The organism is Streptomyces sp. ISL-36 (assembly GCF_018614205.1).
Classification (GTDB): Bacteria; Actinomycetota; Actinomycetes; order Streptomycetales; family Streptomycetaceae; genus Streptomyces.
On sequence record NZ_JAGGOS010000061.1, the window covers coordinates 1 to 55,010 of the forward strand.

Annotated in this window: 56 protein-coding genes and 2 pseudogenes (1 of these 58 running past the window's edge); 31 read left to right on the top strand and 27 right to left on the bottom strand. The window is 72.0% G+C overall.

What is annotated here, in order from left to right; all coding sequences use genetic code 11:
* The 4 genes from J7E93_RS16735 to J7E93_RS16750 form a co-directional block, all read right to left on the bottom strand.
* A partial coding sequence (locus tag J7E93_RS16735; protein ID WP_374105394.1) for an enoyl-CoA hydratase/isomerase family protein occupies positions 1–139 on the bottom strand: 139 nt, incomplete at its 3' end.
* On the bottom strand, positions 90–413 hold the full coding sequence (locus J7E93_RS16740) for an AMP-binding protein (protein ID WP_215070124.1): 324 nt from the start codon (positions 411–413) through the stop codon (positions 90–92). The genes J7E93_RS16740 and J7E93_RS16735, both read right to left, overlap by 50 nt.
* A complete protein-coding gene (locus tag J7E93_RS16745; RefSeq protein ID WP_308368681.1) occupies positions 413–1,153 on the bottom strand; it encodes a glycosyltransferase family A protein in 741 nt (246 codons plus the stop codon). Before J7E93_RS16745 ends, J7E93_RS16740 begins: the two co-directional genes overlap by 1 nt.
* Positions 1,150–2,178, bottom strand: a complete 1,029-nt coding sequence (locus J7E93_RS16750) for a 3-oxoacyl-ACP synthase III family protein (RefSeq protein ID WP_215070126.1) — start codon at positions 2,176–2,178, stop codon at positions 1,150–1,152. The genes J7E93_RS16745 and J7E93_RS16750 overlap by 4 nt, the downstream gene beginning before the upstream one ends.
* Positions 2,179–2,373: 195 nt before the next feature.
* On the opposite strand from J7E93_RS16750, the gene J7E93_RS16755 reads away from it, so the two are divergent.
* The 3 genes from J7E93_RS16755 to yidD all read left to right on the top strand — a co-directional run bounded on the left by J7E93_RS16755 (position 2,374) and on the right by yidD (position 6,529).
* Positions 2,374–3,420, top strand: coding sequence for an enoyl-CoA hydratase/isomerase family protein (locus J7E93_RS16755; RefSeq protein ID WP_215070128.1), 1,047 nt, complete (start codon positions 2,374–2,376; stop codon positions 3,418–3,420).
* Between the two features lie 396 nt (positions 3,421–3,816).
* Positions 3,817–5,982, top strand: coding sequence for an elongation factor G (gene fusA, locus J7E93_RS16760; protein WP_215070136.1), 2,166 nt, complete (start codon positions 3,817–3,819; stop codon positions 5,980–5,982).
* Positions 5,983–6,073: 91 nt separating this feature from the next.
* Positions 6,074–6,529: a membrane protein insertion efficiency factor YidD gene (gene yidD, locus J7E93_RS38055; RefSeq protein WP_308368682.1), complete on the top strand. Its 456-nt coding sequence runs from the start codon at positions 6,074–6,076 to the stop codon at positions 6,527–6,529.
* A gap of 12 nt (positions 6,530–6,541) precedes the next feature.
* On the opposite strand, the gene J7E93_RS16770 is transcribed toward yidD, so the two are convergent.
* On the bottom strand, positions 6,542–7,324 hold the full coding sequence (locus tag J7E93_RS16770) for a 1,4-alpha-glucan branching protein (RefSeq protein ID WP_215070138.1): 783 nt from the start codon (positions 7,322–7,324) through the stop codon (positions 6,542–6,544).
* A 93-nt stretch (positions 7,325–7,417) separates the two neighbouring features.
* Here J7E93_RS16770 and J7E93_RS16775 point away from each other — a divergent pair, with 93 nt between their 5' ends.
* Positions 7,418–8,344: a glutaminase gene (locus tag J7E93_RS16775; RefSeq protein ID WP_215070271.1), complete on the top strand. Its 927-nt coding sequence runs from the start codon at positions 7,418–7,420 to the stop codon at positions 8,342–8,344.
* 78 nt (positions 8,345–8,422) lie between these two features.
* On the opposite strand, the gene J7E93_RS16780 is transcribed toward J7E93_RS16775, so the two are convergent.
* Positions 8,423–8,923, bottom strand: a complete 501-nt coding sequence (locus tag J7E93_RS16780; RefSeq protein ID WP_215070140.1) for an SSI family serine proteinase inhibitor — start codon at positions 8,921–8,923, stop codon at positions 8,423–8,425.
* A gap of 236 nt (positions 8,924–9,159) precedes the next feature.
* Between J7E93_RS16780 and J7E93_RS16785 the strand changes: the two genes are divergently transcribed.
* Positions 9,160–11,265 carry a SpoIIE family protein phosphatase gene (locus tag J7E93_RS16785; RefSeq protein WP_215070273.1) on the top strand — a complete coding sequence of 702 codons (2,106 nt, stop codon included), beginning with the start codon at positions 9,160–9,162 and terminating at the stop codon, positions 11,263–11,265.
* 84 nt (positions 11,266–11,349) lie between these two features.
* Here the strand turns inward: J7E93_RS16785 and J7E93_RS16790 are convergent, their stop codons facing one another.
* The gene (locus J7E93_RS16790; protein WP_308368683.1) at positions 11,350–12,150 is read right to left on the bottom strand and encodes a VOC family protein; all 801 of its coding nucleotides are present in this window, start codon (positions 12,148–12,150) and stop codon (positions 11,350–11,352) included.
* A gap of 430 nt (positions 12,151–12,580) precedes the next feature.
* On the opposite strand from J7E93_RS16790, the gene J7E93_RS16795 reads away from it, so the two are divergent.
* Complete coding sequence (locus J7E93_RS16795) at positions 12,581–14,041, top strand: aldehyde dehydrogenase family protein (protein ID WP_215070142.1); 1,461 nt, start codon at positions 12,581–12,583, stop codon at positions 14,039–14,041.
* A gap of 44 nt (positions 14,042–14,085) precedes the next feature.
* On the opposite strand, the gene J7E93_RS16800 is transcribed toward J7E93_RS16795, so the two are convergent.
* The 4 genes from J7E93_RS16800 to J7E93_RS16815 form a co-directional block, all read right to left on the bottom strand.
* On the bottom strand, positions 14,086–14,808 hold the full coding sequence (locus J7E93_RS16800; protein WP_215070143.1) for a transporter substrate-binding domain-containing protein: 723 nt from the start codon (positions 14,806–14,808) through the stop codon (positions 14,086–14,088).
* Positions 14,809–14,850: 42 nt separating this feature from the next.
* Positions 14,851–15,369: a GNAT family N-acetyltransferase gene (locus tag J7E93_RS16805; protein WP_308368684.1), complete on the bottom strand. Its 519-nt coding sequence runs from the start codon at positions 15,367–15,369 to the stop codon at positions 14,851–14,853.
* 164 nt (positions 15,370–15,533) lie between these two features.
* On the bottom strand, positions 15,534–15,818 hold the full coding sequence (locus tag J7E93_RS16810; protein ID WP_215070145.1) for a hypothetical protein: 285 nt from the start codon (positions 15,816–15,818) through the stop codon (positions 15,534–15,536).
* A gap of 168 nt (positions 15,819–15,986) precedes the next feature.
* Positions 15,987–16,508 carry a MarR family winged helix-turn-helix transcriptional regulator gene (locus J7E93_RS16815; protein WP_215070147.1) on the bottom strand — a complete coding sequence of 174 codons (522 nt, stop codon included), beginning with the start codon at positions 16,506–16,508 and terminating at the stop codon, positions 15,987–15,989.
* A gap of 122 nt (positions 16,509–16,630) precedes the next feature.
* Between J7E93_RS16815 and J7E93_RS16820 the strand changes: the two genes are divergently transcribed.
* From J7E93_RS16820 to J7E93_RS16835, 4 genes are all read left to right on the top strand, one after another.
* Positions 16,631–18,130 carry an MFS transporter gene (locus J7E93_RS16820; RefSeq protein WP_251066648.1) on the top strand — a complete coding sequence of 500 codons (1,500 nt, stop codon included), beginning with the start codon at positions 16,631–16,633 and terminating at the stop codon, positions 18,128–18,130.
* A gap of 215 nt (positions 18,131–18,345) precedes the next feature.
* Entirely contained in the window at positions 18,346–19,113 is a 768-nt protein-coding gene (locus J7E93_RS16825) for an NPP1 family protein (protein WP_215070151.1), read from the top strand.
* Positions 19,114–19,371: 258 nt separating this feature from the next.
* Complete coding sequence (locus J7E93_RS16830; RefSeq protein WP_251066655.1) at positions 19,372–20,793, top strand: APC family permease; 1,422 nt, start codon at positions 19,372–19,374, stop codon at positions 20,791–20,793.
* A gap of 35 nt (positions 20,794–20,828) precedes the next feature.
* Positions 20,829–21,770: a hypothetical protein gene (locus J7E93_RS16835; protein ID WP_215070153.1), complete on the top strand. Its 942-nt coding sequence runs from the start codon at positions 20,829–20,831 to the stop codon at positions 21,768–21,770.
* A 79-nt stretch (positions 21,771–21,849) separates the two neighbouring features.
* Here the strand turns inward: J7E93_RS16835 and J7E93_RS16840 are convergent, their stop codons facing one another.
* The gene (locus J7E93_RS16840; protein WP_215070155.1) at positions 21,850–22,077 is read right to left on the bottom strand and encodes a hypothetical protein; all 228 of its coding nucleotides are present in this window, start codon (positions 22,075–22,077) and stop codon (positions 21,850–21,852) included.
* A gap of 192 nt (positions 22,078–22,269) precedes the next feature.
* Here J7E93_RS16840 and J7E93_RS16845 point away from each other — a divergent pair, with 192 nt between their 5' ends.
* Complete coding sequence (locus J7E93_RS16845; RefSeq protein WP_215070157.1) at positions 22,270–22,965, top strand: HAD-IA family hydrolase; 696 nt, start codon at positions 22,270–22,272, stop codon at positions 22,963–22,965.
* Positions 22,966–22,987: 22 nt separating this feature from the next.
* Here J7E93_RS16845 and J7E93_RS16850 read toward each other — a convergent pair whose 3' ends face one another.
* Positions 22,988–24,025: an AraC family transcriptional regulator gene (locus J7E93_RS16850; RefSeq protein WP_215070158.1), complete on the bottom strand. Its 1,038-nt coding sequence runs from the start codon at positions 24,023–24,025 to the stop codon at positions 22,988–22,990.
* Between the two features lie 128 nt (positions 24,026–24,153).
* Between J7E93_RS16850 and J7E93_RS16855 the strand changes: the two genes are divergently transcribed.
* On the top strand, positions 24,154–25,077 hold the full coding sequence (locus J7E93_RS16855) for an MBL fold metallo-hydrolase (RefSeq protein WP_215070160.1): 924 nt from the start codon (positions 24,154–24,156) through the stop codon (positions 25,075–25,077).
* A 61-nt stretch (positions 25,078–25,138) separates the two neighbouring features.
* Here J7E93_RS16855 and J7E93_RS16860 read toward each other — a convergent pair whose 3' ends face one another.
* Positions 25,139–26,098 (bottom strand): oxidoreductase, encoded by a 960-nt coding sequence (locus tag J7E93_RS16860; RefSeq protein ID WP_215070162.1) that lies wholly within the window; start codon positions 26,096–26,098, stop codon positions 25,139–25,141.
* 108 nt (positions 26,099–26,206) lie between these two features.
* On the opposite strand from J7E93_RS16860, the gene J7E93_RS16865 reads away from it, so the two are divergent.
* The 7 genes from J7E93_RS16865 to J7E93_RS16895 all read left to right on the top strand — a co-directional run bounded on the left by J7E93_RS16865 (position 26,207) and on the right by J7E93_RS16895 (position 32,616).
* The gene (locus J7E93_RS16865; RefSeq protein WP_215070286.1) at positions 26,207–26,788 is read left to right on the top strand and encodes a TetR family transcriptional regulator; all 582 of its coding nucleotides are present in this window, start codon (positions 26,207–26,209) and stop codon (positions 26,786–26,788) included.
* 161 nt (positions 26,789–26,949) lie between these two features.
* A complete protein-coding gene (locus J7E93_RS16870) occupies positions 26,950–27,153 on the top strand; it encodes a cold-shock protein (protein WP_158984121.1) in 204 nt (67 codons plus the stop codon).
* 251 nt (positions 27,154–27,404) lie between these two features.
* The gene (locus J7E93_RS16875; RefSeq protein WP_215070164.1) at positions 27,405–28,904 is read left to right on the top strand and encodes a hypothetical protein; all 1,500 of its coding nucleotides are present in this window, start codon (positions 27,405–27,407) and stop codon (positions 28,902–28,904) included.
* Positions 28,905–29,038: 134 nt separating this feature from the next.
* Complete coding sequence (locus tag J7E93_RS16880; protein ID WP_215070166.1) at positions 29,039–30,301, top strand: MoxR family ATPase; 1,263 nt, start codon at positions 29,039–29,041, stop codon at positions 30,299–30,301.
* Complete coding sequence (locus J7E93_RS16885) at positions 30,298–31,554, top strand: VWA-like domain-containing protein (protein WP_215070168.1); 1,257 nt, start codon at positions 30,298–30,300, stop codon at positions 31,552–31,554. Before J7E93_RS16880 ends, J7E93_RS16885 begins: the two co-directional genes overlap by 4 nt.
* Before the next feature lie 43 nt (positions 31,555–31,597).
* Positions 31,598–32,038: a hypothetical protein gene (locus J7E93_RS16890; protein ID WP_308368686.1), complete on the top strand. Its 441-nt coding sequence runs from the start codon at positions 31,598–31,600 to the stop codon at positions 32,036–32,038.
* Between the two features lie 128 nt (positions 32,039–32,166).
* On the top strand, positions 32,167–32,616 hold the full coding sequence (locus J7E93_RS16895; protein ID WP_215070170.1) for a hypothetical protein: 450 nt from the start codon (positions 32,167–32,169) through the stop codon (positions 32,614–32,616).
* A 28-nt stretch (positions 32,617–32,644) separates the two neighbouring features.
* On the opposite strand, the gene J7E93_RS16900 is transcribed toward J7E93_RS16895, so the two are convergent.
* From J7E93_RS16900 to J7E93_RS16910, 3 genes and pseudogenes are all read right to left on the bottom strand, one after another.
* Positions 32,645–32,902, bottom strand: a complete 258-nt coding sequence (locus J7E93_RS16900) for a helix-turn-helix transcriptional regulator (protein WP_215070172.1) — start codon at positions 32,900–32,902, stop codon at positions 32,645–32,647.
* Positions 32,902–33,398, bottom strand: a pseudogene (locus J7E93_RS16905) (DUF2975 domain-containing protein). The gene J7E93_RS16900 and the pseudogene J7E93_RS16905 overlap by 1 nt, the downstream one beginning before the upstream one ends.
* Before the next feature lie 75 nt (positions 33,399–33,473).
* Positions 33,474–35,093, bottom strand: coding sequence for an alpha/beta fold hydrolase (locus J7E93_RS16910; protein WP_215070174.1), 1,620 nt, complete (start codon positions 35,091–35,093; stop codon positions 33,474–33,476).
* Between the two features lie 112 nt (positions 35,094–35,205).
* On the opposite strand from J7E93_RS16910, the gene J7E93_RS16915 reads away from it, so the two are divergent.
* Positions 35,206–36,108 carry a MerR family transcriptional regulator gene (locus J7E93_RS16915; RefSeq protein ID WP_215070176.1) on the top strand — a complete coding sequence of 301 codons (903 nt, stop codon included), beginning with the start codon at positions 35,206–35,208 and terminating at the stop codon, positions 36,106–36,108.
* A gap of 119 nt (positions 36,109–36,227) precedes the next feature.
* On the opposite strand, the gene J7E93_RS16920 is transcribed toward J7E93_RS16915, so the two are convergent.
* Complete coding sequence (locus J7E93_RS16920) at positions 36,228–36,446, bottom strand: hypothetical protein (RefSeq protein ID WP_215070178.1); 219 nt, start codon at positions 36,444–36,446, stop codon at positions 36,228–36,230.
* A 107-nt stretch (positions 36,447–36,553) separates the two neighbouring features.
* On the opposite strand from J7E93_RS16920, the gene J7E93_RS16925 reads away from it, so the two are divergent.
* Positions 36,554–37,357: a MerR family transcriptional regulator gene (locus J7E93_RS16925; protein WP_215070180.1), complete on the top strand. Its 804-nt coding sequence runs from the start codon at positions 36,554–36,556 to the stop codon at positions 37,355–37,357.
* A 15-nt stretch (positions 37,358–37,372) separates the two neighbouring features.
* Here J7E93_RS16925 and J7E93_RS16930 read toward each other — a convergent pair whose 3' ends face one another.
* Complete coding sequence (locus J7E93_RS16930) at positions 37,373–38,797, bottom strand: FAD-dependent oxidoreductase (RefSeq protein ID WP_308368687.1); 1,425 nt, start codon at positions 38,795–38,797, stop codon at positions 37,373–37,375.
* Positions 38,798–38,886: 89 nt separating this feature from the next.
* Positions 38,887–40,059 (bottom strand): polysaccharide pyruvyl transferase family protein, encoded by a 1,173-nt coding sequence (locus J7E93_RS16935; protein WP_215070182.1) that lies wholly within the window; start codon positions 40,057–40,059, stop codon positions 38,887–38,889.
* Between the two features lie 359 nt (positions 40,060–40,418).
* On the opposite strand from J7E93_RS16935, the gene J7E93_RS16940 reads away from it, so the two are divergent.
* Positions 40,419–41,486: a lactonase family protein gene (locus J7E93_RS16940; RefSeq protein ID WP_215070292.1), complete on the top strand. Its 1,068-nt coding sequence runs from the start codon at positions 40,419–40,421 to the stop codon at positions 41,484–41,486.
* Between the two features lie 24 nt (positions 41,487–41,510).
* On the opposite strand, the gene J7E93_RS16945 is transcribed toward J7E93_RS16940, so the two are convergent.
* On the bottom strand, positions 41,511–42,767 hold the full coding sequence (locus J7E93_RS16945; protein ID WP_215070184.1) for a trans-acting enoyl reductase family protein: 1,257 nt from the start codon (positions 42,765–42,767) through the stop codon (positions 41,511–41,513).
* Positions 42,768–42,839: 72 nt separating this feature from the next.
* Between J7E93_RS16945 and J7E93_RS16950 the strand changes: the two genes are divergently transcribed.
* Positions 42,840–43,805: a GlxA family transcriptional regulator gene (locus J7E93_RS16950; RefSeq protein ID WP_215070186.1), complete on the top strand. Its 966-nt coding sequence runs from the start codon at positions 42,840–42,842 to the stop codon at positions 43,803–43,805.
* Between the two features lie 145 nt (positions 43,806–43,950).
* Positions 43,951–44,454 (top strand): metallophosphoesterase, encoded by a 504-nt coding sequence (locus J7E93_RS16955; protein WP_215070188.1) that lies wholly within the window; start codon positions 43,951–43,953, stop codon positions 44,452–44,454.
* Between the two features lie 28 nt (positions 44,455–44,482).
* On the opposite strand, the gene J7E93_RS16960 is transcribed toward J7E93_RS16955, so the two are convergent.
* From J7E93_RS16960 to J7E93_RS16975, 4 genes are all read right to left on the bottom strand, one after another.
* Positions 44,483–45,100, bottom strand: coding sequence for a dihydrofolate reductase family protein (locus J7E93_RS16960; RefSeq protein ID WP_215070190.1), 618 nt, complete (start codon positions 45,098–45,100; stop codon positions 44,483–44,485).
* Positions 45,101–45,240: 140 nt separating this feature from the next.
* On the bottom strand, positions 45,241–46,266 hold the full coding sequence (locus tag J7E93_RS16965) for an NAD(P)/FAD-dependent oxidoreductase (protein WP_215070192.1): 1,026 nt from the start codon (positions 46,264–46,266) through the stop codon (positions 45,241–45,243).
* Positions 46,263–46,799: an isoprenylcysteine carboxyl methyltransferase family protein gene (locus J7E93_RS16970; protein WP_215070194.1), complete on the bottom strand. Its 537-nt coding sequence runs from the start codon at positions 46,797–46,799 to the stop codon at positions 46,263–46,265. The genes J7E93_RS16965 and J7E93_RS16970 overlap by 4 nt, the downstream gene beginning before the upstream one ends.
* 7 nt (positions 46,800–46,806) lie before the next feature.
* On the bottom strand, positions 46,807–47,886 hold the full coding sequence (locus J7E93_RS16975; RefSeq protein ID WP_215070196.1) for a type III polyketide synthase: 1,080 nt from the start codon (positions 47,884–47,886) through the stop codon (positions 46,807–46,809).
* Between the two features lie 156 nt (positions 47,887–48,042).
* On the opposite strand from J7E93_RS16975, the gene J7E93_RS16980 reads away from it, so the two are divergent.
* Positions 48,043–48,864 carry a UbiA family prenyltransferase gene (locus J7E93_RS16980; protein WP_251066649.1) on the top strand — a complete coding sequence of 274 codons (822 nt, stop codon included), beginning with the start codon at positions 48,043–48,045 and terminating at the stop codon, positions 48,862–48,864.
* A gap of 411 nt (positions 48,865–49,275) precedes the next feature.
* Here the strand turns inward: J7E93_RS16980 and J7E93_RS16985 are convergent, their stop codons facing one another.
* A complete protein-coding gene (locus tag J7E93_RS16985) occupies positions 49,276–50,223 on the bottom strand; it encodes a poly-gamma-glutamate hydrolase family protein (RefSeq protein WP_215070198.1) in 948 nt (315 codons plus the stop codon).
* Between the two features lie 244 nt (positions 50,224–50,467).
* Here J7E93_RS16985 and J7E93_RS38360 point away from each other — a divergent pair.
* The 5 genes and pseudogenes from J7E93_RS38360 to J7E93_RS17005 form a co-directional block, all read left to right on the top strand.
* A pseudogene (locus J7E93_RS38360) lies at positions 50,468–50,569 on the top strand (carboxymuconolactone decarboxylase family protein); the annotation flags it as partial.
* Complete coding sequence (locus tag J7E93_RS38365; RefSeq protein WP_374105393.1) at positions 50,563–50,802, top strand: ester cyclase; 240 nt, start codon at positions 50,563–50,565, stop codon at positions 50,800–50,802. The pseudogene J7E93_RS38360 and the gene J7E93_RS38365, both read left to right, overlap by 7 nt.
* Before the next feature lie 103 nt (positions 50,803–50,905).
* Positions 50,906–51,631 carry a dienelactone hydrolase family protein gene (locus tag J7E93_RS16995; protein ID WP_215070200.1) on the top strand — a complete coding sequence of 242 codons (726 nt, stop codon included), beginning with the start codon at positions 50,906–50,908 and terminating at the stop codon, positions 51,629–51,631.
* 249 nt (positions 51,632–51,880) lie between these two features.
* Positions 51,881–52,267 (top strand): hypothetical protein, encoded by a 387-nt coding sequence (locus J7E93_RS17000; RefSeq protein ID WP_215070202.1) that lies wholly within the window; start codon positions 51,881–51,883, stop codon positions 52,265–52,267.
* A gap of 96 nt (positions 52,268–52,363) precedes the next feature.
* Positions 52,364–52,936 carry a GNAT family N-acetyltransferase gene (locus J7E93_RS17005; RefSeq protein ID WP_215070204.1) on the top strand — a complete coding sequence of 191 codons (573 nt, stop codon included), beginning with the start codon at positions 52,364–52,366 and terminating at the stop codon, positions 52,934–52,936.
* Positions 52,937–52,997: 61 nt separating this feature from the next.
* Here J7E93_RS17005 and J7E93_RS17010 read toward each other — a convergent pair whose 3' ends face one another.
* Positions 52,998–53,627, bottom strand: a complete 630-nt coding sequence (locus tag J7E93_RS17010; protein ID WP_215070206.1) for an alpha-ketoglutarate-dependent dioxygenase AlkB — start codon at positions 53,625–53,627, stop codon at positions 52,998–53,000.
* 175 nt (positions 53,628–53,802) lie between these two features.
* Here J7E93_RS17010 and J7E93_RS17015 point away from each other — a divergent pair, with 175 nt between their 5' ends.
* Positions 53,803–55,010: the 5' portion of a SpoIIE family protein phosphatase gene (locus J7E93_RS17015; protein WP_215070208.1), read on the top strand. It continues 874 nt past the right edge of the window; 1,208 of the gene's 2,082 nt are visible here — the first part of the coding sequence; its start codon is at positions 53,803–53,805; the stop codon falls past the right edge of the window.

Genomic DNA, 55,010 nt, shown 5'->3' on the forward strand with positions numbered 1-55,010 from the left:
TCAGCTCCAGGGCCAGCCGGGGCAGCTCCTCGGAGGGTACGAAGTGGTCGGCGAGGCCGGCCAGCAGGGTGTCGGCGGCGCCCACCCCTTCACCGGTGAGGGCCAGGTGGGTGCCCAGCTCGCCGGGCGCGCAGCACATCGGGGCCCGCCCCGGGGTCGAGGACCGCCACCCGCAGACCGAGCCGGTGGGCGGCCAGCATCACGGCCAGTGCCCGCGGCCCCGGCCGGACCGCGACCCCGACCGTGGCGCCGCGCTCGACACCACGCGCGTGCAGCGCGGCCGCGTACCGGTCGGCGAGATCGGCGAGGTCCCCGCAGGTCGCCCTGGTGCGTACGGCGCCGCTGCGGGTGGTGCCGAGGACGGCGGGGCGGTCGGGGGCCGACCGCAGGGTGTGGGCGAGAGCGTCGAGCATCAGCGCGGGTCCTCCCCATGACGCCCGGGGCCCTTGTCGAGGTACCAGCGGGCGGTTCCGACGATTCCGTAGGCGCGCAGGCGCCGGGTGGAGTTCTCCACGACCATGTCGCGGGCGTGGACGATGGCGGTGGTGCGCCGCCGCACCCGGTTCAGGAAGAGCCGGTCGGTGGGGGACGGCCGACGGGGCATCCCCCCGACCGCCTCGTAGAGCCGGGCCGTGATCGCCATGTTGTTGCCCGCGTGCATACGGTACGGAGCGAGGTAACCGTGCCGGCGTCGGTGCGCCGGGCGGACGCGTCCGAAGAACGCGGCGGTGGCGACGAGCGTACGGAACACGGCGCGGCCGAACGGCCCGTGCTCGTCGCGACGGGCGTCGATGCGACCGCACACCAGGCCGGCGCCGCTCTGCAGCGCGGCCCTGGCCGCGGCCGTCCAGCCGGGACGGGGCAGACAGTCGGCGTCGGTACGGGCGAGCAGCGTGGCCCCGTGCCCGATCGCGTACCGGAAGCCGGTGTCCACGGCGCACCCCACCCCCTTGTCCCGCTCGTCGAGCACATGCACCGGGAACGGAGCCCGCTCCGCGAACGCACGGGCGATCCGGGCGGTGTCGTCCTCGGAGGCGTTGTCCACCACCACGAGGTGGAAGTCGCGGTCCTGCTGCGCGGCGAGTGCCTCCAGGGTGTCGCCGATGCGCGCGGCCTCCTGGTGGGCGGGCACCACCACCCACAGCGCGCTCACGCCTTCTCCCAGACCATCGTCATGATGCTGACGCCGCCGCCCAGGCCGACGAACAGGACCCGGTCGCCGGAGCGCAGTTCGTCGTACACCCGGTCGAGCTGCACGCCCAGGCTCGCGCTGGCGACGTTGCCGAGCTGGGGGACCGTGACCACCAGCCGGTCCTCGGGCACACCGGTGATCTCCACGAACCGCTCCAGGTACGGCACGGTGACCTGATGGACCAGGACGTACCGGAAGTCCGACCACTCCAGCCCCGTACGGTGCCGCACCCGGTCGAGGACCGAGGTGCCGACCTTCTCGAACACCTCGCGCAACTCGCCGCCGTCACCGCGGAAGTACGTGTGCTCGTCTCCGCGCGGGTGTCGTGAACCGCCGCCGAATATCCCGCCGACGCCCCAGTGCTCGGAGTGCGTCTCGCTGTCCACGTCGAGGATCCCACCGCGGTCCGCCGCCGCCAGGACCACCGCCGCGCCCGCGTCACCGAAGGTGTAGCCGGCGAAGCCGTCCCGGAACTGGGCCAGATCGGCGGGCTCATGCCGCACGGCCCGGCTCGGTGTCTCACCGGTGACGACGAGCGCCCGCCGGGCGCGCCCCGCGAGGATCATCGAGCGGGCGAGGTCCATGCCGTTGACGAAGCTGTTGCAGGCGTTGGTCACGTCCAGGGCGTGCGCCCGGGAGCCGAGCTCGGCCTGGACGATGTGCGCCGTGGCCGGTTCGACGATGTCCCGCGACGCGGAGGCGAACACCAGAAGGTCGATGTCGAGCGGGTCGATCCCGGCCCGCGCCAGAGCGCCGCGTGCGGCACCCACCGCCAGCGTGGAGGCGTACTCCTCCGGCCCCGCGACCCGGCGGGAGAGAATCCCGGTGGCTCGCTCGAACACGCCGGCCGGCAGCGCGAACCCGCCGGCCGCGGACACCCGCTGCCGCAGCCGCTCCGAGTCCATGACCCGCTCGGGCAGGCAGACGCCCACCCCGGTGATACCGACGCGCACGGAGCCGTCGACGACGGCGCTCTGACTGTTCATGGGAGGGAGGCTACGAACGGACGGGGCCGAGGGCCTGAGCACCGGTACTCAATCGCCCTGGGGGAAACCCCCTGTCTCGCAGCCCGCGCCCGGGAGTCCACCATCGAGACGCTACGGTGGTCGGAAGATCGTTCCGGAGGGAAGTGACGGCACCATGCGACTGATCGAGGCCCCCGGCTCCACGGAGCCGGCGCCATGACCACGGCCGACATCCCCCATGTCCTGCTGCGCACCGAAGGGCGGGCCGGCTTCCTCACCCTGAACCGGCCGAAGGCCATCAACGCCCTCACCCACGCCATGGTGCACCGCATCGACGAGGCGCTGAACGCATGGGAGGACGATCCCGCCGTCGAGACCGTCGTCATCGAGGGCGCGGGAGAACGCGGGCTGTGCGCCGGCGGCGACATCCGGGCCATTCACGACGACGCCCGCGCCGGGGGCACCGCCTCCGTCGACTTCTGGCGCGACGAGTACCGCCTCAACGCCAGGATCGCCCGCTACCCCAAGCCGTACGTGGCCTTCATGGACGGGATCGTCATGGGCGGCGGAGTCGGCGTCTCCGCCCACGGTTCCGTCCGCGTCGTCACCGAGCGTTCCCGCGTGGCGATGCCCGAGACGGGCATCGGCTTCGTGCCCGACGTCGGCGGTACGTACCTGCTCAGCCGGGCGCCCGGCGAGCTGGGCACCCACCTGGCCCTCACCGGTGAAGGGGTGGGCGCCGCCGACACCCTGCTGGCCGGCCTCGCCGACCACTTCGTACCCTCCGAGGAGCTGCCCCGGCTGGCCCTGGAGCTGACCCGGTCGCCCGCGCACGAGGTGCTGGCCCGGTTCTCGCGGCCGGCCCCGCCCGGCGACCTGTCCGACCGGCGTGCGTGGATCGACGCCTGCTACGCGGCGGACACGGTGGAGGCCCTCGTCGACCGGCTCCTCGACTCCGGCGTGCCCGAGGCGAAGGAGGCCGCCACCACACTCCTCACCCGGTCGCCCACGGCCCTGAAGGTCACCCTGGCCGCGATCCGCCGCGCCCGGCGCCTCGACTCCCTGGAGGCCGTCCTGGACATGGAGTTCCGGCTCTCCTGCGCCGCACTCTCCTCCGCCGACCTCGTGGAGGGCATCCGCGCCCAGGTCGTCGACAAGGACCGCACCCCCCGCTGGTCCCCGCCCACGCTCCCCGAGGTCACGGACGACGCCGTCGCCCGCTACTTCGCACCCCCCGGCGCTCAGGAGCCCTTCGCCTCCTGACGCAGGGGGCGGTCCCCTGCCCCTCGCCCCCGTGGTTTCCCCCTGGTTCCCCTGCGGGCGGAGGCGTGCGGCCCAAGGCGTGCGGGCCGAGGCGTGCGGTAAATCGGTGTCGCGAGCGCGGACCGGCTCCCTACACTCGCCGCACGCGCCGTCGACGTTCCGGCGCGCCGTCCGACCGACGAGGGGACCCCGACCGTGCGTTGCCGCACCGCTGTCGTCGTTCCCCGGTCCCGGTACGACGTGATCCTGATGTCCCGCGCTGCCCGATGCCGGCTGCGCGGCCGCCATCGGATGCCCGTGACGCACTCCTGACATCCGCCTGCTCGATGTGGCGGCGGGGCGCCGCGTCCGGGAATCGCGCCGCCCTTTCCCGTACACGTCGAAAGGCCTCGGGCCGTGCGTACCACCCTTCCGCTTCCACCGACCACCCCGCTCGACCGCGTCCGCAATCTGGGCATCCTCGCCCACGTGGACGCGGGCAAGACCACCGTGACCGAGCGGATGCTGTACCTGACCGGCGCCACCCACAAGCGCGGCGAGGTCCACGACGGGACGACCGTCACGGACTTCGACCCGCAGGAACGCGACCGCGGGATCACCATCTTCGCGGCGGCCGTCAGCTGCGACTGGGACGGGCACCGGATCAACCTGATCGACACACCGGGCCACGTCGACTTCTCCGACGAGGTGGAACGCTCGCTGCGCGTCCTCGACGGCGCCATCGCGGTCTTCGACGCCGTCGCGGGGGTCGAGCCGCAGAGCGAGACGGTCTGGCGGCAGGCCGACCGGCACCGGGTGCCGCGGATCGCCTTCGTGAACAAGATGGACCGGGCCGGTGCCGACCTCGACACCACCGTGGCGTCGATCCGGGACCGGCTGCACACCGTTCCGCTCGTCGTCCACCTGCCGATCGGCCAGGAGGACGGGTTCACCGGAGTGGTGGATCTGGTACGCATGCGCGCCCTGCTCTGGGCCTCCGGTCCCGACACGTTCACCGACGTGCCGGTGCCCGAAGCCCTGCGCGAGGAGGCACAGCGGCGCCGCCGAGTCCTGGAGGAGACGGTCGCGGAACTCCATCCGGCCGCGCTGGAGGAGTTCTGCGCCCGGTCGGACCTCGACGAGACGCTTGCGCTCGACGAGACGCCGGACGTCGACGAGACGCTTGCGCTCGACGAGACTCCGGCGCTCAGCGAGCGCACGCTGACCACGGCGCTGCGCGACCTGACCCGGAGCGGTGACGGCGTCGTGGTGCTGTGCGGATCCGCCTACCGCAACCGGGGCATGGAACCGCTGCTCGACGCCGTCGTCGGCTATCTGCCCTCACCGCTCGACGCGCCCCCGGTGCGCGGCACCGTCGACGGCACGGAGCGGGAACGGGCCGCCGACCCCGAAGCGCCGTTCGCCGCGCTGGCGTTCAAGGTGAACTCCACCGCCACCGGACGGCTGACCTATCTGCGTGTGTACGCCGGAACGATCGAGAAGGGAGACGTCGTGCTCGACGTGGCCGCACGGCGCACCGAGCGGATCGGCCGCATCCTGCGGGTGCAGGCCGACCGGAACACCGAGGTGGACCGGGCACGGGCCGGGGACATCGTCGCGGTCGTCGGACTGAAGGCCGCACGCCCCGGGGCCACGCTCTGCGCGCCCTCGGCGCCCCTGCTGCTCGAACCGCCCACGCCGGCCGCCCCGGTGGTGTCCGTCGCGGTCGAGGCCCGCAGAAGCCTGGACACCGACCGGCTGGCGTCGGCGCTCGCACGGCTCGTGGAGGAGGACCCCTCGCTCGCGGTCCGTACCGACCCCGAAACCGGTCAGACGGTGCTGTCGGGGATGGGTGAACTGCACCTTGAGGTCGCCGTGGAGAAGATCCGCCGGGCCCAGGGCCTGGACGTGGGCGTGGGCAGACCGCAGGTGGCCTACCGCGAGACGGTCGTCCGCGGTGTGTCCGCACTGGTGTACCGGCACGTCAAACAGGACGGCGGCGCGGGCCAGTTCGCCCATGTCGTGCTCGACGTCGAGCCACTCGGCATCGGCGACACCGCCGGCGACGAGGAGGAGTTCGCCTTCTCCTCCACCGTCACCGGAGGCCGGGTGCCGCAGGAGTACGCCCGTGCGGTCGAGGCCGGCTGCCGGGACGCCCTGGCGGAGGGCCCGCTCGGCGGCCACCCGGTGACCGGTGTGCGGGTGACGCTCACCGACGGAGCCACCCACTCCAAGGACTCCTCGGAGATGGCGTTCCGTACGGCGGGCCGCTTCGCGCTGCGCGAGGCGCTGCGCGCCAGTGCGATGACGCTCCTGGAACCGGTGGTCGAGGTGACGGTCACGGTGCCCGACAGCGCCGTGGGCGGGGTGCTCGGTGACCTGGCGGCCCGTCGCGGCCGGGTCCACGGCTCGACCACCCGGGCAGGGACGGCGGTGATCACCGCGACCGTGCCGCTGGCCGAACTCTTCGGCTACGCCTCCCGGCTGCGCGGTCGCACCCAGGGCCGTGGCACCTTCACCACCCGGCCCACCGGCTACGCCCCCGCACCGGCCGAGGCGACCGCAGCGACGCGGTCCCCGTAACGACGACGACGGGCCCGCCCACCCCCTGGGCGGGCCCGTCCCGGGCCGATGATCACGTCCCCGTATCATCCGGCGGGAGGGAAGGGGAGCCGTGGAACCATCGGGATCGAGAAAGGCCGAGCGGCGGGCCCGCCGACGGCGGCGGCGCGACGAGGGCGAGGAAGGCTGCTGCCTCGGCGCCCTCGACACCTTTGTCTACTGCCGGCAGTGCAGCTGCCCCGACCTCTGGCTGACGCTGCTTCCGGCCCTCCTCCCGGCCCTGTTCCTCGGATCGCGCCGCGCCACGCCGCGTCGGGGCCAGGCGGACGACCGGCCCCCGGGCCGCGTGGCCGGCGCGATGTACGCGGCCGTCCAGCACTACCGGGCCGAGATCAGCCCGGCTCGGCCGCCGTGCTGCCCCTACACGCCGAGCTGTTCCACGTACGCCGTCAAGGCACTGCGACGCCACGGTGCGCTGCGCGGCGGGCGCCTGATCCTCGGCCGGCTGCTGCGGTGCACGCCGAGGGCGGCGCGCCGTCGTGGCTTCCAGGATCCGGTCCCCGGCTGACGGACGGCCGCCTCAGCGCGCCGTCTCGCGCAGGACGACGAAGGGACCGCGCCGCTCCCGGCCGTCCGGAGTGCGCCAGCCCGCGCTGACGCCTCCCACCGCCCCGGCGGTCGTCCCGTCGGATTCGGCCCCGTCCGCCCGAAGGACCCGCGCCACGGTCAGGGTGAGAGGGGACCGCGCCGACTCCGTGGCCCCCGTGGCAGGCGTGACCCCGAGGAGGAGGTCGGTCCCGTCCGGCCCCTCCGCGACCGCCGTCGGCACGCCCACGGCCGGAAGCCCGTCCCCGCCGGGCGATGGGCCGCCGCGCCCAGCGCCTCCCACGTCTCCCGGGTCGCCCGGCTCTCCAGGGCGTCCATGGCTTTCGAAGCCGCCGAAGTGACGGATGACGGAGGGGTCCGGGGTGTCGGACTCACTCTGCGCCTGCGGCTCGGCACGGCCCTCGACGAGCGCGATCAGCTGAGCCACGAGCACCGGGTCGTGCACCCCGTCGTACACCCACCGTCGTCCCAGCACACCGTGCTCGGAGGTGCCGACGAGAGCCTGCTCCGCACCGTCCAGCGGCGCGCCGCGATAGGTGAGCGGCAGGTGGTACGAGACGGCGTCCTCTCCAGACCCGTCCGTGACGACCATGAACTCGATGCCCACCTCCCCTTGCGGGTCGTCGAGCCGGAAGCCGCCCGCCTTGGACAGCTCCGGCCCCCGCTCCGTGCGGACGTACCAGGGTCGGGAAGGCAGCCAGGAGGCGATCAGCTCCAGCTTGCCGGGGTTCATGGTGGTGCGGTGGATGACAGCCATACCTCCTCAACTTCCCTCACCGGCATGCGGTTCCCTCCCGCGTCCACCGGACCCGGCCCCCCGGGCGGGAGACGCGCGGTGCCGGACGGCACAATGAGGATCATGCTGCTGTCGTTCCAGCCCGTCCTCGAGCGCATCGCCGAGGAGATGGGAGATCTCGCCGGCCGGGGCCGGCCCGCCGACTACATCCCGGCCCTCGCCGCCGGCGACCCGGACCGCTTCGGCATGGCCGTCGCCGAACTGGACGGCAGCGTCTACGGGGTGGGGGAGTGGCAGCAGCCGTTCTCCACCCAGTCCGTCACCAAGGTGTTCACCCTCGCCCTGGCCCTCGCCCACGAGGGCGACACGCTCTGGGAGCACGTCGGACGGGAGCCGTCGGGCAACCCCTTCAACTCACTGGTGCAACTGGAGTACGAGAACGGCATCCCCCGCAATCCGTTCATCAACGCCGGCGCCCTGGTCGTCACCGACCGGCTGCACGGCCTGACCGGGAACGCCTCGGGCAGTCTGCTCGACCTGCTGCGCGCCGAGAGCGGCAACGCGGACCTCGACTTCGACCGGGACGTGGCCGCGTCGGAGACCGCGCACGGAGACCGCAACGCCGCGCTGGCCCACTTCATGGCCTCGTACCGGAACATCTCCACCCCCGTGCCGACCCTTCTGCGCGAGTACTTCCGGCAGTGCTCGATCGAGGCGTCCTGCGCGGACCTCGCGCTCGCCACCGGCTTCCTCGCCCGCCACGGCATCCGCGCCGACGGCTCACGGCTCCTCACCCGGAGCCAGGCCAAGCAGGTCAACGCCGTCATGCTCACCTGCGGGACGTACGACGCGGCCGGCGACTTCGCCTACCGCGTGGGGTTGCCCGGCAAGAGCGGGGTGGGCGGCGGCATCATCGCCGTCGTCCCGGGCCGCTGCACCCTCTGCGTCTGGAGCCCGGGTCTGGACGCGCGCGGCAACTCGGTCGCGGGCGTCGCGGCCCTGGACCGCTTCACCACGATCACCGGTCTCTCCGTCTTCTGAACCGTCTTCTGAACCGTGCACAGCGGTCCGCTGTGCACGGGTGCCCCGCCCCCCCCCGCGCGGCCCTCGCGCCCGCGCTCAGCCGCCCGCCGCCGGGAGAAGCGGAACGAGCGCGTCCCAGCGCGAGATCTCGCATCCGTCGGTCCGCGTGAAGTCCGCGTTCACCGGCCGCCCGGCCCAGGTCCCCTCGACGTATGCGACGGCGGGGCCGCCGTACTGCAGGGTGCACAGGTCATCCGATGGCACGGGCGGGAAGGGGCCGGGGCTGCCCCAGACGGTCAGCGCGTCGAGCTTGTCGCAGGCCGCCGCCGCGTCGGGGTGGTCGCCACCGGCGGGGTGGCAGTACAGCTCGTACGTACCGTCGCGGCCGAAGGTCCCCGACCCCACGACCGTCACCCTCAGACGGTCGGCCCGGTCCGCCCCGTCGGACCGGTCGGACCGCTCGGCCCTGTCGGGGCGGTCGACGAGGTCGGCCGGCATCGGGCGGGCGGCCGTTGCCGTGCCGCAGAAGACGGCCGTGGTGAGCGCGGTGGCGCAAGCCGCGATCAGACCTGCCGCGCGGGCGGGACGAGACAGCATGGAGACATCCGTTCGAAGAGAGAGTGGGCGCGGCGGGGGAGCCGGCCGTCTGGTCAACGCGTCAGAGCCCACGCCGTCACCCTGTACGCGACGACACCTGACATCACTCTCCGAGGCGCGCCCCGGCCCGCGCGCGGATAATGGGGCTCATGTTCCGCCCGGGCCGCCCTGCCCGGCCCCACGGCTCGGGGCGGAGCGCCGGGGCCGTGACGCGCGGGAGGTGCCTCGTGACCAGCATGGCCGGTCCGGTCAGAGGCGCCGAGGAACTGGACGCCGCGCTCGCGGAGACCGTGCGCCGCACCGGTGCCTCCACCGGCGCCGTCTACCTTCTGGCGCCGGACGAGCCCGTGCTGCTCCTCGAGGCGCTGTACGGGGCGCCGGCGGAGTTCGCCACACCGTGGTCGAGGGTGCCTCTCGCCGCACCCGCCCCGGTGGCCGAAGCCACCCGCGACGAACGCCTGGTCTGGGTGGGCAGCCAGGAGGAGATGGCCCGCTCCTATCCCCGTACGGCGGTGGCGCTTCCGTACCCGCTCGCCCTGGCCGCCGCGCCCGTCATCGGCAACCGGTGCTGGGGCTCGCTGCTGCTGATGTGGCCGGCCACGCGGCCGTCCCGCATGACCCGGCGGGAGCACGGCCATGTCGCCGCCTGCTGTCGGCGCCTGGCCCGGGTCCTGGAGGAGGCCGCCGAATCGGGCCGGCCCCTGGTCACCGCGGACCGGCCCCGCGTCCTGCCTTCCGACACCGGCGACCGGCCGGTCGGCCCGGACCGGGCCGCCGCCGACTTCGCCGAACGTCTGCCCGGCGGCTGCTGCTCCCTGGACCTGGAAGGACGCATCACCTATCTGAGCTCCGGCGGCGCGGAGCTGCTGGGTCGCGACGCCGGACGTCTGCTGGGGACCCTGCCGTGGCAGTCCCTGCCCTGGCTCGACGACCCCACCTACGAGGACCGCTACCGCGCCGCCGTCCTCAGCCGTGAACCCGTCTCCTTCACGGCGTGCCGCCCGCCGGACCAGTGGCTGGAGTTCCATCTCTACCCGGACGCGAGCGGCATCAGCGTCCGGATCGTGCCTACCGGTGCCCTGCCACCGCCCGCCCCGGCGCCCCGGCGGCCCACCGGCACCACCACCCCGGCCCGCGCGGGGCAGCTCTACCAGCTCATGCACCTGGCCGCCGGTCTCACCGAGGTCGTCGGCGTCCAGGACGTCGTCGATCTGGTGGCCGACCAGATCATGCCGGCCTTCGGCGCCCAGGGCCTGGTCCTCTCCATGGCCGACTCCGGCCGGCTCCGCATTACCGGCCACCGCGGCTATGCCGCCGAGGTGATCGAGCGCCTCGACGGACTGCCCGTCGACACCGGCTTCACCCCCGCCGGCCAGGCGCTCACCAGCGGCATCCCCTCGTTCTTCGGGGATCCGGAGGAGATGCGGCGCATCTACCCCGAAGCCCCCTTCGTCAGCGGCAAGCAGGCGTGGGCGTTCCTGCCGCTGATCATCTCCGGCCGGCCCGTCGGCTGCTGCGTCCTGAGCTACGAACGTCCTCACGACTTCTCGGCCGAGGAGCGCGCGGTCATGACCTCGCTCGCCGGACTCATCGCGCAGGCCCTCGACCGCGCGCGTCTGTACGACACCAAGCACCTGCTCGCCCACGGTCTCCAGCAGGCCCTGCTCCCGCACACCCTCCCGGCCGTCGCCGGTCTCGACGTCGCCGCCCGCTACCTGCCCGCCACCCTCGGCATGGACATCGGCGGCGACTTCTACGACCTGATCCGGCTCGGCGACACCGGCGCCGCGGCCGTGATCGGCGACGTCCAGGGCCACAACGTGGCCGCCGCCGCCCTGATGGGCCAGGTTCGCACCGCCGTCCACGCCCACGCCACCCTCGGCACCTCCCCGGCCAAGGTGCTCGCCGCGGCCAACCGGCTCGTCTCGGATCTCGATCCCGGCCTGTTCACCAGTTGCCTCTACGTCCACATCGACATCGCCCACCGGCGGGTGAGCCTGGCCAGCGCGGGGCACCCGCCCCCTCTGAGGCGCCTCGCCGACGGCCGTACCGCGCCCCTCGATGTCACCCCGGGCCCCCTGCTCGGCATCGACCCCGACGCCGAGTACCCCGTCACCGAGACCGCGCTCACCCCCGGACTGATGCTCCTGCTCTACACCGACGGACTCGTCGAGACACCGGGCACGGACATCGACGACTCGGTGGCCCGCCTCGCGGACCATCTCGCCGAGGCCGACGACCGGGACCTGAACCGCCTCCTCGACTCCCTCCTGGGCGAGGCCCGCCCGGCCCGGCTGCGTACGGACGACATCGCCGCGCTCGTACTGAAAGCCACCACGTGAAAGCCACCACCCGCCCGGACCGAGCCGCCGCGGCCGGGTTGGCCGCGGCGGCCGTGGCGCCGGCGGATGTGCCCCGACGCCCTGTCACACGGCGACGGCGTCGGGGGACTCGTCGAGGGTGAACAGCGCACCGTCCGGGTCCCGCAGGGTGACCTGGCGGTGGCGGCCGCGGGCCCACTCGGCGTCCGCCACGGTGTGCCCTCCGTTCTCGAGGGCCAGCGCCGTCGCCGCCTCCAGATCGCGGACCTTGAAGTGGACCAGCCAGCGCGGTCGCAGCTGCGGCTTCCACGCGGCCTCCTCCACCGGCCCGCTGTTCAGCCGCGCCACCGGCTCGCCCGCGCGCCGCAGAACGACCTGATCCTCCTCGTAGGAGACCTCGCAGCAGCTGTCGCCGTCGGTGTCCCACTCCAGGATCTCGCCGTAGAAGACGGCCGCGTCGAACGCGTCGCGGGTGTGCAGCTCCAGCCAGGCCGGCGCCTTCCCCTCGCCGACGCTCCACTCGGAGAGCACTCCGCCCTCCCAGAGGCCGAACGTGGCCCCTTCCCGGTCCGCGACGAGGGCCGCTCGGCCGCGGGGAGGATAGGAGACCGGGCCCACCCCGACGGTTCCGCCGCGCTCACGCACCCTCGCCACCGCCCGGTCGGCGTCGTCGACGGCGAAGTACGCCGTCCAGGCCACCGGCACGGCCAGCTCCCCGGCGACCGCCCCTATGCCCGCGACGGGCACACCGTCGCGCTCGGCGACGGAGAACGCCCGCCCGAAGCCGCCCGGCCGGAACGTCCACCCCAGCACCGAACCGTAGAAACGCTGCGCCGCGTCGAGGTCACGCGCCACCAGGCTCAGCCAGCACGGCGCTCCCAGCACATCCGCTGCCACCAGCACCACGTACTGCCTCCTCGCCACCGTCCGCCCCTCATCGATTTCCGGCCCGTGGACCGTGCTGTGCCTGTTCCCAGCGTTGGGGCACCCATGCGCGAGGTCGCGCGTTCGGGGGCGTCACGAACGGGTGAAACGACGTCGAAGGGCCAAGGGAGCGCGGGCCGGCCGCCCAGCACGGCCCCCGGGGCACGCCGTACCGCCGGAAGCCCGGAAAGCTAGCCCCGGAGGTCCGGACGTCCGAAAGCCCGGGAGTTCTCGGACCTCCCGGGCGGCGAACGGAGCGCGGCGGCGTCAGGATGGACGAAATGGAACGGTCGCCCTGATGGAGGAGCCGCCATGCTCGATCGCGCCGCGCCCCAGCGGCCCGGCGGCGACCCCGTGTTCCAGGGGCACGATCGGCTCCCCTCCCTTCGCCCCGTGACCGAGGTACCGCACCATGGCCATCACCCGTGAGCTGTTGATCGGCGGCCGTGACGTACCCGCGGCCTCCGGGCGCACCGCCGAGGACATCGACCCCTTCACCGGCGACGTGTACGCGCGGGTCGCCGCCGCCGGTCCCGAGGACGTCGCCCGGGCCGTCGAGGCCGCAGACGCGGCCTTCCCCGCGTGGGCGGCGCTCGCCCCCTTCGCCCGTCGGGGGATCTTCCTCCGGGCCGCCGACCTGCTCGACTCCCGCGCCGAGCAGGCCGTGGCGCTCATGGGCCGCGAGACCGGCGCCACCCGGGGCTGGTCCCTGTTCAACGTGGCGCTCGCCGCGAACATCCTGCGGGAGGCCGCCGCGGCGGTCACCGCGCCGCGCGGCGCCGTGCTCAGCGCCCAGGAGGAAGGCGCGCTGGGTCTCGCCGTGCGCGAACCCCTGGGTGTCGTCGCCGCGTTCGCCCCCTGGAACGCGCCGCTCATTCTCGGCGTAAGGGCCGTGGCCGCGCCCCTCGCCGCGGGCAACACGGTCGTGGCCAAGCCGAGCGAGAACGCGCCGATCGCCGCCGGGCTCTTCGTCGCCGACGTGCTGCGTGAGGCCGGACTGCCCGACGGGGTCCTCAACGTGGTGACCAACGCGGCGCAGGACGCGGCCCAGATCGCCGAGGCACTCATCGCCCACCCACGGGTCGGCGCCGTCAACTTCACCGGCTCCACCGGTGTCGGCCGCCTCGTCGGAGCGCACGCGGCGCAGCACCTCAAGCCCGCCGTGCTGGAACTGGGCGGCAAGAACGCCGTGATGGTCCTCGACGACGCCGACGTGGACTACGCCGTCGACGCGGCCACGTTCGGGGTCTTCATGAACTCGGGCCAGATCTGTATGTCGGGCGACCGGGTCCTCGTGCACGAGTCCGTCGCCGACGCGTTCACCCGGAGGTTCACGGCCAAGGTCGCCTCGCTCCCGGCCGGCGACCCGGGTCTGCCGCACACCGTCATCGGACCGCTGGTCAGCGCCGCGGCCGCCCGGCGGGTCGCCGCGCTCGTGCGCGACGCGGTCGCCGCGGGCGCCACCGTGCTGACGGGTGGCGGAGAACCGGAGGGCGCGGTGCACCCGGCCACCGTCCTCAGCGGGGTCACCGCGGACATGGAGCTCCACTACGCCGAGGCGTTCGGACCGGTCTGCGTGATCGACACCTTCGGCGACGACGACACCGCCGTCGCCCTGGCCAACGACACCGAGAACGGGCTGACCTGCGGCATCATCACGGAGAACGCCACCCACGGCCTCGCGGTCGCACGCCGGGTCCACTCCGGCATCGTCCACATCAACGACCAGTCCGTCGCCGACGAGCCCCATGCCCCCTTCGGCGGCGTGAAGGCCTCCGGGTACGGCCGTTTCGGCGGGCGCTGGGGGATCGAGGCCTTCTCCCACACCCGCTGGGTCACGATCGCCACGCAGCAGGCCCGCTACCCGTTCTGACTCCCGGTTCCGACTCCGGAGCGTCTCCCCCCGGGGTCGCTCGCCTACCGGGGCGGGGCGGCGAGGGTGGGGGACTGGTGTGCACGCCGCAGCGCCTCGGCGACGAATCCGCCTGCCTTCAGTTCCTCGACGGTGTCACGGAGGAACGCGACGGTCTCGGGCCGTCGCGCCAGGGTCGTCCCGACCGCCTGCCGGATCCGCATGAAACGCTCCTCGATCAGCCGGAGTTCGGGATGCGCCGCGACGAACTCGGTCATCGGCTGCCTGATGCCGGCCGCGACCTCCAGCTCCTGGGCGAGGAACGTGTCCACTCCTTCCTCCCCGCGCACGACGGTCGCGTGCCGAAGCGTGCGGGAGAGGAAGAGATCGTAGGCGGAACCACGCTTCACGCCGATGCGCACGCCCGCGTGGTCGACGTCGGCGACCACGGTGAGGGGCGAGTCCCGGGGCACGGCGAACACACCCTCGATCTCGACATACGGCGCGGTGAAGGCGACCTCGGCTTCGCGGGCCGGCTCGACGGCGAGGAAGCAGATGTCGGCCCGGCCCGTCGTCATCGCCTCGTAGGACTTGCGCGCGGCGTCGAAGCAGATGAGTTCGACCGGCACACCGAGCCGCGCGCCGATCTCGCGCGCGATGTCGACCGTGACACCGGTCGGCGCGGTCGGCGTGCCGTGGGCCAGTACCGGGTTGCCCAGGTTGATCGAGGCCCGCAGCACGCCTTCCGGCGCCACATCCTTGGTGACGACATCGGGCACGGTGGTCATGGAGCGGAGTCTAGGACACGCTCCACCACCGCCCTTGTGGGGCTACGGCAGCCTCGGCTCCGGTACGACCGTACGGAACCGGGCGGTCGTCGCGTCGCCGCTCCAGCGCCGTAGACCGGCCTTCTCCAGTACGCGGACGGAGGCCGGGTTGGAGAGCTCCACGTCCGCGTACACGGTGTGCACGTCGGGGGACGTCAGCGCGTACGCCACCAGGGCGCGGGTCGCTTCGGGGGCGTAGCCGAGGCCGCGTCGCGAGGGCACGACGCCGTACCCGATCTCCACGGCGCCCTCGTGGGGAGGCCAGAGCGCACTGATGCTGCCGACGACGAGGCCACTGGCCCGTTCGACGATCTGACGGTGCCCGTACGCGGTGCTGAGCGCGTCCGGCAGGTCGGCGATGACACCCGCGATGACGCGGTCGCCCTCGGCGGGGAAGTCCTCCGCCCAGTGCGCCGACCGCTGGTCGCCGACGACGGCGGCGATCTCGTCGGTGGACCACACGCGCAGCACAAGCCGGTCGGTGGTCAGATCGGTACCGATGGGGAAGAGAGAGGATGACACGGGAGACTCCTGGTCGTTCGGGACGACCGGGTCGCTCACCTGTCGTGCGCGACCCGGAGAAGGGCATGCTGACGAAGCGTGGCGCGGGCCATATTCATCAACCTCCCTTGTCGCAGCGGTCGTCGCGCGAACGCGCGTGCGGAGAACCTATCAGGTGGGCGTGATCACGCGCCCGGCACCCAGTGGTGGTGCACCTGGGTGATCTTCGGCTCCGACCCCATCGGCATACCGAGCTCCGTGGCGATCGGCATCAGGGTGTCGGAGAAGCGCCGCATGTGTTCCTCGGACTCCCACAGATCGAAGATCTGCAGGCCCGAGCCGGTGGAGACGGCGGCATGGGACAGGCAACCCTCGAACGGGTTGCCGGGCAGTTCCAGAAGCCGCGCGTTGAGGGCGTCGTACTGCGCGGTCGTCACGCCCGCGAGCTCGGCCTGGACGAAAATGGCCACGGGGTCTCCCTGTTGTACGTCCGGCCCCCTCCACCGCCACGGTGGCGGCCCGTCGATCCAGGCCAGCAGACCACGCACACGACCCGGCGGCACCCCGCCAGGGCCGTACGGGGCAGCTGCCGCCCCCTCGGAGGCGTCGCGCTCTCACCGCCGGACCGCGGCGCCGCCTCACCTCTCGGTGTTCTCGTGTGCGGGACCCGTGTTCTTGTGCGCGGGACCGGTGTTCTCGTGCGCGCCGGGGCGGGGCCAGGGGCGTCCTTCGAGGCGCTCGATGTCGCTGTTGAACCGCCTCAGGTAGGCCGCGAAGGCGGCGACCTCGTCGGGGGTCCAGTCGCTCAGGACCCGCTCCAGGCCGTGGACGTGCGCGGCCCGGTCGGCTTCCAGACGGCGCCGTCCTTCCTCGGTGATGCTGAACTTACGGGCGATGCCGCCCTCGGGGTCGGGGATGCGCTCGACGACACCCGCCTTCAGCATCGCGGCGGTCTGCCGGTTGAGCGTGGAGGTGTCCAGGCCGAAGGCTTCGCTGAGCTGGCCGATGGACAGGGGCCCTTCCATCTCGATGCGGCACAGCAGCACGTAGGCGCTGCGGTCGAGCCGCCCGCCCGCGCTCCGGGTCCGGGGGTTGGACAGATGCGAGTGCCGCCCGATCAGCATCGTCTCGAACTCGACCAGGCGCGTGGGCTTCTCCATGGCCGCCATCCTCCCAAGCCCCTCGTGCGTCGGTACGACCGCCACGGCCGCTCGCACCTCCCTGCACTATGCAGCATACATGCGATGTGTATGCTGCACTCGATATGCATCATGCATATCGAATGTCCGTGGAGTCCGTCAGAGCGGAGAAGCCCGTGAACAGCCCAAGAACCGACGCCCGCCCCGGCGGTGTCGTCGGCGTACTCGCCTTCGCGGGCATCGTGGCGGCTCTCATGCAGACCCTGGTGGTGCCGCTCCTCGGCGACCTCCCGAGGCTCTTCGACACCACGGCGTCGAACGCGTCCTGGGTGGTCACGGCCACCCTGCTCTCCGCGGCGGTGGTCACGCCGGTCGCCGGACGGCTCGGCGACATGTACGGCAAGCGGCGCATGCTGCTGATCTCCGTCGCGCCGCTCGTGGCGGGCTCGGTCGTCTGCGCCCTCTCCTCCTCCGTCGTCCCGATGATCGCCGGCCGCGGACTGCAGGGCATGGGCATGGGTGTCGTGCCCTTGGGCATCAGCCTGCTCCGTGACGTACTGCCCGCAGAGCGGCTGGGCGCGTCCATCGCACTCATCAGCGCCTCCATGGGCGTGGGCGGCGCGCTCGGTCTGCCGTTCTCCGCGGCCGTCGCCGAGAACGCCAGCTGGCGCGTGCTGTTCTGGGTCGCCGCCGGCCTCAGCCTCATGGTCGGCGTCCTGGTCCGCCTTCTCGTTCCCGCGGGCCGTACCGCCTCCCGCCCGGGCCGCTTCGACGTGCCGGGCGCGCTGGGCCTGGGCAGCGCCCTTGTCTGCCTGCTGCTCGCCGTCTCCAAGGGGTCCGACTGGGGCTGGGGGAGCGGCACCACGCTCGGACTGTTCGCCGCCGCCGTCGTCGTCCTGCTGGCTTGGAGCCGGTGGGAGCTGCGTACCGCCGAGCCGCTGGTCGACCTCCGCGTCACCGCCCGCCCCCAGGTGCTGATGACCAACGCCGCCTCGATCCTGGTCGGTTTCGCGATGTACGCGCAGTCGCTGGTCGTGCCCCAGCTGCTCCAGCTGCCCGAGGCCACCGGCTACGGACTGGGCCAGTCCATGCTGGCCATGGGTCTCTGGATGGCCCCGGCGGGCCTGATGATGATGGCGCTCGCCCCGCTCGGCGCCAAGCTCACCGCCGCCCGCGGCCCCAAGATCACCCTCGGCGTCGGAAGCCTCGTCATCGCTCTCGGCTACGCCTCCTCCCTGCTGTTGATGGGGTCGACCGGCGGCCTGCTCGTCGTCACCCTCATCTGCAACACGGGTGTGGGCCTCGCGTACGGGGCCATGCCCGCCCTCATCATGGGCGCCGTTCCCCGGTCGGAGACGGCGTCGGCCAACAGCTTCAACACGCTGATGCGCTCGATCGGCAGCTCCGTCTCGGCCGCGGTCATGGGAGTGGTCCTCGCCCAGCTGACGACGGACTTCGGTGGTCATCCGCTGCCGTCCGAGGACGCGTTCCGCATCGCCCTGCTGATCGGCTGCGGGGTCGGCCTCGCGGCCGCGGCCGTCGCCTTCCTCATCCCGGTGCGCCCCGCGGCCGACTCCGCCGGGACGACCGCCGCACCGCGCTCGGCGACCGAGGTGGAAGCCGAGGTCGAAGCGGAGGTCTGATGCGCACCGCCGCCCCACGACCCGACCGGCCCTCGGCCGCCGGGTCGTGCCGGGCGGCGGTCGGCTTCGAGATGCGCAGTTCGAGGCTCCTGGTCCGAGGTCCCTGGTTCGAGGTTCCTGGTTCGAGGTTCGATGGATCTGATCTGGGCATGTCAATGCCATCCATCGCCATCGCGCTCCCGCCCTCGCACGCGCGGTCACCCAGGAGGACGCAGTTGAAGACGAGTTCGCGGATCCGCCGGGCCTCGCTCATCCTCGGCACCAGCATCGCCCTGGTCGTCGCCCTTCCCGGCAGCGCCCTCGCCGCCCCGCCGACGGCACTGCCCGCCCTCGCAGACGGGCTGGAGCAGACGTTCCAGCCGGCCTACGACTACGACACGGACGGCTGCTACCCCACGCCCGCGATCGGCCCCGACGGCACCGTCAACAGCGGACTCAACCCGTCGGGGGCGCTCAACGGGCAGTGCCGCGACTCATGGGACCTCGACAACACCAATGGGTACGCGCGGTCCAAGTGCAACAACGGCTGGTGCGCGATCATGTACGGCCTCTACTTCGAGAAGGACCAGGCCGTGGCCGGCAGCGGGCTCGGCGGACATCGCCACGACTGGGAACACGTGGTGGTCTGGGTCCAGAACAACGAGGCCCGGTACGTCTCCACGTCCGCCCACGGGAACTTCGCCGTCTACGGCCGCGACGCGATCCGTTGGGACGGGACGCATCCCAAGGTCGTCTACCACAAGGACGGATGGAGCACGCACTGCTTCCGTCCCGCCAACTCCAACGACGAGCCGCCGGAGAACCACGACCACCAGTGGCAGTTCCCCGCGCTCGTCGGCTGGAACGGATACCCCGCAGGTCTCCGCGACAAGTTGAGCCAGGCCGACTTCGGCAGTGCCGTCTTCGGCCTGAAGGACGGCAACTTCGCCTCCCACCTGGAGAAGGCCAGGCCGGCCGGCATCCCCTTCGACCCCCACGCCTGACCGGAGAGGAGCGAGCCGGAGGGGAAAGGGCCGGAGGCAACGAAATCCGTAGCAGTGTGGCGCTCCGGGCGAGCGTCCAGACGTTGTGAGGTTGCCTGTTCAAAAGAAATCGCAGATCGCCTCTTGTGCTTCCGAGCCCGGCCGGGCAGGATCCTGCCTCTGTACGTCATCGGAGAGGCACAGCACGTGAGCAAGAGGACCGGTAGCGAGGGAGGCGGCCTGCGGGCCGGCGCCCTGGGGACGTTCGACTCGATCGTCATGGCGATCGCGGGCTGCGGGCCCGCGTACACCGTGGCGGCGACGATCCCCGCGCTCGTCCTCGCCGTCGGTGTGGCCGGTCCGGCGGTGCTCCTGTACTGCGCGATCCCGATGATCGGCATCGCCCTGGCCTTCCGTCACCTGGGCCGACTCGACGTCAACGCCGGCGCCACCTACACCTGGGCGGCCCGCGCCCTCCACCCCTTCCTCGGCTACCTCGCCGGATGGGCGCTGGTCGTCGCCACCACGGTCTTCCTCGTCTCCGCCACCGTGCCCGCCGGGGCCGCCACCCTCGCGCTCATCGACCCGGCGCTGGCTGGGAACACCGCGACCGCCACAGTCGTCGGAGCCGGCTGGTTCCTGCTCATGGCGGTCGTCGTGGCACTGGGCGCGCGCATCAGCCCGTACGCCCGGCGGCTCCTCACCGGCACGCAACTCCTGCTGCTGCTCGCCTTCGCCGTGGCCGCCCTGGCCAAGGACCGTACCGTGACGGACTTCTCCCTCTCCTGGTTCGGCTTCGGCCACTTCGACGGCTCCCACTCCTTCGTCGCCGGGGCGCTGATCGCCGGCGTCAGCTACTGGGGCTGGGACGTGACGAGCAACCTCAGCGAGGAGACCCGGAACAGCCGCCGCGCCTTCGGTATCGGCGGCCTTGTCGGCGTCGTGGTATCGCTCGCCGTCTTCGTCGTCTTCACCGTCGCCGCCAACGTCGTCATCGGCGTCGACGCGGTGCGGGAGAACCCGGAGAGCTTCCTCTCCCTGATCGGCGAGGCCGTCTGGCCCGGCTGGGGCGGCCGACTGCTCGTACTGGCGGTGATGCTGTCCATGATCGCCACGCTGGAGACCGCACTGCTGCAGGCCACCAGGACCCTGTTCGCCATGGGTCGCGATCGTACCGTGCCGGCAGTGTTCGCCCGCGTGCACCGGGAGTGGCAGACACCCTGGGTGGCGACGGCCGGCGTGGCCGCGCTCGCCCTGCTGCTCGTCGTCGTCTCCGCAGCGGTGGGTTCCGGCACCCAGTTCGTCCGGGACGCCGTCAGCGGAATCGGCCTTCCCATCGCGTTCTACTACGCACTCGCGGGCCTTTCGGTCGTCGTCGCCTACCGAAAGACGCTGTTCACGTCCGTCGGCAGCCTCGTCCTCATCGGCCTGTGGCCGCTCGGTGGAGCGCTCTTCATGATGTGGATCTTCGTCAGGTCCCTGCCGGAACTGACGGGCGCCGCCCTCGCCATCGGTCTCGGCGCTCTCGCGCTCGGCGTGGTGCCGATGCTCCTGTCCTGGTCGCGCGGCAGCTCGTACTTCCGTCCCCGGCCGCTCGATTCCGAACAGGCCGAGGCGATGGACGCGTACGACGGGGGAGCGGGACCCGAACCGGCGCTCACCGGAGCGGAACGCCGCGACGACGTCCTCACCGACTTCTGACGTTCCGCCCGGTCCGACCCGAGGAGTGTTCTGCCATGGCAGCCTGGCTGCGCCGCCGTCCCGGTGGACCGCTCTACGACCGGACGTTCGGCGACCGTGCCCTCGCCGAGGGCTGTCAGGACATGGTGATGGGCCGCTGGGAAGGCGCCCGCGAGCTGCTGTCCAAGCGGCCCCGCGACGACTGGGACCGACGGGCGCACCGCATCCGGCTGTTGGCCGACGCGGCGGCGAACCGGCGCACCGTGGACGTCTGGCAGGCGTCGGAGCCGGGGAACCCCGACGCGGCGGTGCTGCGCGCGGAGACCGAGGTGATGCGCATGTTCGCCCACGCCCGCAACGGGACGCTCCCGGCCCGGGACAGCCTCGACCGGGTGGCCCGGCTCTGTCTCCAGGCGTCCGACCTCGCGCCCGACGACCCGTATCCCTTCGTCTCCCTGGTGACACTCGGCAGGCTGTACGAGGACGGGGATCCGAACATGGCCCACTGGTGGAAGGAACTCCAGGCCAGGGACCCCTACCACCGGGAGGGCCACCACCAGGCGCTCCGGTACCTGGCGGCCCGATGGCACGGCTCGAACGCCGCAGCGTACAACTTCGCCTGGGACGCGGCCGCTTACGCCCCGACCGGCTCCCCCCTCGTGGCGCTGCCGCAGGTGGCACGGGCCGAGGAGTACCGGCACAGCACGGAGTCGGACGGCAGGACGGCGATCGGCCTGACGTACCACTGGACGGGCGAGCGTGCCCGCTGGGACCTGCGCACCTCCCTGGAGAAGTGGATCGCGCTCCGCACCACCGCATACGCCCAGGACGTCGCCGATCTGAACCACCTGGCCCACGGCCTGGTCCACGCGGGCATGCACGAGCAGGCCGGTGCCGTCTTCACCCTCCTGGACAACCGGGCCACGAAGGTCCCCTGGTCGTACAGCGGCGACGCGGAGAGCCTCTTCACCCACTGGCGCGACAAGACGCGAACCTGACCACGCGCCGAACCGGGTGCCACCTCCTCGCGGGTGCGGCGGGTCCGGCGGTTGCGGCGGTTGCGGCCGGCCCGGTCGGTCAGCGGGGTGCGCCCGCGAGGGCCGCGGTCAGCGCGGCGAGGACCGTGACGGCCGCGAGTCCGGCCATGACGAAGCGCACCACGGCGAGTTTGCGCCCGGATCCAGCACGCTCCGGTCCGGGACACCGTGGGCATCCGTCGTGGTCGTCTCCGGCCGGTTCCAGCCAATAGGCCCCGAGGAGGGCCGCGGAGTGGGTGTGACCTTCGGTTCCGTCGAGGCAGCTCACGCCGGGATCAACGCCGCCCGCGGCGGTGCGGCACGTGCCCGTCCCCGAGCGTGACCGGATCGACACCTTCTGGCCCTCGCCGTGGGAACGCGCGGGCGAAACAGGTCTGTCACAAGCAGGAAGATCACTTGACCGGACCCCGGTGCGGTGACGGACAGTGCGGCCACGGATCAAGTGGCAGGGGAAAATCCTGTGGCTCTGCCCTGCGTCATTCTCGACATCGGTGGCGTGCTGGAGATCACGCCGGAGAAGGGATGGGTGCAACGCTGGGAACAGCGTCTCTCGCTCCCGCCGGGAACCGTCCACGCCCGGCTGGGAGACGTGTGGCAGGCCGGGAGTCTCGGCAGCGTCAGCGAGCACGAGGTGCACGCCCGCGTCGCGGCGGACCTCGGCCTCGACGCGTCGCAGGTCGACGCCTTCATGGCCGACCTCTGGCACGACTACCTGGGCACGCCCAATGACGAGCTCATCGCCCATGTCCGGGGGCTGCGCCGCCGGTGCAGGCTCGGCATCCTGAGCAATAGTTTCGTCGGTGCCCGTGAGCGGGAGACGGCGTCGTACCACTTCGACGAACTCGTGGAAGAGATCGTCTACTCCCACGAGATCGGAATCGGCAAGCCCGACCCACGAGCGTTCGACGTCATGTGCGACCGCCTCGGCGTGCGCCCGGAGGACTGCCTCTTCATCGACGACGTCATGGTCAACGTCGAGGCGGCACAAGGGGCGGGCATGCAGGCCCATTTGTTCGAAGGCAACACCGAGACCATCGCTCGCATCGCCCACCACCTGAAGGCCGCACCCGCTGTCGGCCGCCGGGGGTTCTGGGAGCAGCGCCTGGACGCGCTGGGGGCAGATGCCCCTGGGTTCTCCACGGGAATGCACTCGTAGGCCGCGTCGCTCGTCGAGGTCATCAATCGAGGCGGACGCGAGGCGTCCCGTCCGGGGCCGAACCGAGCACGGTCGTCCCCGCCGTCGAGCGCGCGCGGTACCGGCCCGGCGTGGTTCCGAACTCCCGGTTGAAGGCGTGGGACAGGGCGTACGGGCTGGCGTAGCCCACTCGCTGGGCGATGGTGGCGAGGGTGTCGTCGGTCGTGCGCAGAAGGGTCGCGGCGAGGGTCAGGCGCCACCAGGTGAGGTAGGCCATGGGAGGGCGGCCGGTCATGGCGGTGAAGCGGCGGGCGAGCGTGGGGCGGGAGACGCCCGCTTCGACGGCGAGTCGGTCGTTGGTCCAGGGCGCGGCCGGGTCGGCGTGCACGGCACGCAGGGCCGCGGCCGTCACGGGGTCGCCGAGGGCAGCCGGCCACATACCGGTGCTTCCGGAGGCCCCGGAGCCCTCCCCGGTCCCGGTCCCCCCGGTCCCGGAGTGGCCCGCGGCCCCAGGAGTGCTCTGGGCGATCCAGGACCGGATCATGTAGATGAGGAGAAGGTCCAGGAGATGGGGGAGCGCGATGCCCGTCCCGGGCCGACGCGCGTCGAGTTCGCTCCCGAGCAGTTCGATGGCGGCGCTCAGCTCTCCGCCGCCGCCGACTCGCCGCGGCAGGTGGACGACCTTCGGGAGTTCCGCCAGGAGTGGGTGCGCGCGATGACGATCGAGCCTGTACTTCCCGCACAAGACTTCCACCTCGTCGTACGCCGCTGGGGGCGGCCCCGGCCGGCGATGCTCCGTCCACCGGTCGAACGGCACCGCGCGCGCGACGCCCGCGGCATCGAGGGGAGCGTCGGCGATCACATGTCCGGTGCCGTGGGGCAGGAGCACCGCGTCGCCCGGACCGAGCGAGACCGGCGAGCCGTCGTCCGGCAGCAGCCAGCAACTGCCCTTCAGGACCACATGGAAGCCCGCCCCGTCGTACGCGGCCAGCCGGGTGCACCAACTCCCGCTGATCCTGACCTTGTCGGAGGAGGGCCGCCCGATGCGTACGGTCGAGATCGCGTCGCTCACGACATCCATCGGCTCAGAGTACCGACCCGCCCGGGTACCCGTCCCTGTCCCCACCCGTCGGGTGTGAGACGTACACGTATCCGAAAGAGTCGGACGAGTATCGAGAGTCTCACCTGCCGGTTCCTAGGGTCGACCTCATGGAGAACCAGAGCACTCAGCGCACGATGCTGGGAGATGTCGAGATCGTCCGAGTCGTCGAGTGGCAGGGAGGGTTCGCGCCCGCCCGGCACCTCGTCCCCGATTCCGGTGCCGAGGTGTGGAAGGACAACGAGGACTGGCTGGCCCCCGACCACTGGCAGCCGGACAGCGACACGGCGGTCATGGCCCTGCAGACGTGGGTGCTGCGCAGCGGTGGACGCACCGTCCTGATCGACACGGGGGTCGGCAACGGGCGCGAGCGGCCCGGGATGCCGCAGTTCCACCACTGGCAGGGCGACTTCCTCGGCCCCCTGGCTCGGGCCGGAGTCCGCCCGGAGGACGTCGACATCGTCGTCAACACCCACATCCACGCCGACCACGTCGGCTGGAACACCAGGGACGTCGGCGGGCAGTGGGTCCCGACCTTCCCGAACGCTCAGTACCTCATCCCGGCCGCAGACGACGCCCACTTCGGATCCGCCCCCGGCGGCGCAGGCGGCGACGGCCGCCCGTCGGACGACGACCTCGTCTACGCCGACAGCATCGCGCCCGTCCGCCGGGCCGGGCAGGCCGTCCTGTGGGACGGCGACCATCGCATCGACGACCATCTCACCCTGGAGTCCGCACCCGGCCACACGCCCGGCTCCTCCGTCATGCGGCTCGCCTCCCGAGGCGAACGGGCGGTCTTCGTCGGTGACGTGCTGCACAGCCCGGTGCAGATTCTCCGCCCCGCCTGCAACAGTTGTTTCTGCCTGGATCCGGAACAGGCGGCGGCCAGCCGCCGCCGCATCCTCCGACGCGCCGCCTCGGAAGGCGAACTGGTCGTCCCCGCCCACTTCGCCGGAACCGGAGCCGTGGAAGTCCACCGGGACGGCGAGCGGCTCACCCCGGGCCGATGGCTGCCGGTCGGCGGCCCGCGCTAGACCCTGGCCGGCCACAAGCACAGGTCACCATGGCCCGTACGGACACGGCAGTGGGACGGAGTCAGCTCGAAGAGTCCGGGCGGTGGGCCTGGTGGGCGTGGGCGAAGTCGAAACGAATGCCGGTGAGTTGCTCCGAGACGTCCCACAGCCGGTGTCCGGTCTCGGTGTCGGCCGCCGCCGGGGACGGCTTCACCCGCGTGGGGTGCCCGCGAAGTTCGGCCACGCCGTCGGGCCCGATGAACTGGCCGCCCTCCACGCCCCGTTCGGTGGCCGCGTACAGCTGGGGGAGTGCGCCCTGCTCCGGTGCCTGGGCGAGCGGGGCGAGGACGCGGCCGAACAGCAGCTTCACCATCCCGATCGGCGCGCTCGTCTGCAGGTTGGTCGCGGTGTAGCCGGGGTGGGCGAGCAGGCTGCGCACCGGGCTGCCGGCCGCGGTCAGCCGCCGATGGAGTTCAAGGCCGAAGACGGCGTTGGCGAACTTCGACTGGTTGTAGAACTTCATGGGGGCGTACGAGCGCTCACCGGCGAGGTCGTCGAGGAAGAGGCGCCCCTGGCGGTGATTGGTCGAACTGACCGTGACCACACGGGGATCCCGGCCGAGCGCGAGTCGATCGAGCAGCAGTCCGGTGAGCGCGAGGTGGCCCAGATGGTTGCAGGCGAACTGCAGCTCGTGGCCCTGTGAGCTCAACGAGCGGGGCGGCGCCATCACGCCGGCGTTGTTGACCAGCACGTCCAGCCGCGAATGGTCGGCGCGGACGCCGTGGGCGAAGGCGCGCACGGAGTCGAGGTCCGCCAGGTCGAGGTGACGTACCTCAAGGCTCGCGCCCGGCCGCTCGGCGGTGATCCGCGCCACCGCCCGGCGCCCCTTCTCCTCGTCGCGCACCGCGAGAATCACGTGCCCGCCGGCGCGGGCGAGCGCCCGGGTGGTCGCCAGCCCGAGGCCGCTGTTGGCCCCCGTGACGACGAAGACCCGCTCGGTCTGGTCCTGGATCTGCTCGGCAGTCCACCGCTGCTGTGTCATGCGGCACACGTTGCCGGTGATGGCACTTGGTGTCAAGACGCGCCTTGGTGTCATCCGAGGCATGGCGTGTACGATGGCGCGGTGAGCACACCCCGACCCGGCATCACGATGGCCCAGCGCAAGCGTCAGCTGGTCTCGGACGAACTGACGCAAGCCGCCCTGCAGTTGCTGGCCCTGAAGGGCTTCGACGTGGTCACCGTCGACGAGATCGTGGCCGCCGCGGGCGTCTCCAAGCGAACTTTCTTCCGGTACTTCGCGTCGAAGGAGGACGTGGTCGTCCAGTTCCTGGCCGACATGGGCACCGGCATCCACGCCGAGCTGGCCGCCCGCCCCGCCGGGGAACGCCCCTCCGTCGCACTGCTGCACGCCGTCTCGGTCCCCCTCGCCGAGTGCGGCGACCACCCCGAGAGAGCACTGCCCGTCGTCCAGCTGATCCTGCGCACGCCCGCTCTGCTGGCACGCTTCCTGGAACGCCAGGCACAGTGGCGGGACGACCTGGCGGCGGAACTGGGGCGCCGCCGCGGCCTCGACCCCGCCACCGACCTGTACCCGCAGCTGGCCGCCGGTACGGCGCTGACCGCCTTCAATGCCGTCCTGCAACGGTGGAGCGACAGCGACGGCGCACAGAGCCCGGCGGAACTCACGGTCCAGGCCTTCGCCGTCGTCGCTCCGGCGCTGGACGCGGAGTGACGATCACGTCGAAACCGTGCGCATCCCACGGACGCCGCAAGAGATCGAAAGATCGAGTGTAGATCCGGGGACGTCCGGGAAGGACTGCAGCGGGCGCTCGAGGAGGGCGCCAGAGCAGCTCGACCCTGAGCTGCTCGGTGGATTGATGCAGAGGGACGAGCATGGCCAGAGGCACAGTGAAGTGGTTCAACTCGGAGAAGGGCTTCGGGTTCATCGCCCAGGACGGAGGCGGCCCGGACGTCTTCGCCCACTACTCCAACATCTCCGGCAACGGGTACCGGGAGCTGACGGAGGGCGAGACGGTGACCTTCGACATCACCCAGGGCCAGAAGGGCCCCCAGGCCGAGAACATCATCCGCGGCTGAGCCCGGCCACACTCTCCTCGGCGGCGCCCGCACGATGCGGGCGCCGTCGGCGTATGCGGGCCCTGAGGGGGCGTGAAGTCCGCCCAGGTCAGGGCAGTGGCGACGAGCGGGCGGTCGGCGGGCGGGCGCTCGGTGGCGCCCCGACACGCCCCGGGCCCCTGGTAGTTCGACGCAACGAGCGTTATGATCACCGCGATGAAGACTCACTCTGATGACAGAATGGGGGTCCCGTCCGCGCAAGGTGAGTGCTGATGCTCACTGAGACCGCGAACAGGGATTCCCGCCTCTCCTTCTGGCTGCGCGTGCGTGAGTTCGCCGTGCCGCCCTCCATGATCGAGACCGCGACCGCCCGCCGCTGTGCAGGCGACTGGGCCGGGGCGTGCGCCGCCGCAGGCTTCGACATCGATCTCGACCTCCGTTCCTTGGCCCGTTCCCATGGACGGGACCTGGCCGCCCGAATCCGGGCCGACCTCCGACATCTGGCGCCCGACCTGCTGCGCTGGCACATGCCGAGAATCGCTCCCGACGGGCTCCTGCGCCCCGGACTGACCATCTCTCTGGCGCGGTACGACGCCGACGGGCCTGACGGCGCCCGCCCGATGCACCTCGTGGCACGGACAGCGCCGGCCTGGGCGGACGCCGGTCAACGGATCAGCCTCGCCCTGTGGGACGGATCCTTCTCCGACGTCGGCACATGCCGCCATCCGCATCCCCGTCCCCACCGGAAGTACCGCCTCGACCTGCACCGCCATCTCTGGGATGCCCGGAGGGCCGATGAGCTGCGCCTCCGGTCCGGGGCCGAGCTCCCGGCCGTCGGAGGCCGCGACGGCCGCACGCCGGACACGGAGCCGCCGGATCCTGACCTGTTGGACCCTGAGCTGTTGGCGGCGGTGCCACCGGGGCACCGCTGCGCCGTGCACCGGTGGGCGGCCGAGGCAGCGATCCTTCTCCAGGCCGACAAGCGATCCACCCGTACCTTCACCGTACGGTTCGGAGCCCGGCATCGACTGGTCCTGGACCTGGACCTGGACCTGGTCCTGGACCTGGCCGAGGACGGCGACGCGGACAGGGGCGGGAACGGGCGCGCGAACGGCGTGGCGTCTCCCACCTTGCGGATCGCCGCGGCCCCCACGGACGGCAGCACCTCCGCACTACCGGTCCTGCCCGACGCGGCCACCTGGGTCCTGCCCGACCTGGAACTGCTCCGCACCGGTTCGATCGAGGCCCATCGGCTGCACCCCCTGGTCGCCTCGGCCTTGCTGTCGGAGCACTCGCCTGCCGCTCCTCCCCACATCCCGGACCGGGCACGACAACCCCGCCTCGTGGAGTGCCGGGGAGCTCGGCACCGCATCGGCCTGGTCGACGGGGCACTGACCGCGCTCGACCACGACCCGGCCGAGATCCGGCGGGAGGAACTGCTGGTCGCACTGACCGGCACGCCGCTTCCCTGCCTCCAGGCCATCGACGAGGCACATCGTCGTCCGGACTGTCTCACCGGCGTCCGCGAACGCCTGGACCACGGCGACACCGCCGGGGCGATCGCCGTCGTCGAAGCCCTGCTCGGCCCCGAGGCGCTGCTGCGCACCGGCCCGCTGCGGGACGCACTGGAGACGGCCGCGCTACAGCGGATCACCTACGGGCTGTACAGGTCGGGTCTCATCGAACCCGGCCCCGGCCGCATGACTCCAGGGGACCACCGCCGTACCCGCGAGCACCGCCGCTCGCACCCGCGCCGAGCGACCTCGCGCTGACCCGAGGACCTCGGTCCCGGGCGCTCACTGCGCCCCGCCCCCTTCACGTCGCCCCGCCCCATTCACGTCGCTCACCCCATCCACGTCGCTCACCCCATCCACGTCGCTCACCACGAACCCAAAGGTGATCACACATGCCCACTTGCACTCCTTTCGCCGCTGCCGACACCGCCTCCGAACCGGCCCATGCCTCCCAGCTCGACGTCGCGGGCACGCTGCTGACCCTGCTGCGCGACACCACCACCGAACCCCGCCCCGACACCCAACTGGAGGCCCTGACCCTGGCCGTGGCCGCCGACCTGCCCGTGGTCCTGTGGGGCGAGCCGGGGATCGGCAAGACCGCGGCCCTGACACAGCTCGCCGCGTCCCTGGACCTTCCGCTGACCACGGTGATCGCCAGTGTGCACGAGCCGTCCGACTTCTCGGGGCTGCCCATCGTCGGGGACGACCCCGCTGAACAAGGTGTTCCGATGGCCCCGCCGGACTGGGCGGTGCGCCTTGTCCGGGACGGCCGAGGGCTGTTGTTCCTGGACGAGCTGTCCACCGCGCCACCGGCCGTTCAAGCCGCCCTGCTCCGTCTCGTGCTGGAGCGTCGGATCGGCTCGCTGCAACTGCCGCCCGGCATCCGGATCGTGGCCGCCGCCAATCCGCGCTCCTCGGCCGCCGACGGCTGGGAGCTGAGCCCGCCTCTGGCCAACCGCTTCGTCCATCTCCAGTGGACCCACGACCACGAGGTGGTGGTACGCGGCCTCGGCGGAACCTGGCCCCGGGCGACACTGCCACGGCTCGACCCGGAGAAGCTGCCGGAGGCCGTGTCCTTCGCCCGCCGCGCGGTGTGCGGGCTGCTCTCCGCACGCCCCACGCTCGTACACCGGCTGCCCACCAACGAAACGCGCCGCGGCGGCCCCTGGCCGTCCCCCCGGAGCTGGGAGATGACCCTGTCCCTGATCGCCTTCGCGACCGCCGCCGGCTCCTCGCGGGACGTACTGTCCCTCCTCGTCAGGGGCACGGTGGGGGACGGTCCGGGGCTGGAGCTGCTGGCCGGACTCGACCGGATGGACCTCCCGGACCCCGAGGTGCTGCTCGCCGACCCCGCCGCCGCCGACCTGCCCCAGCGGGGGGACCTGCGCCAAGCAGTCCTCGACGGTGTGGTGGAGGCGGTCCGCAAACGCCCGGAAAAGTCCCGATGGGACGCGGCCTGGGCGCTCCTGGTCCGGGCGGTGGAGACCGGTGCCCCGGATCTGGTGGTCGTCCCCGCCACCACCCTCGCCACGCTGCGCCGCGAGGACTGGGAGGTTCCGGCATCGATCGAACGGCTCGCCGGAGCGGTGGCCCTGTCCCGGAGAGCGGACCGAGCGGCGGCCCGGGCGGCCGTCGCCACGAAGGCTGGCCGATGACATCGAACGCACCGGGGACGCTGGACCTCGACAAGCTCTTCGCCGCCCGACTGCACGCCGCACGCGTCCGGCCCTACCTGGCGACGGCCCTCTTCGCCCTGCACACCGTCGCGTCACGGAGGGTGCCGACGATGGCGGTCGACCGGTACTGGCGCTGCTACGTCTCGCCGGTGTTCGTGGACCGGACACCGGTCGAGGAACTGGCCGGGGTATGGGTACACGAGGTCTCGCACCTGCTGCGCGACCACCACGGCCGCAGTGACCGGGTCGCGCGGGAGCGCGGGCTGACCGGCCCGGCGGAACGGTTGCGGATGAACATCGCTGCGGACTGCGAGATCAACGACGACGTCTTCGGCGAGGGGCTGGTTCGGCCCGAAGGCGCTGTCGCACCGGAGTCCTTGGGGCTGCCCGAGGGCGAACTGATGGAGGACTACCTGCGCCAGTTCCGGCTCGGATCCCGTACGCAGGACTTGGCCTGGCTGGACTGCGGCAGCGGCGCCGACGGACTGGAACGGGAGTGGGAGCTCGGGCCGGACGGCGCGCACCGCCTCAACGAGCAGGAGCGGGACGCGGTCCGGTTCCGCGTGGCGCAGGGCATCACCGGCCGCCCGGGGAGCGCCTCCAAGGGGTGGCAGCGATGGGCGGAGGAGGCGTTCCACCCGCCGCAGCCGTGGCGCGAGTTGCTGGGAGCGGCGGTCCGCTCGGCGGCCTCCGGCCCCGGCGCCGGCGAGGACTACACCTACGGCCGGCCGTCGCGGCGCTCGGTCGGGATGCCCGGCGTCGTTCTGCCGAGCCTGCGACGCAGGCCGCCTCGGGTCTCCGTGGTCATCGACACCTCCGGTTCGGTCAGTGACACCGAACTGGGCAGCGCCCTCCTCGAGGTCGCCGCGATCTCCCGTGCCGTGGGCGGCCGTCGCGACCTGGTCACCGTACTGCCGTGCGACGCGGCTGCCCGTGTCGTGCATCCGCTGTGCCGGGCCGAGGGAATACCGCTGGTGGGCGGCGGGGGTACGGACCTGCGGACGGGCTTCGCCAAGGCGCTTCGTGCGCAGCCGCGCCCCGATGTCGTCGTGGTCCTGACCGACGGCCAGACGCCCTGGCCGGCCGCTCGCCCCTCGTGCCGGACGGTGGTGGGCCTGTTTCCCCGGCACGGAGCCGGGTCGTGGGACGAGGACGATCCCGACTACGTTCCCGACGCGCCGCCCGCCTGGGCGCGCGTGGTGACGATCGGGTCCGCTCCCGCCACTCGGTGAGCCCCCGCCACGGGTTCGCGAGCCCGCTTTCCAGATCCACGTAGTGGACGACGGGTCCGAGGGCGACGTCAGTGACGTGTGGACTGAGCAGGCAGTCTTGGACGGGCTGGGTGTCACCGAAGATGCCCTGGCCATCGGCACCGCGGTCAACGTCACCGTCGCGGTGAGCGTCCACGTCCTGGAAGAACGGCCGGACGATGACAGCGATGACTTCGACCACGTCGTCGAGGCCAGCCTCAACCTGACGTCAGGACGACTCGTCGTGCTGGGCTGCACCGACTACCTCCCTGGTGCAGCACGCTTCGACATGCCCGCCGGCTGGACCCGCATCCGGGCCTCTCGGCGAAACCTTGCCGCTGCCGTCCACGCGGGCATGGGCTCGGACGAGGCACCCGAGACCACCGAACAGCTTCGGCTGCAAGCCTGGCCGGCGCCTTACTCCCAGCCGCACATCATCAAGCGATGGACACACCCCGACGCATAGTTCACCCTGGGCGCTCGGCCTTCCGGTCACCATGTCGTCGCGCACGAGGCGCATCGAGCCATTGATCCGTGGACAGGAGCGGCCTTCCACCGGCTCGATTGTCAGTGGTGGGTGAGAGGCTCGTGGCCATGGGAGCTCTCTTCGGTTATTACGCCGCCGCTGACGACGGGGACGCCGCGCGGGCTGTCGTCCGGGAGGACGGCCGACCGGCGGGGACGGGCTATGACGCGCTCGTCGTGAAGGGGGTCGATCCGGTGGTCGACCTGCTGCCGGTCGAAGCGCTCGTCACCGGGAGAACGGCCGGTGACGTGGAAGCTGATCCTCGGCATGGCCATATGGTCGGGATGGCGGGTGACGGCGAGGTCGTCAGCGTGTCACTCACCGATTCCCTGCGTGACTCCCTCGCCCGCTTCGACCGGAATCAGCTGGCAGACGTGGCCCGCGAGTGGGCCACGTCGGGAGTCTTCGGCCCCGAGGCGGACACGAGCGGGCTGACGGGATTCCTGATGGACCTCGCCGCGCTTGCGGAGAAGGCGTCCGTCCGCCGTCAGCGGCTGTACTGCTGGATATGCCTGTAGCGGTGCCGGCCACCCGCCTGTAGCGCCGTCAGGCGCTCGCGGCGTCCGCCGGTTCCTCGGAGCCGTGGAACTCCTCGGCGTCATCGGGCTCCCAGCGCAGCAGGTCGCCCGGCTGGCACTCGAGCGCCTCGCAGAGCGCGGCGAGCGTCGCGAAACGGACCGCCTTGGCGCGGCCGTTCTTCAGCACGGCCAGGTTGGCCGGTGTGATCCCGACGCGCTCCGCCAGCTCGCTCACGGACATCTTCCGCCTGGCCAGCATCACGTCGATGTCGACGACGATCGGCATCAGATCACCTCGTCCAGTTCGGCCTTCATCTGCGCCGCCTCGACATCGCGTGCGACGGCCTGGGCGAGCAGCATGCGCAGCACGAGGACGATGAGGGCGACCCCCAGGACCGCGAGGACCGCCCCGCACAGCAGCAGGACGATGCCCGGCGGTACGGCCTCGCCCGGCGCCAGCAGGACAGCGAGCGTGAAGATCAGCAGGGCGGCCGCCACGAAAGCGCCGATCATGACATGCACGTACCGGAAGGCGGCGTGGGAGACACCGTCCCGCGTCGCACCATCGTCACCAGCCGCCATACACAGACCAGAACGACCTGGGCCGCCACCACTCCCAGGACCGTGATCACGAGGAACGGCGTGCGCAGGTGCGAGAGCTCCCCGCCCGGCCCCTCCAGGTCGAGGGCCAACAGCGGCACCATCACCGCCTGTACGAACACCGAGCCGGCGAACAACACCACGAGCACGGCACGCAGTGCATGCACGGCCAGCTTCCCCATCGTCTCTCCTTCGATCGACTTACGATGGGAATCTATCGATTTTCGATAGGTTCGGCAAGGGGAGGGTCGGCGAGGTCATGCCTTGAGGTGGGTCAGGACGGAGCGCACCGCCTCCCGCACCGCCTGACGGGCCCCGTCGGTGGGGCCCGCCGTCTCGAAGCCGTGCAGGCCCTCCGGAACGTCGATCACCTCGATGTCCCGGCCGTGGGTCCGCGCGGCGACGAGGAACTCCTCGACGGTCGCCGCGATCTCGACGCGTTCCCGCTCCACCCGGGTCAGCACGATCGGCAGATTCCGGCCGGCCGCGCTCAGCGCGGACACGGGTCGGAAGCGAGTGTCGGTCAGTCCCCAGTTGGGCAACGGAGCGAGGATCGGGTACGACGCGGCCACGCAGCGCAGCCACGGCGGGGGCTCCGCGATCCAGTCCGCCGAGATCAGCCCACCGGCGGAGAAGAACCAGAGTGCGACGCGGTCCGGGTCGACCCGCGGGTCGGCGCGGACGAGTTCGACCGCCGCGGCGACGTCCTCGGCCGCCCGCTCGTAGTCGGCCAGGGTGTGCAGCCGGTGGTCGATCGTCACGCCGACCGCGCCCAGGCCCGCCACGTACCGGCCGTATCCGACGTAGACCGGCCAGTCGCGCGGCGTCGGCGTCAGGCCGGCCGGCAGGGGGCCGCCGTGGACGAACACCACCGCCGGCCGGGGTCCGTCCGCTTCGGGCAGGTGGAGGTCGACGTGACCCACCCGTTCGCGCGGCCGCTCCGGAACATCGAGGAGGAACGGCCGCAGATGTGTCGGCCGCTCGCCTGCCGAGGGGTCCAGCCGGTAGCCGTCCCCCGTCGCCGCCTTGAGCAGGACCGCGGCGAGCTCGTCCGGGGCGGAGAGCATCGGCCAGTGTCCGGTGTCGAGTTCGAAGAACGTCATGCGGCGGTCGGCAAGCTCCTGGAACCGGGGGTCGCCGAGCCTCACGAAGGCCTCGACCGTGGCGATGCGCGACCCGTTCCCGGTGCACAGGACACCGGTCGCCGGCAGCTCGGCGGCCGCGCCCGTCAGGTGGAGCGGCTGGGTGAGGGCGGCCCGCGGGTGAGGGGAGGCGAGGCGGGTCAGCCGGGCCAGCGCGTCGTCGGGGATGCCGGCGATGCTGCCCCAGCGCGGCCAGTCACCGGCCGCCGGCGGAGGGACCCCCCAGTCGGCTCCGCCCCTCGTTTCACCTCCAGTCCCCGTCCCCGTCCCAGTCCCAGTCCAAGACCCAGTCCCAGTCCAAGACCCAGATCCAGTCCCGGCCCCGCCCCCCGTCCCCTCTCCGGCTGTGTCCGCCTCGGCGAGGAGCAGTTCGCGCACCTTCTGGTCCGTGACCAGATGGAGTGCGGGCTCGCCGTCCCGAGGAATGCCGGTGTCCAGGTGGACGATCCGGGCGATCCGGTCCGCGCGGCGGTCGGCCGCGCCGAGTACCGGGTGGATGCCGTAGTCGTGGCCGACGATCACCACGTCCGGCGCGTCCACGTGGTCGATCAGCTCGACCAGGTCCTGGATGTGCGTCTCCAGATCCGTGCCGGGCCCGGCCAGGTGGCGGCGGTCGCCGAGGCCGGTGAGCGTCGCCGGATGGACCTCGGCCCCCGACTCCCGCAGCAGACCGGCGAGTTCCCGCCAGACCCAGCCGCCGGTGTACGTGCCCGACACCAGGATGAATGCCGTCATGAACCTCACCTCACGCTCTCTCGGTGCGCGGGGCGCCCGTACGGGCCGTCCGCGCTCGCCGGTACCGTAGGAACTCCCCCTGAGGGAGGTTCAAGCCTTGTCGCCTGACGACATGTGGAGCATCGGAGAGCTCGCCGCGCGCGCAGGTGTCTCCGTCAAGACCGTCCGCTTCTACTCGGACCGGGGTCTGCTGCCCGAGGCCGCCCGCAGCGCCGGGGGACACCGCCGGTACGGCCCCCAGGCACTCGACCGGCTCCGTCTGATCCGTTCGCTGCGGACGTTGGACCTTCCGGTTCCGGATGTGGGGCGGGTTCTCGACGAGGAGGACGCCCTGGAGGACGTCATCGCCGGACAGCTGAGGGAACTGGGCTCCCAACTCGCCGCCCTCCGCTGGCGCGAGGCCGCCCTGACCCTCCTGCGGGACTGCCCCGCGGGGGAGCGTGTCGAGCGACTGCGGCTCGTCGGGGCCGTGACCGCCCCACCCAGTACGGAACCCCTCGCGCGGTTCTGGCGGCGCTGGCTGCCGCCACGGCTCCCGGCCCGGGTGGTGTCGTCGATCCTCGAACAGACGGTTCCGCAGCCCCCGGCGGACCCGGCACCGGCCCAGGTGCTGGCCTTCGCCCGGCTCCACGCCTTCGTCTCCCGCCCCTGCGTCGGCAACGACCGCGGCCAGCCCGCGGCTCACCGGGCGGACGGGGGCCATCGACCGGCGGTCCTCTACGACGGACTCACGGAGGCGTACGCCCTGGCGGCCCCGGCCCTACGAGCGGGACGCGCGCCGCACGCGGGAGACGCGCTCGACTGCTTCGTCGCCGCGTACACGCGCTCGCGGGGGGTGAGCGACACGCCCGACTTCCGGCGCCGACTGCGGGAAGTCCTCGCGGCGGACCCCCGCATCGACCACTACTGGCAGCTCGCCGCCGAACTGGCCGACCCCGCACACCCCACGCCCGGGGCGGCACACGACTGGCTGCTGGCCGCGCTCCACGGCGACATCGAGACCTGGGCCGCCTGACGAGACCGCCTGAGCCGCCGGCATCACCGCTCATCGCCTGATCAGCCACGCGGACGAACCCGAGCCCGCTGCCACCGTCCGGCGCAGTTTCAAAGACGACCGCTTCCCACCTCTACGACCTACGGGGACGCGGCGGTGTTCCCGTCGTCTGCCGGGAGGGCGACGGACCACTGGCCGACCTCCCGGTAGGCCGAGTCGTAGACGCTCTCGCGGCAGCCCGGCTCCAGGGAGTAGTGGCGCAGGTTGCCGGCCCAATAGCGCAGGATGCGGCCGAGTTCGGTGGCGGCGTTGTCGTGAAAGGCAGGGTCGCTCATGTCGATCTCAAGAAGGAACTTCATGCCTTCCAGTGTTTCATTCAAGTGCTTCGTGAAGCTTTGTCACGCAGGCCGCCAGGTACTACCGCATTCTCTGTGCTGTAACCCTCAAATGCAGGTGAGGCAGCCAGATGAGAGCGATCGACGTCGCCCGCACTGCGGGCATCTCCGCGCAGCAGGTGCGCAACTACGTGGACGGCCTGCTGCTGCCCCCGGTCCAGCGCACCGACAGCGGCTACCGCGTCTTCACCGAGGCACACGTTCTCGCGCTCGCCGCTGTCCGTGCGCTCGCCGACGGACACGGCTGGCCGGCCGCTCGTACCGTCATGCGGGCCCTCCACGGCGACGACCTGCCGGCGGCCTTGGCATCCCTCGACGCCGCCCACGCCGAGCTCGACCGCGAGCGGACCGCGTTGGCCACCGTGCTCACCGCCTTCGGCACAGCCTTGACGGACGCGGACGCGGACGTCGACCCGGACGCGAACGCCGACCCGGGCGGGCACGCGGACGCCGACGCCAAGGTCGCCATGAACCGGACCGGCCATGCGCAGGGCGGCCTGCAGGCCGTCGGCCCCCTGCGTATCGGGCAGGTGGCCGCGGCCGTCGGCGTGCGGACACCCGTGCTCCGGTTCTGGGAGGCGCGCGGTCTGCTCCGCCCGGACCGCGAGCGCGGCACCGGCTACCGCGTCTACGGCCCGGCCGAGACCCGCCTGGCGCACGTCGTCGCCCTGCTCCGCCGAGGCCACTACCCCCTGGAGACGATCGACGCGATCCTCGGCGAACTGCGCACCACGGGCAACCCCGAACGCGTTCGCGCCGAACTGACCCGCCGCGAACACGACGTCAACCGCCGCAGCCTGCGCGCCCTGGCCGCAGCGGGCGCCCTCCACGCCTATCTGGCCCACCGTGGTGTGACGAGGTCCGCCGACGCGTAGCGCGGCGGGCGGCCGTCAACCTGCGAAGGGGCCCCGGAGGCTGGCCCCCTGCGAACGAAGCTCGCGCTGGACCGCGTTCACCGCGATGTCCTGCGGGCGTTTGCCCTGGGCCGCGGCAAGAGCCGCACAGACGCCCGCCGCCTGCCCGGTGGCCATCGAGATCGGCATCACACGGTACGAGGAGTGGGCCACGTGGTCGCCCGAGATGCAGCGGCCCGCGACCAGTACCCGGTCCACGTCACGGGGGAAGAGACAGCGCAGAGGAATGTCGTACGACTCGCCGCGAGGAAGTCGTCTGAGCGTGGTGCCGCGGCCGCTCGGATTGTGGATGTCCACCGGGTAGGCCCCGCGGGCGATGGCGTCGCCGAACGTGCGGGCACTCAGCACGTCATCGCCCGTCAGCTGGTACTCGCCGACGATCCGGCGCGTCTCGCGGACACCGACCTGCACGCCGCTCTGCACGACGTACGACTCGGCGAAGCCCGGCACGCGGTCCCGGAGGAAGCGGGCGATCTGCGCCATCTGGCGGTGAGCGGTGAACTCGGCACGCGTGAGGTCCCAGACACTGGTGCCGAGCACTTCCGTCACGCGGGTGGAGTTGACCGCGATCTCCCCGGGGTTCGGAGTGGCGAAGAAGAGGATGTCCTCGCGCGGCAGGTCGAGTTCCCCGGCATCGGTGGCGGCGCGGACCAGGTCCCACAGTCCGTGCACCCCCTTCCACTGGTCCGGGTGGGCTCGGGCGTAGGACGCGAACTCCTCATGGTCGAAGCGGACCATGCGGAACATCAGCGTCATGGGCTGGGTCCAGCCGTCCTCCGGCCGGCCGAGGTCGTACGCGGCGCCGGCCGCGGCGGCGATGTCGCCGTCCCCGGTGCAGTCGACGATCACGTCCGCGTCGATGACGACCGGTCCGGATTTCGTCTCGAACACCGCTCGCGCCCGGTCGGGAAGCATCTGGACGTCGGAGGCGAAGGCGTGCAGCAGCGTGCGGACCTCGTGGGTCTCCAGCAGCTCGTAGAGGACCAGCTTGAACAGCTCCGCGTCGAAGGGCACCGTGTACCCGGTCTCGATCGACGGGCGGATCGCCGCGCGCGCACGCACCAGCTGCTCCAGCAACACCCACAGCACGCCGCCGACGACCGGTTCGCCCTCCCCGTGATCGGGTGGCAGCAACCGTGCCGAGTCGCCGACGACGGCCTGTTTGACCTCGTTGTGGAAGCTCATCAGCGGCATCACCAGCGCCGCGGTGGCGTTGCCCCCGAGAAATCCGTACCGCTCGACCAACACCACCTGAGCACCCGCGCTCGCGGCGCCCAGAGCCGCGCCGATGCCCGCCGGTCCGCCGCCGATCACCAGAACCTGCGTGGAGCCGGCGTGCGTCGCCCGGCGTGGGGGCAATTCCACGCTGTGGGGCACGCGGGGCGGCATCAGATAGGTCACGGTTCCTCCGTGGAAATCGTCGAAATCGTGGAAGTCTTGGAAGTCGTGGACGTCGGTGGCCCTTGTGGGCTCACCGGTCGGCCGGCCGGTCAGCCGGTCCCGGAGACCGCCGCCGGCTCGGGGCTGTGGTCGAGCGGCCGGGGAGCGGTGTAGTCGAGGAAGGTGAGGAGCCGGTCGGCGGTCTCGGCCGCCCGCAGCTTCATCGACGCCGTACGGCTGGCGATATGAGCCACGCGAGCGGGCCGTTCGTCCCACAGACGGTCCACTTCGGCCAGGAGCGGACCCGCGGCCTCCCTGACCACACCGCGCAGGGCGGGCGCGCCGATCTGCTGGGCGAAGTCGAAAACCTTCCCGGCGTACGGCAGGGGGAGCAGGGGGATCCCGGCGAGGGCGGCGAAGATCAGGAAATGCAGCCGCATGCCGATGGCCAGGTCCAGCTGTTTGACGATGTCGAGGACCTGGTGCGGGGTGTAGGCGCCGTGCAGCACATGGCTGCGATCGGCGTTGATCATGTGTGACACCACCGCGTGCGAGTGCCGGATGTCGTCGCGTTCCATCGGGACGAAGACGACGTGCGCGTCCAGCCGGTGGGCGAGGAAATCGCCCACGTTCGCAAGGAGCTCGTGGTATCCCTCTTCGTCGAGGTGCTCGGCCGCGCGGCCGGGCTCACGCACACTCATCCCCACGAGGCGGATCCCGGCCGGCACTCCCTCGGCGCGGAGCAGCCCTGCACCGCTGTTCCCAGGTTCGAGCAGCAGCGCCGGGTCGGCGGTGACGGAGATGGGCCGGGTCAGCCCGGCCTCTTCCAGCACCAGCTTCGACTCCTCGTCGCGGACCGTCACCTCGGCTGCCTCGGAGAGTGTCGTACGGATCCACGCGCAGTCGGCTTCGTCGGTGAGGGGGCCGGCGCCGACGGCATAGGCGAAGACGGGGACGCCGAGATCCTGCGCCGTCCGGGCCAGCCGCAGGTAACGGCGTGCCTCGGTGTTGTACAGGATCCCGCCCCCACCGACCACGAGCGCGCTGAGCCGGCGCAGGTGCTCGGAGATCTCGTCCCGGCACACCCCTTCCCAGCCGACCACCTCGACGTCCGGATGGGCCTGGCGGCTGTGCGCGGGGTTGCGGGAGAAGAGCATCACCCGTACGTCCGGACGCCCGAGCCGGAGGCTGTCCAGCATGGCGGTGAGGATCGCCTCGTCACCGACATTGCATCCGCCGTAAGAGCCCAGCACCCCTACGGTCACGTTGCTCAGGTCGCTCATGGTCGACCCCCTCGCGTCGCTTGTCACCGGAGATGTTCCCCGTAGGCCTCGTGGTGGAAGGAGGGTGTGCGGGCGTGCGGCCCGACCGCCGGAGTACCGGCCCGGCGCCAGGACAGGGGGCACCCCTTTCGCGCGCCCCACCACCAGTTGACCCCATGAGGCATGTTTGCGCCTCTCAAGAGAGTTTCCGCGGCGTGCAGCGGTCGTCCACGGCCGCCGGAGCCCGGCCGCCCGACATGGTGAGGACCGAGACGTTCGACTGCTTCTCGGGGGGTGACCAGGGCGCCGGGACGATCGTTGATCACCCCGGCGGATCCGGTCGGCGAGGAGGACATCCTGTGAGTGACACACAGAGCGGTATGCACACGGACCAGGGCGGGGGACAGCGGGCGTACTGGGCGTACATCGGCTCGTTCACCTCGGGCGGCGGCCGAGGCATCACCGTCGCGGCCGTCGACCCGGAGACCGGGGCGCTGACACCGCGCACGACCTTCGATCCCTGCGTGAACCCTTCGTGCCTCACCCTCGCCCGAGACACCGGGGTGCTCTACGCGGTGAGCGATACGGAGCAGGGTGCGGCCCGCGCCCTCCGGACCGGTAGCGACGGGAGCCTGAGCCCTCTCGGCCCGCCCGTCGAGGTGGGTGCGTCCGGCCCCGCGTACCTGAGCCTGGCGGGAAGCAGGCTGCTGACGGCGAACTACGCTTCCGGCACCGTGAGCAGCCTGTCGGTGGGGGATGACGGCAGCCTGTCGGGACCCGCGCGCTCCTTCGCTCACCGGGGTTCCGGCCCCGATGCCGACAGGCAGGCAGGGCCGCACGCCCACCAGGTGCTGACCGATCCCAGCGGCCGTTGGGTGCTCACGGTGGATCTCGGCACCGATTCGGTGCGGGTCTGCACCCTGGACCAGGACACCGGCGAGCTCCGGGGCCACGGCGAGACGCTGCTGCGCGCCGGGTCCGGGCCTCGTCATCTCGCCTTCCACCCGGACGGCGAGACGGTCTACGTCCTGCACGAGCTGGAACCCCAGATGACCGTCTGCCACTGGGATGCGGCGTCCGGTCGTCTCGACCCCCTCTCGGAAGTCGCGATCGACACCGAAGGTGCCCCGGAAGGGGTACGGGTCTACCCCTCCGTCGTCTGCGTCGCGTCCGACGGGCGCTTCGTCTGGGCCGCGGTACGGGGCAGCGACACGCTCCTCACGTTCTCCCTCACCGACGGAGCCGACAAGCCGCGGCTCACGGACGGCGTGGCGTGCGGCGGCAACTGGCCGCGCGATCTCGTGGCCGACCCCGCGGGGCGCCGGCTGTACGTGGCCAACGAATGGTCCGGGGACATCACCTGGTTCGACATCGACGGGCCGAGCGGGCGGCTACGCCACGCCGGCGCCTTGTCGGTACCGGCCGCCGCCTGCGTGGTCTTCTCCTGACCGTCGTGTCGGCGTCAGGACGGATCACGACTCACGGGCGGTCCGGGCGGGTGTCGTCAGTGCCCAGTGGAAATCTCCCGCCCGGCCACCCTCGCTGTCGCTCAGCGAGGTGAGGAAGTCCGACGCGTCGAACAGCTCACCGGCCGACCCGACCCCGGCCGACCCGACCAGGTTGGACCCGACGCCCGCCGCCGTGACGCCCGACACCGCGACGCCCGTCGAAGCGCTCCCCGCCGACCCGGTGATCCGTCCGTCGCCACCGATCAGTTCGTCGCCGTTGATCCGTCCCTCGCCGATCCTGCCGTCGAGGATCCGGATCACCGCCTCCACGGCCAGGGGCGCGGTGACCGCGTAGATGTCCCGGCCGCGGGCCACGGCACGCCGCTCCTCGCCGTCCGAGCGGACGACGACCTCCACGAGGAAGGTCTGGGCGGACCGCCCGCGCTCGTCGACGGCCGCGGGGGACGGCGTGTCCGGGGAGACCAGGTCGTTGACCGCCTCGACCGTCATGAACGTCCGGATCTCTCCCGTGCGCACATGGCGCGGGACGGTCACGCTCTCCGCCATCGTGAACTCTCCGACCACGCTCCGCTCGCCGACCGGCTCGGGGAACGACCATCGTGACCGGGGCTGTTCGCCGGTACGGAACTCCAGACGCCCGTTCGTGTGCAGGAGGCGACGGCCGTCCCGGCGCTGCCGCGAGACCCGGCTCGACGCCCGCGTACCGGCCGTCGGGTGCCAGCTGTTCAGCGCGTACGCGACGAGAACCTCGTCGGCGGCCGACCGGTCCCGGCCCAGGGCCGCGGAGACCAGCAGATCGCTCAGCCCGCCGTAGAACGCCATCGCCGGGACGATCACGGTGCCCGCCTCACGGGCGCGGTCCGCGAAGCGCGTGAACGTGTCCGCGACGGCCTCCAGTTCGGCTGCCACGTCCACGTACGGAATCCTGGCGCGCAGCGCCGCCTCGATCACCGGAGCGGCCGTCGAGGCGAACGGACCGGCGCAGTTGACGACCGCGGAGGCGCCCGACAGGGCCCGGTCGAGCGAGGCAGGGTCGTCGATCGTCGCCGGCCGTACGTCGAGCCCGCCATGGTCCGCCGCCAGCGCCTGGAGCCGGTCGGCGTCGCGACCGGAGAGGACCGGTGTCCACCCCCGGTCGAGCAACTCCGCCACCACGAAGCGCCCCGTGTGCCCGTACGCGCCGTAGACCACGACCGTGCGTTCCGCCCGCGCCGGACCCTGGCTCACCGTTCTCCCCGTTCCCACCGTTGATTCGTTCATGCCGGCCATCGTGCCCGCGTGGGGTACGCGGCCGTGAGTGGCAGCCCTGCCGCGGCTCGTACACTTTCGGACATGAGCAGCGTCGCGCTGGCCGTCACCGACGGCGTCCCCCACTTCGAACTGGCGGCTGCGTGCGACGTCTTCGGCGTCGACAGGTCCGACCTCGTCGACCCCTGGTACGACTTCACCGTCTGCGGCCCGGCCTCCGTGGGCGTCGGCGACCGGTTCCGGCTCGAACCCGACAAGGGCCTCGACCAGCTCGTCCACGCCGACACCGTGATCGTGCCGGCCTGCGCCGACCCCGAGGCGGATCCGCCCGCCGAGCTGGTCGAGGCCGTGCGCGCCGCGCACGACGCCGGAGCGCGCGTGGCCTCGCTGTGCACGGGTGCGTTCGTGCTGGCCGCCGCGGGACTGCTGGACGGACGACGGGCCACGACACACTGGTGGCACGCCGCGATGCTCGCCGCCCGCCACCCCCGTGTACAGGTCGACCCGGACGTGCTCTACGTCGACGACGGCCGCGTCCTGACCTCCGCCGGCAAGGCCGCGGCGATGGACCTGTGCCTCCACCTCGTCCGCCTCGACCACGGCTCGGCGGTCGCCAACGCCGTCGCCCGTCGCCTCGTCGTACCGCCCCACCGGGCCGGTGGACAGGCCCAGTTCGTCGCCACCCCCGTGCCCGAGCCCCGCAGCCACTCCCTCGACGCGCTGTTCTCCTGGGTGTCGGCGCGGCTGGACCGGCCGCTGACCGTGGAGGACCTGGCTCGGCGCGCGAACATGAGCTCGCGCAATCTGGCCCGCCACTTCCACGCCGTCACCGGCACCACTCCGCTGCGCTGGCTCTCGACCCAGCGGATCCGCCGGGCCCAGGAGCTCCTGGAGACCACCGACGACAGCATCGACACGATCGCGGCGGCCACCGGCATGGGCACCGCGACCACCCTGCGCCGCCACTTCCACCGCACCCTCGGTGTCCCCCCGGACGCCTACCGGCGTACCTTCCGCAGCGCGCGCCCCGCACACGCGGCCGAGTCCTGACCGACGCCGTCGCGCCCCAGTGGCGGCACCGCCTGTGCGCGCTGCCGGCCACGGCGGGCGTGGCCGCGATGGGCTGGGCAGGCGGCGGGACACTCCGAAGTGACACGACACCCGGTCCAGGCCGGGACCGGCCTACGCTGAGCCCATGCGGCTTCTGCTGACGTCCGACACGCATGTGCCCGCCCGGGCCAAGACCCTGCCGGACCCCCTTCTGGCCGGAATCGACGAGGCCGATGTCGTGATCCACGCCGGGGACTGGACCGACGAGGCGACGCTCGACCTCTTCGAGTCCAGGTCGCGCCGGCTGATCGGCGTGTTCGGCAACAACGACGGCCCGCCGCTGCGCAGACGGCTGCCCGAGATCGCCCGCGCCGAACTGGCCGGACTGCGGTTCGGCGTCGTGCACGAGACAGGAGCGGCCGGCGGTCGCGAACGCCGTTGCGCCGCACGCTTCCCGGACCTGGACGTGCTGGTGTTCGGCCACAGCCACATTCCCTGGGACACCCTCGCTCCCGGCGGCCTGAGGCTGCTCAATCCCGGCTCTCCCACAGACCGCAGACGGCAGCCCTTCTGCACGTTCATCACTCTGAACGTCTCGGACGGGGCACTTCACGACGTGACACTGCACAAGCTGCCGCCGAGGCGCTGACGAGTGGCGATCCCCTGCGGGAACCGAACTACCGCTCGTCGCGGGGCAGGTGCCCCTTGGCGTCGTCGTAGCTCGCCTCTCCGGGCGGGGCGGCGGGGGAGTACACCAGGTCCAGGACGCCCGTCTCGAAGGTCTCGGCGGAGCGCAGCGTCAGCGGCGTGGACGTCTCGGCCTCGTCGAACAGCCGCATGCCCTTGCGTACGGCGATCGGGTGCACGAGCAGATTGAGCTCGTCCAGCAGTCGAGCGGCGAGGAGCTGCCGCACCACGGACACCGAGCCGCTGATCGCGATGGGGCTCCCGCCCGGCAGGCTCTTCAGCGCCGTGACCGCGTCGAGGAGATCGCCCTCGTGCTGCTCGGAGTTCCGCCACGTCAAGGAGAGTTGCCGATGCGAGACCACGATCTTGCGCGCATCACCGAGAACCTTGGCGAAGGGCGCGTCCTCGCCACCCGCCGCCTCGCGCTCCGGCCAGGCGCCCGCGAAGCTCTCGTACGTCCTGCGCCCGAGGAGCAGCGTGTCCGCCCGGCCGAGGACGGCGTCGACGGTGGCGCCCATCTCGTCGTTGAAGTAGGGGAAGTGCCAGTGGTGGGGATCCTCGACGACCCCGTCGAGCGAGATGAACAGCTGGGCGATGATCTTCCTCACGTGACACTCCATGGGTGGGCCCGACGCGACAGCGTGCCTTCGGACGGTAGACGGCACGACCGCCCCGGGCACATCGCCGGCCCGGGGCACGCCGATGAACTGCGCCGGCCGGACCCCCCCGCCCCACCTGTCGGTACGGGTCAGGCCAGCAGGTTCACGGCGTGCTGGAACAGGCCGGGGAACCGGGCCGCGGTCGGCGGGATCAGGGGTGCGAGCCGAGGCTGGTTCCGGGTCCACAGCAGGGACTTCGTCAGCAGGCGGTAGCTGCGGGACAGACGGCACCACGCGCGTTCGTACTCCTGCGGGCGGCCCTCGCGCAGACAGCGCACCAGTTCGGCCGCCGCCCGCAGAGCGAGAGTGAGGCCCTCACCCGTCAGCGCGTCGACGTAACCCGCGGCGTCGCCGACGAACAGGACACGGCCCGCCACCCGGCAACGGGCCTGCTGGCGCAACGGCCCGGCGCCCCGGACCGGGGTCCTGTCGGCCGTACCGAGGCGGGAGGCGAGAAGCGGGAAACGGGCCAGCTGAGCGTCGTAAGGGGCCTGTCGGGACGTGAGGACGGCGACGCCGACCTGACGTGGTCCCAGCGGGGTGACGTACGCCTCGCACCCGGCCGACCAGTGCACCTCGACCAGATCGCTCCACGGCTCGACGGCGTAGTGGCGGCGCAATCCGTACCGCGGGCGCCGTGCGGCCGCCGGCCGTACGGTCAGTCCGAGTGCCTGCCGGGTGGGTGAGTGGAGTCCGTCGGCCGCCACGAGGTAGCGGGCGGCCATGCCGTCCGCGGTGACATGCCCTTCGTACTGGCTCACCTGGCGAATGCGCCGCGGGACGACCGGGATGCCGAGCTGAGCGGCCTTGGCGGTGAGCGCCTTGTGCAGCAGCGTGCGGCGTGCGCCGAGGCCGTACCCTTCGCGGAAAACGGCTTCCGCGCGCCGGCCGCCGACGGCGTCCATGTACCGGATGCCCCGCAACGGCAGGCCGGCCACGTCCACATCGAGGTCCCGCAGGGCGCTCACCGCCCCGGGCATCAGACCCTCTCCGCAGGCCTTGTCGACGGGGGCGGGCCGCGGCTCGGCGACCACGACGTCGAAACCGCATCGCACCCCGTGGATCGCGGTGGCCAGGCCCGCGGGGCCCCCGCCGACGACCAGGAGATCGATCACGGGGCCGCGCCGGGGGAGGGGAGGGAGCGCGCCGGCGCCAGCGCGTTGTTCTCGCAGCGGATACGGACGGTCAGCAGCGCCGCGTTCAGCAGCGAGAAGCCCACGGCGGTCACCCAGGCGGTGTGCACCAGGGGCAGGGCCATGCCCTCGACGACGACGGCCACATAGTTGGGGTGGCGCAGGTACCGGTAGGGGCCGGAGGTGATCAGGGGAAGGCCGGGGACGATCAGCACGCGCGTGTGCCAGCGGGGGCCGAGGGTGCTGATGCACCACCAGCGCAGCGCCTGTGCGGCGAGGACGAGGATCAGCGCGGGCCAGCCGAGCAGGGGCAGGAAGGGCCGGTCGGCCGCCCAGGGCTCCATCAGGCAGCCGAGCAGGAGCGCGGTATGCAGGGCCACCATCGTCGTGTAGTGCCCGCCGCCGTGTTCGCGGCCGCCCCGGGCGCGGCTCCAGGCGCCGTTGCGGCGGGCCACGGCGAGCTCCGCGAACCGCTCGGCGACGACCAGCAGGACCAGTACGGTGTACGGCGTCATTCCCCACTCACCAGGCCAGCAGGACGAGTTCGGACGAGAAACCGGGCCCGAAGGCGATCATCAGGCCGGTCGTTCCCGGGGGCGGCGCTCCGGTCTGCGTGTCGCGCAGGATCTGCAGCACCGAGGCCGAGGAGAGGTTTCCCGCGGCTGCCAGGGCCCGGCGGCTCGCGGCGAGGGCAGAGTCCGGCAGGTCGAGCTCCTCGGCGAGCGCGTCCAGGATCCTGGGACCGCCCGGGTGGCAGATCCACGCCGTGACATCGCCCGGCTTGAGATCGTGTCCGGCGAGGAAGGACTCGATCTCCTCGGAGACGTGCAATCTGACCAGCTCGGGGAGCTCGCGGCCGAGCACCATGCGGAAGCCCCAGTCGCCGATGTCCCAGCCCAACAGATGCTCGGTCCCGGGGTACAGGCGGCTGCGGGTGGCCACGACCGCCGGTCCACGGCGGTCGCCACCGTACGACGGGGTGGGGGGCGCGGGGGCACGGCCGGCGCCGACGGCCACCAGTGCGGCAGCTCCGTCCCCGAACAGACTGCCCGCCACCAGGTTCGCCATCGACATGTCCGTGCGCTGCAGGGTGAGGGAGCACAGTTCGGTGGAGAGGAGGAGCGCGGTGTCGTCGGGCCGGCCGGCGAGGTAGTCGTGGACGCGGGCCAGTCCGGCGGCCCCCGCTGAGCAGCCGAGCCCGAACAGCGGCAGCCGCTTGACATCGGGCCGCAGGCCGACCCGTGCGGCCAGCCTCGCCTCCAGGGAAGGGGCCGCGACGCCGGTCACCGTCGTCGAGACGACCAGGTCGATCTCTTCCGCCCGCACCCCCGACTCGTCGAGTGCCCGCTCGACCGCTTCGGCGCCGAGGGCGACGGCCAGCTCGACGAACAGGCGGTTGGTCTCGCCGAAGCAGCCGAGTCCGCGGTAACGGTCGAGGGGTAGGGCGAGATGACGCGTCTCCACTTGGGCCGCCGCGTGCAGCCTGCGCAGAAGACCGCTGTCGGCCCCGGGCGGAAGGCAGGAAGCGAGGGCGTCGGTGATCTCTTGCTGCGGGTAGCGGTGCGGCGGGAAAGCCGTGCTCACCGCAAGGACGCGAGTCATTGCTCCAACATAGGGACAGTGTGGCGTCGGAGCCCTGAACCCGGCCGCCACGGGCGCGCCGTCCCCTAGCGTGGTGCGGTGCCCGTCACCACCGATGAAGGAGCCCACGCGCGCCCCGCGTCCGTGGGGTTCGGGATCACCGAACGCTCCACTTTCTTGTGCCTTCTGAAGGCCAGTCATCCGCTGCCGGCGGCCGCTGTCACCGCCCTCACCGCGCTGCTTGCCGCCGCCGTCGGACTGGGCCCCGGCGCGTGCGCCCGAGCAGTGGCCGCGGTCGCCGCGGGCCAGTTGTCGATCGGCTGGTGCAACGACCGGTTGGACCTGGCGCGCGACCGGGCCGCCGGACGCCGCGACAAGCCGCTGGCCGCCGGGACCCTACGGCCCACCACGGTCGGTGCGGCCGCCTGCGTGGCCCTGCTCGCCTGCATCCCGCTGTCACTGGCCTGCGGGTTTCGGGCCGGGTGGGTCCACCTCGGCTGCGTCGCCGCCGCATGGACCTACAACCTGTGGCTCAAACAGACGATCGCCTCCTGGCTGCCGTACGCCGTCGCCTTCGGGCTGCTTCCGGCGTTCCTGACGCTGGCTCTCCCGGGCAGCCCATGGCCGCCCCCGTGGTTGACGGCCGCGGCGGCCCTGCTGGCCGTCGGCGCCCACTTCGCCAACGTCCTGCCGGACATCGAGGAGGACGTCGCGGGCGGTGTGCTGGGACTTCCGCAGAGACTGGGACGGCGCGGATCGATCGCGATGGCCGCGATCCTGGCCTTCGCCTCCTGTGCGGTGATGACCGTGGGGTCGCCGGGACCCGTGAGCACAGGGGGAGGCGTTCTCCTGGGGGTGACACTGATGCTGTGTCTGCTCACGGTGGGAGGGCCGCCCGCTCTCGCCCGCGGGCGACTGCCCTTCGTCGCCATCATGGCGATGGCCGTGGTCGACGCCGCACTGCTGGTGCTGGCGGGCCGCACGCTCGCCCCGGGATAGAAAGGCTCGGGCCCGGGATCCACCGTTTGCGCGGATTGGCCCTGTGCGAGGTCGGGCATGGGCGGTGTATGGCAGGAGCGCCGGAAGATCGCGCAGTCAGTGAAGATCATTTCGTGGAGTCGGCCGATGAGGTGGCGTCGAGGCTCAAAGCAGAGGTCGCCGCGGCCGGCGCGGCTCTGCGCCGTGGGGCCGCCCTGTTCGGGAAGGAACCTCCGCTGACAGGGGCGGGTGGCGACGACGCCGTCGAGGGGTAGTGCGGTGGGTGTCCGTCGACGGGCAGCGCGGTGGGCATCGTGCGATGGCGATGGCGATGGCGATGGCGATGGCGAGGGCGGCGGCGGCATCCCTGGGGCGCCGTCCTTGTCGGCTACCCCCGATCCGCGCCGCCGCCCCAGGCCGCACCGTTGACGGTCAGGCGAGGAGACGGGCGGTGCGCTGAGGCGCCTCCACGTCCGCGATCGCCGAGCGGCAGGCTCCCACGAAGCGCTTGAAGTCCTCGTTGTAGGTCCGGCCGCGGTTGGTCGCGCCGCTCGGGTTGCCGAAGAAGCTGTCACGCAGCTCCCGGGTCAGTTCGAGCTGGCCGCCCCCATCGGTCATGGTGCGGTTGCAGATGTTCTCCACGGCGTCGCCGTTGACGTCGCCGTCACCGGGGTAGATCGTGAAGCCGGCGGCCTTGAGGCGGGTGGTCAGAGCGTTGCGCATCGCCGTGCTGCGCCCGCCGACGACGACGCCCCTGCGGTCCTGGCCCGGCGTGGACGTCTTGCCCGGATTGGCCTGCTCCCACGTGCAGCCGTGCAGGCTCAGCGTGTTGAGGCTGCTCGCGGCCATCGAGAGGGCCACGTGATCGTCGCAGTGGATGGACGTGACGTGGAGCTCCGAGTTCAGCTTCGCGGAGCCGTCGGGGTAGGTCTGATTGCCCGTCCGCAGACCCTCGAACATCCAGAAGTCGTAGAGCGGCCCCGAGGTGAACAGCGGGGTACCGCTCGGAAGGTCGGGGTTCGGGTCGTAGCCGGCGACGCCCAGACAGAGCTCGCTCGTGCCGACCTCGATGCCACCGCCGTGGATCGCGAGGACGGTCGTCAGCGGGTACGAGACGGTGCCGGCCTTGTCGAAGTCCGTGAGGTCGTGGCGCTTGAACCGGCGGGCGAAGTCGACGCCCTCGCCGTCCGTCGTCTCCGCCGTCCCCAGGAAGTGCCGGTACAGCTCCGTGTTGGACGCGAACGTGTCGTTCGCCGACGTCGCGTGGGCGACACCTGCCGACAGGCCGCTGAGCACCGGTGCTCCCGCTGCAGCCACCACGAGACCCGCCAGCACGCTGCGGCGGCTCGCGCCCCGAGTGCTGCTCGCCTTTTCGGACATATAGCCCCCACTTTTCAAGATCGTGACTTGGACAGCGTGCAAAGTAGCACGCTTCACTTTTTCGGACTAAAAGATGAGCACGACGCGGCCGTCGTCGGTCGTGGGTCGAGCAGGAGCGGACCAGGGAGCGGCCGCGACCCTGTGCCCGCCGGCGATCTTCATGCGGTGGCGGGGGGTGTCGCATGCGCGGGCCCGGTGGTGTCTTCATGTCGAACCACCACAGACAACGTCCATGGAGGACACCGTGTCGCCACGCGTACCGAAGGCCGCGCTCCCCGCGGAGCTCAGGGAAAACATGATCAAGCAGCTCGGCGAAGTGCCCGAGCCCGTTGAGGTGGTGTGGCACAGCGGAACACACCACGCGCCGGTGCGACCGGTGCGACAGGGGCGCAGGCACTCAAGCCCGTGTGGGCGGTGCTCCTTCGCACGTTCCCCGACCTTCATGTTGCGGTCGAGGATGTGATCGCCGACGGGGACAGGGCTGTCTTCAGGAACACGGTCACCGGGACCCACCTGGGCGAGTACAAGGGTCCGATGGCCGCTCGTCCGGCGCGAGCTGCGCGGGAACGAGGTTTGTGACGGATCGCTGAGCCATCGCCGCTTTCAGAGGCACACCCGCGGTGTTCTGCCGGCGGTGAAACACCCGTCCGACCGGACTCGACGATCACTACAGTTCGGTCTCATGACGACGGTTACCACGCGTACGGTCGAGTACCCGGCCGACGGCCTCACGATGATCGGGCACCTCGCGCTCCCGGCCGGTGTCGACCGCCGGCCCGCGGTCCTGATCGGGCCCGAGGGGCCGGGCCTGAACGACTTCCAGCGCCGCCGGGCCGACGCCCTGGCCGAACTCGGGTACGTGGCACTGGCCTTCGACATCAACGGCGGGCGCTGGTTCACCGACCCCGAGGAGATGCTGGCACGCGTGACCCCCCTGCTCGCCGACCCCGACCGGATGCGGGACATCGGCCACGCGGCGCTCGACGTGCTGCGCGCCGAACCGCGGACCGACCCCGACCGCATCGCCGCCATCGGCTACGGCACCGGGGGCGCGATCGTGCTCGAACTCGGGCGCGACGGCGTCGACCTAAGCGCGATCGGAACGGTCAACGCACTGACCACGGGCCGACCGGGCGAGGCGGCACGCATTCGCTGCCCGGTGTGGGCCGGGGTCGGGTCGGAAGACCCGATCATGCCGCCCGCGCAACGGGAGGCGTTCGCCGCCGAGATGCAGGCCGCGGGCGTCGACTGGCGCCTCGTGGTCTACGGCGGCGCCCTGCACGCCTTCCACCACCCGCCGGTCGACCAGACCGTGCTCCCCGGCATCGGCCACCACCCACGGCACGCGCAGCGAGCCTGGCGCGACGTCGTCGACCTGCTCGCCGAATGCCTGCCCGTGACGGAGTGATCTGCTCCGGCTCGTCGGACATCACCGCAGATCAGAGTGACTATGACGAGGTGCTCTGCGAGGGGCGCCACGGCAGGCTTCCGGCGTATTCCGGTCCCACCCGCGGAGAACGGTCACGGACGGGACGGGACGGGACGGGACGGGATGGGGCGGGGCAGGGGCTCGGAGCCTTTTCAGGGGCATCGTCCATCGGGGTGCTGTTGAGCCACAGGCCGTGTCGCTCCGCCGCCGGGGAGGGGTTGGAGGGGCATGCGTAAGATCATTTGCCTGAGTGCCGCCCTTGCCCTGCCGCTCGCCCTCGCGGCCGCCGGCCCCGCCGCCGCCGACACCAGTTCCTGCACCCACCACTTCTCCGGCCCGCAGATCTGCATCCGGCTGGACGGCAACAACGGCTGGAACTCGGTCACAGGGATCTGGAGGAACCCGCCGAAGGGTCTCAAGAGCAAGGCCGTGACGCTCTACTGGAACGGCGAGAAGTTCGACACGGCGACCGCGCGGCGCGTGGGCAAGACCCTGAGCTACACCTGGTCGAACATGCAGACCGGCACCGACACCAAGCTGTGCGTGAGGTTCAAGGGCAGCGAACGCATGGCGTGCGACAAGACCAAGTACATCGGAAACCGCGCCAACTTCTGAACCTCCGACCCGCGGGGCCTGCGGCCGCGCCTCACGCAGGAGCCCGTCACCGGAAGCCGGGCGGCGTCGCCACGTCGGCAGTGACATCGTGGAGCCATGACCATCGAAGTCCGCCCGGCCTCGGTCTTCGGGGACGTCCGCACGCTCCTCGGCCCGAAGTCACCCGGCGCCAACGTCTGCTGGTGCCTGAGCTACCGGATTCCGTCCAAGCTCAACAACGAGCTTCGCGGGCCGGCCCGCGGCGAGTACATCGCCGAACTGTGCCGTGCGGATCCCCCTCCCGGGGTGGTCGCCTATGACGGCGAGGAGCCGGTCGGCTGGGCCGCAGTGGCGCCGCGCGCGGACACCTCCTTCGCCCGGAATCGCAAGATCCCGCACGTCGACGACCTGCCGGTCTGGTCGCTGTGGTGCATCCGCGTACGCCCCGGTCACCGGAAGAAGGGCATCTCGCACGCCCTCATCGCCGGCGCGGTCGAGTTCGCCCGCTCCCAGGGCGCACCGGCGATCGAGGCCTACCCCCTCGACAACGGTGACGCCAAGGTCGACCTGACGATGGCGTACGCCGGTATCCGGAAGAACTTCGAACGCGCCGGCTTCGTGCACGCAGCCGACACCACCTCGGTGCTGGCCGGTCACCCGCGGGTCCTGATGCGGCTCGACCTGCGCTGACACCGCACGCCCGAAGGCCGCTGGACAGGAAGCGCTGTCGTCGGCCGGTGCTCCGCCAGGATCAGGAAACACCCCGGGGGCGGAACTGGATACTGATCCGCGGGCCGACCGCGCGCGTGGACTTGGGGATCGCGTGCTCCCAGGTCCGCTGGCAGGAGCCGCCCATCACCACCAGGTCGCCATGGCCCAGCGGCAGGCGCAGGGCCGCCGCGCCGCCGCCGCGCGGGCGCAGTGCCAGGTCCCGGGGGTCGCCCACGGAGAGGATGGCGACCATGGTGTCCCGCGTGGCGGAACGCCCCGTGCGGTCGCCGTGCCAGGCCACGCTGTCGCGGCCGTCGCGGTAGAGGCAGAGACCGGCCGTGACGAAGGGCTCGCCCAGCTCGGGCGCGTAGTACGAGGTCAGGGCGGCCCGGGCCTCCTCCAGCACGGGGTGCGGCAGGGGTTCGCCCTCCCGGTAGAAGGCGAGCAGCCGGGGTACGTCGACCTCTCGCTCGTACATGTGGCGCCGCTCGGCCCGCCAGGGGACCCCACCGGCCAGTTCCTCGAACAGCGCGTCCGCTCCGGTCAGCCAGCCCGGGAGCAGGTCGACCCAGGCGCCGCTGCCCAGCTCGCGCCTCCGCAGGCCGTGGAGCGGACCGAGCCGTATGTCGTCGCCCTGGTCGAACAGTGAGGCCTGGAGATGTGCACGCATACCACCAGCGTACCCACAGGAAGCGAACGTATGAGCGATTCACTGTGTGGGCCCCGCTTCGTCATCAGGACAGGCGCCCCCGAACGATTCCGCGCAGAATGAAGAGGTGGCCGAGCCCGCTGACGGAGGGGGTCGCGGGACGAAGTAGCCCGGGGCATGCGGCCGGGAGGCATTCATGTATCGCTTCTTCGAACCGAAGGGCGGGCACGATACGGGGAAGCAGCCCGCGGCCCCGGCGCAGGTCGCCCTGGCGGTCAACGGCATGGGTACCTTCAACTGGGACGTGGCCGACGGAGTGATGCGCTACGACGACGGCGGCTTGGCCGTGATGGGCTTCCGGCCGGGCGAGTTCGACGGCCGGCTGGCCACGCTGGGGGAGCGGATGCTGCCCAGCGAGCTGCCGACGATAGAGGGCCTCGTCGACCGTGCGCTGAAAGAGCGCTCCGGCTTCAGCCTCTACTTCCGGGTGCGGCACCGCAACGGCCGGCTGCGCTGGACCCACACCCAGGGCCACATCGTCCGGGACACGCAGGGGCGACCGGTACGGGTCATCGGGATCATCCGGGACGCCAGCCAGGAGCTGCGAGCCGTCGACCAGACCGAACAGCTGCGCCAGGCCCGCGACGACCGTCGCCGCCAGGCCGACATCGTCGGCCACGTCAGCGACGCGCTCGTCCCCACCGTCACCGTCGAGGACGTCGCGGAGGCCCTCACCACCACCCGCCTCATGGAACGGGTCGGCGCCTCCAGCATCATCCTCGGCCTGATCGACAACGGCCGTATGGAACTGGTCGGTTCCAACGGCGTACCCGAAGACCTCATCCGCGACTTCCACCTGTCCCGGCTGAGCGAACCCCTGCCCCTGACCGAGGCGGTCCGCACGCGCGAGGCGGTCTTCGTCACCAGCCGGACGGAGTTCATCGAGCGCTATCCGGCGCTCGCCCCCTACCTGACGAAATTCCCCGAGGCCGCGGCCGCGGTGTACCTGCCGTTGATCGCCCACGACATCCCCATCGGCGCCGTCGGACTCACCTACGAGGGCAGGGCGCACTTCCCCCAGGACGAAAGGACCGTGCTGACGGCGCTGGGCAAGGTCATCGCCCAGTCACTGCAGCGCGCCCTCCTGTACGACCAGGAACACGAGTTGGCCGCCGGCCTGCAGACGGCGATGCTGCCGGGGAACCTGCCGCACGTGCCCGGCCTGCTCCTCGCCACCCGCTACCAGCCCACCCGCGCCCGAGGAGGGATCGGCGGCGACTGGTACGACGCCCTGACACTGCCCGACGGCCGGTTCGCCGCCGTCGTCGGCGACGTCCAGGGCCACGACGTGACGGCCGCCGCCGTCATGGGACAGCTCCGTATCGCTCTGCGCGCCTACGCCGC

What these genes read in the sequence shown, in the direction of transcription:
- J7E93_RS16740 (WP_215070124.1), bottom strand. Translation starts at nt 413, where the DNA reads ATGCTCGACGCTCTCGCCCACACCCTGCGGTCGGCCCCCGACCGCCCC.
- J7E93_RS16775 (WP_215070271.1), top strand. Translation starts at nt 7,418, where the DNA reads ATGAGGATCATGCTGCTGTCGTTCCAGCCCGTCCTCGAGCGCATCGCC.
- J7E93_RS16850 (WP_215070158.1), bottom strand. Translation starts at nt 24,025, where the DNA reads ATGGATGTCGTGAGCGACGCGATCTCGACCGTACGCATCGGGCGGCCC.
- J7E93_RS16855 (WP_215070160.1), top strand. Translation starts at nt 24,154, where the DNA reads ATGGAGAACCAGAGCACTCAGCGCACGATGCTGGGAGATGTCGAGATC.
- J7E93_RS17005 (WP_215070204.1), top strand. Translation starts at nt 52,364, where the DNA reads ATGACCATCGAAGTCCGCCCGGCCTCGGTCTTCGGGGACGTCCGCACG.
- J7E93_RS16925 (WP_215070180.1), top strand. Translation starts at nt 36,554, where the DNA reads ATGAGAGCGATCGACGTCGCCCGCACTGCGGGCATCTCCGCGCAGCAG.
- J7E93_RS16950 (WP_215070186.1), top strand. Translation starts at nt 42,840, where the DNA reads ATGAGCAGCGTCGCGCTGGCCGTCACCGACGGCGTCCCCCACTTCGAA.
- J7E93_RS16770 (WP_215070138.1), bottom strand. Translation starts at nt 7,324, where the DNA reads ATGGCTGTCATCCACCGCACCACCATGAACCCCGGCAAGCTGGAGCTG.
- J7E93_RS16870 (WP_158984121.1), top strand. Translation starts at nt 26,950, where the DNA reads ATGGCCAGAGGCACAGTGAAGTGGTTCAACTCGGAGAAGGGCTTCGGG.
- J7E93_RS16750 (WP_215070126.1), bottom strand. Translation starts at nt 2,178, where the DNA reads ATGAACAGTCAGAGCGCCGTCGTCGACGGCTCCGTGCGCGTCGGTATC.
- J7E93_RS16865 (WP_215070286.1), top strand. Translation starts at nt 26,207, where the DNA reads ATGGCCCAGCGCAAGCGTCAGCTGGTCTCGGACGAACTGACGCAAGCC.
- J7E93_RS16785 (WP_215070273.1), top strand. Translation starts at nt 9,160, where the DNA reads ATGGCCGGTCCGGTCAGAGGCGCCGAGGAACTGGACGCCGCGCTCGCG.
- J7E93_RS16895 (WP_215070170.1), top strand. Translation starts at nt 32,167, where the DNA reads ATGGGAGCTCTCTTCGGTTATTACGCCGCCGCTGACGACGGGGACGCC.
- J7E93_RS16975 (WP_215070196.1), bottom strand. Translation starts at nt 47,886, where the DNA reads ATGACTCGCGTCCTTGCGGTGAGCACGGCTTTCCCGCCGCACCGCTAC.
- J7E93_RS16920 (WP_215070178.1), bottom strand. Translation starts at nt 36,446, where the DNA reads ATGAAGTTCCTTCTTGAGATCGACATGAGCGACCCTGCCTTTCACGAC.
- J7E93_RS16995 (WP_215070200.1), top strand. Translation starts at nt 50,906, where the DNA reads ATGACGACGGTTACCACGCGTACGGTCGAGTACCCGGCCGACGGCCTC.
- J7E93_RS16860 (WP_215070162.1), bottom strand. Translation starts at nt 26,098, where the DNA reads ATGACACAGCAGCGGTGGACTGCCGAGCAGATCCAGGACCAGACCGAG.
- J7E93_RS16875 (WP_215070164.1), top strand. Translation starts at nt 27,405, where the DNA reads ATGCTCACTGAGACCGCGAACAGGGATTCCCGCCTCTCCTTCTGGCTG.
- J7E93_RS16945 (WP_215070184.1), bottom strand. Translation starts at nt 42,767, where the DNA reads ATGAACGAATCAACGGTGGGAACGGGGAGAACGGTGAGCCAGGGTCCG.
- J7E93_RS17010 (WP_215070206.1), bottom strand. Translation starts at nt 53,627, where the DNA reads ATGCGTGCACATCTCCAGGCCTCACTGTTCGACCAGGGCGACGACATA.
- J7E93_RS16885 (WP_215070168.1), top strand. Translation starts at nt 30,298, where the DNA reads ATGACATCGAACGCACCGGGGACGCTGGACCTCGACAAGCTCTTCGCC.
- J7E93_RS16970 (WP_215070194.1), bottom strand. Translation starts at nt 46,799, where the DNA reads ATGACGCCGTACACCGTACTGGTCCTGCTGGTCGTCGCCGAGCGGTTC.
- J7E93_RS16795 (WP_215070142.1), top strand. Translation starts at nt 12,581, where the DNA reads ATGGCCATCACCCGTGAGCTGTTGATCGGCGGCCGTGACGTACCCGCG.
- J7E93_RS16985 (WP_215070198.1), bottom strand. Translation starts at nt 50,223, where the DNA reads ATGTCCGAAAAGGCGAGCAGCACTCGGGGCGCGAGCCGCCGCAGCGTG.
- J7E93_RS16900 (WP_215070172.1), bottom strand. Translation starts at nt 32,902, where the DNA reads ATGCCGATCGTCGTCGACATCGACGTGATGCTGGCCAGGCGGAAGATG.
- J7E93_RS16755 (WP_215070128.1), top strand. Translation starts at nt 2,374, where the DNA reads ATGACCACGGCCGACATCCCCCATGTCCTGCTGCGCACCGAAGGGCGG.
- J7E93_RS16935 (WP_215070182.1), bottom strand. Translation starts at nt 40,059, where the DNA reads ATGAGCGACCTGAGCAACGTGACCGTAGGGGTGCTGGGCTCTTACGGC.
- J7E93_RS16915 (WP_215070176.1), top strand. Translation starts at nt 35,206, where the DNA reads ATGTGGAGCATCGGAGAGCTCGCCGCGCGCGCAGGTGTCTCCGTCAAG.
- J7E93_RS16955 (WP_215070188.1), top strand. Translation starts at nt 43,951, where the DNA reads ATGCGGCTTCTGCTGACGTCCGACACGCATGTGCCCGCCCGGGCCAAG.
- J7E93_RS16780 (WP_215070140.1), bottom strand. Translation starts at nt 8,923, where the DNA reads ATGCTGTCTCGTCCCGCCCGCGCGGCAGGTCTGATCGCGGCTTGCGCC.
- J7E93_RS16880 (WP_215070166.1), top strand. Translation starts at nt 29,039, where the DNA reads ATGCCCACTTGCACTCCTTTCGCCGCTGCCGACACCGCCTCCGAACCG.
- J7E93_RS16815 (WP_215070147.1), bottom strand. Translation starts at nt 16,508, where the DNA reads ATGGAGAAGCCCACGCGCCTGGTCGAGTTCGAGACGATGCTGATCGGG.
- J7E93_RS16940 (WP_215070292.1), top strand. Translation starts at nt 40,419, where the DNA reads ATGCACACGGACCAGGGCGGGGGACAGCGGGCGTACTGGGCGTACATC.
- J7E93_RS17000 (WP_215070202.1), top strand. Translation starts at nt 51,881, where the DNA reads ATGCGTAAGATCATTTGCCTGAGTGCCGCCCTTGCCCTGCCGCTCGCC.
- J7E93_RS16830 (WP_251066655.1), top strand. Translation starts at nt 19,372, where the DNA reads ATGGCGATCGCGGGCTGCGGGCCCGCGTACACCGTGGCGGCGACGATC.
- J7E93_RS16910 (WP_215070174.1), bottom strand. Translation starts at nt 35,093, where the DNA reads ATGACGGCATTCATCCTGGTGTCGGGCACGTACACCGGCGGCTGGGTC.
- J7E93_RS16820 (WP_251066648.1), top strand. Translation starts at nt 16,631, where the DNA reads ATGTCCGTGGAGTCCGTCAGAGCGGAGAAGCCCGTGAACAGCCCAAGA.
- J7E93_RS16835 (WP_215070153.1), top strand. Translation starts at nt 20,829, where the DNA reads ATGGCAGCCTGGCTGCGCCGCCGTCCCGGTGGACCGCTCTACGACCGG.
- J7E93_RS16800 (WP_215070143.1), bottom strand. Translation starts at nt 14,808, where the DNA reads ATGACCACCGTGCCCGATGTCGTCACCAAGGATGTGGCGCCGGAAGGC.